The sequence below is a fragment of the Lichenifustis flavocetrariae genome (assembly GCF_026130545.1).
In the GTDB taxonomy this organism is placed as follows: domain Bacteria; phylum Pseudomonadota; class Alphaproteobacteria; order Rhizobiales; family Beijerinckiaceae; genus Lichenihabitans; species Lichenihabitans flavocetrariae.
This window is the reverse complement of the sequence record NZ_JAMOIM010000039.1, coordinates 1-46,650: the sequence shown is the minus strand read 5'-3', so window position 1 is coordinate 46,650 and position 46,650 is coordinate 1. Positions and strand designations below refer to the sequence as shown.

48 protein-coding genes and 5 pseudogenes are annotated in these 46,650 nt (G+C 65.6%); 25 read left to right on the top strand and 28 right to left on the bottom strand.

Going from position 1 to position 46,650, the window contains the following annotated elements; genetic code table 11:
- Window positions 1-209, top strand: a pseudogene (locus M8523_RS29680) (LysR family transcriptional regulator); the annotation flags it as partial.
- A 96-nt stretch (window positions 210-305) separates the two neighbouring features.
- On the opposite strand, the gene M8523_RS29675 reads toward M8523_RS29680, so the two are convergent.
- On the bottom strand, window positions 306-1,061 hold the full coding sequence (locus M8523_RS29675) for an SDR family NAD(P)-dependent oxidoreductase (protein ID WP_282588467.1): 756 nt from the start codon (window positions 1,059-1,061) through the stop codon (window positions 306-308).
- Window positions 1,062-1,288: 227 nt separating this feature from the next.
- On the opposite strand from M8523_RS29675, the gene M8523_RS29670 reads away from it, so the two are divergent.
- Complete coding sequence (locus tag M8523_RS29670; RefSeq protein ID WP_282588466.1) at window positions 1,289-2,179, top strand: AraC family transcriptional regulator; 891 nt, start codon at window positions 1,289-1,291, stop codon at window positions 2,177-2,179.
- Window positions 2,180-2,249: 70 nt separating this feature from the next.
- Here the strand turns inward: M8523_RS29670 and M8523_RS29665 are convergent, their stop codons facing one another.
- A complete protein-coding gene (locus tag M8523_RS29665; RefSeq protein ID WP_282588470.1) occupies window positions 2,250-2,618 on the bottom strand; it encodes a winged helix-turn-helix transcriptional regulator in 369 nt (122 codons plus the stop codon).
- Between the two features lie 166 nt (window positions 2,619-2,784).
- On the opposite strand from M8523_RS29665, the gene M8523_RS29660 reads away from it, so the two are divergent.
- On the top strand, window positions 2,785-3,543 hold the full coding sequence (locus tag M8523_RS29660; RefSeq protein ID WP_282588465.1) for an SDR family oxidoreductase: 759 nt from the start codon (window positions 2,785-2,787) through the stop codon (window positions 3,541-3,543).
- Window positions 3,544-3,697: 154 nt separating this feature from the next.
- Here the strand turns inward: M8523_RS29660 and M8523_RS29655 are convergent, their stop codons facing one another.
- A complete protein-coding gene (locus M8523_RS29655) occupies window positions 3,698-4,018 on the bottom strand; it encodes a DUF736 domain-containing protein (protein WP_282588464.1) in 321 nt (106 codons plus the stop codon).
- 495 nt (window positions 4,019-4,513) lie between these two features.
- Here M8523_RS29655 and M8523_RS29650 point away from each other — a divergent pair, with 495 nt between their 5' ends.
- The 3 genes from M8523_RS29650 (at window position 4,514) to M8523_RS29640 (ending at window position 8,291) form a co-directional block, all read left to right on the top strand.
- Window positions 4,514-6,040, top strand: coding sequence for an ATPase domain-containing protein (locus M8523_RS29650; protein ID WP_282588463.1), 1,527 nt, complete (start codon window positions 4,514-4,516; stop codon window positions 6,038-6,040).
- Window positions 6,027-7,733, top strand: a complete 1,707-nt coding sequence (locus M8523_RS29645; protein WP_282588462.1) for an ATP-binding protein — start codon at window positions 6,027-6,029, stop codon at window positions 7,731-7,733. The genes M8523_RS29650 and M8523_RS29645 overlap by 14 nt, the downstream gene beginning before the upstream one ends.
- 165 nt (window positions 7,734-7,898) lie before the next feature.
- On the top strand, window positions 7,899-8,291 hold the full coding sequence (locus M8523_RS29640) for a DMT family transporter (protein ID WP_428351587.1): 393 nt from the start codon (window positions 7,899-7,901) through the stop codon (window positions 8,289-8,291).
- Between the two features lie 137 nt (window positions 8,292-8,428).
- Here the strand turns inward: M8523_RS29640 and M8523_RS29635 are convergent, their stop codons facing one another.
- A complete protein-coding gene (locus M8523_RS29635) occupies window positions 8,429-9,205 on the bottom strand; it encodes a metallophosphoesterase family protein (protein ID WP_282588461.1) in 777 nt (258 codons plus the stop codon).
- Here M8523_RS29635 and M8523_RS29630 point away from each other — a divergent pair.
- Entirely contained in the window at window positions 9,189-9,503 is a 315-nt protein-coding gene (locus tag M8523_RS29630; RefSeq protein WP_282588460.1) for a phosphoheptose isomerase family protein, read from the top strand. The two genes, M8523_RS29635 and M8523_RS29630, sit on opposite strands and share 17 nt — an antisense overlap.
- Complete coding sequence (locus M8523_RS29625) at window positions 9,487-9,822, top strand: SIS domain-containing protein (RefSeq protein ID WP_282588459.1); 336 nt, start codon at window positions 9,487-9,489, stop codon at window positions 9,820-9,822. The genes M8523_RS29630 and M8523_RS29625 overlap by 17 nt, the downstream gene beginning before the upstream one ends.
- A 125-nt stretch (window positions 9,823-9,947) precedes the next feature.
- Here the strand turns inward: M8523_RS29625 and M8523_RS29620 are convergent, their stop codons facing one another.
- From M8523_RS29620 to M8523_RS29580, 9 genes and pseudogenes are all read right to left on the bottom strand, one after another.
- Window positions 9,948-10,583, bottom strand: a complete 636-nt coding sequence (locus M8523_RS29620) for a GNAT family N-acetyltransferase (protein WP_510182674.1) — start codon at window positions 10,581-10,583, stop codon at window positions 9,948-9,950.
- Window positions 10,546-11,181 (bottom strand): hypothetical protein, encoded by a 636-nt coding sequence (locus M8523_RS29615; protein ID WP_282588458.1) that lies wholly within the window; start codon window positions 11,179-11,181, stop codon window positions 10,546-10,548. The genes M8523_RS29620 and M8523_RS29615 overlap by 38 nt, the downstream gene beginning before the upstream one ends.
- Window positions 11,182-11,263: 82 nt before the next feature.
- Window positions 11,264-12,496: a serine hydrolase domain-containing protein gene (locus M8523_RS29610; protein WP_282588457.1), complete on the bottom strand. Its 1,233-nt coding sequence runs from the start codon at window positions 12,494-12,496 to the stop codon at window positions 11,264-11,266.
- A 22-nt stretch (window positions 12,497-12,518) separates the two neighbouring features.
- Window positions 12,519-13,046 (bottom strand): P-loop NTPase family protein, encoded by a 528-nt coding sequence (locus M8523_RS29605; protein WP_282588456.1) that lies wholly within the window; start codon window positions 13,044-13,046, stop codon window positions 12,519-12,521.
- On the bottom strand, window positions 13,043-13,474 hold the full coding sequence (locus M8523_RS29600; RefSeq protein ID WP_282588468.1) for a nuclear transport factor 2 family protein: 432 nt from the start codon (window positions 13,472-13,474) through the stop codon (window positions 13,043-13,045). Before M8523_RS29600 ends, M8523_RS29605 begins: the two co-directional genes overlap by 4 nt.
- Window positions 13,469-13,786, bottom strand: a pseudogene (locus tag M8523_RS29595) (VOC family protein); the annotation flags it as partial. The gene M8523_RS29600 and the pseudogene M8523_RS29595, both read right to left, overlap by 6 nt.
- Before the next feature lie 26 nt (window positions 13,787-13,812).
- Window positions 13,813-14,610: a class I SAM-dependent methyltransferase gene (locus M8523_RS29590; protein WP_282588455.1), complete on the bottom strand. Its 798-nt coding sequence runs from the start codon at window positions 14,608-14,610 to the stop codon at window positions 13,813-13,815.
- Window positions 14,611-15,068: 458 nt separating this feature from the next.
- Complete coding sequence (locus M8523_RS29585) at window positions 15,069-15,581, bottom strand: GrpB family protein (RefSeq protein WP_345894322.1); 513 nt, start codon at window positions 15,579-15,581, stop codon at window positions 15,069-15,071.
- Between the two features lie 57 nt (window positions 15,582-15,638).
- Complete coding sequence (locus M8523_RS29580) at window positions 15,639-16,535, bottom strand: phosphotransferase family protein (protein ID WP_282588454.1); 897 nt, start codon at window positions 16,533-16,535, stop codon at window positions 15,639-15,641.
- Between the two features lie 293 nt (window positions 16,536-16,828).
- Here M8523_RS29580 and M8523_RS29575 point away from each other — a divergent pair, with 293 nt between their 5' ends.
- The 4 genes and pseudogenes from M8523_RS29575 to M8523_RS29560 form a co-directional block, all read left to right on the top strand.
- The gene (locus M8523_RS29575) at window positions 16,829-17,836 is read left to right on the top strand and encodes an alpha/beta hydrolase family protein (RefSeq protein ID WP_282588453.1); all 1,008 of its coding nucleotides are present in this window, start codon (window positions 16,829-16,831) and stop codon (window positions 17,834-17,836) included.
- A gap of 5 nt (window positions 17,837-17,841) precedes the next feature.
- Window positions 17,842-18,531, top strand: a complete 690-nt coding sequence (locus tag M8523_RS29570; protein WP_282588452.1) for a hypothetical protein — start codon at window positions 17,842-17,844, stop codon at window positions 18,529-18,531.
- 59 nt (window positions 18,532-18,590) lie between these two features.
- Complete coding sequence (locus M8523_RS29565; RefSeq protein ID WP_282588451.1) at window positions 18,591-19,103, top strand: GNAT family N-acetyltransferase; 513 nt, start codon at window positions 18,591-18,593, stop codon at window positions 19,101-19,103.
- A gap of 20 nt (window positions 19,104-19,123) precedes the next feature.
- A pseudogene (locus M8523_RS29560) lies at window positions 19,124-19,795 on the top strand (carbon-nitrogen hydrolase family protein); the annotation flags it as partial.
- 195 nt (window positions 19,796-19,990) lie between these two features.
- Here M8523_RS29560 and M8523_RS29555 read toward each other — a convergent pair.
- The 3 genes and pseudogenes from M8523_RS29555 to M8523_RS29545 form a co-directional block, all read right to left on the bottom strand.
- Window positions 19,991-20,710 carry a carbon-nitrogen hydrolase family protein gene (locus tag M8523_RS29555; RefSeq protein WP_282588450.1) on the bottom strand — a complete coding sequence of 240 codons (720 nt, stop codon included), beginning with the start codon at window positions 20,708-20,710 and terminating at the stop codon, window positions 19,991-19,993.
- A gap of 77 nt (window positions 20,711-20,787) precedes the next feature.
- Window positions 20,788-21,110, bottom strand: a pseudogene (locus M8523_RS29550) (DUF736 domain-containing protein).
- A gap of 308 nt (window positions 21,111-21,418) precedes the next feature.
- Window positions 21,419-22,303 (bottom strand): aromatic alcohol reductase, encoded by an 885-nt coding sequence (locus M8523_RS29545; protein ID WP_282588449.1) that lies wholly within the window; start codon window positions 22,301-22,303, stop codon window positions 21,419-21,421.
- A 125-nt stretch (window positions 22,304-22,428) separates the two neighbouring features.
- On the opposite strand from M8523_RS29545, the gene M8523_RS29540 reads away from it, so the two are divergent.
- The 3 genes from M8523_RS29540 to M8523_RS29530 all read left to right on the top strand — a co-directional run bounded on the left by M8523_RS29540 (window position 22,429) and on the right by M8523_RS29530 (window position 24,427).
- Window positions 22,429-23,364 (top strand): LysR family transcriptional regulator, encoded by a 936-nt coding sequence (locus M8523_RS29540; RefSeq protein ID WP_282588448.1) that lies wholly within the window; start codon window positions 22,429-22,431, stop codon window positions 23,362-23,364.
- 306 nt (window positions 23,365-23,670) lie between these two features.
- Complete coding sequence (locus tag M8523_RS29535) at window positions 23,671-24,039, top strand: LexA family protein (RefSeq protein ID WP_282588447.1); 369 nt, start codon at window positions 23,671-23,673, stop codon at window positions 24,037-24,039.
- A 49-nt stretch (window positions 24,040-24,088) separates the two neighbouring features.
- Window positions 24,089-24,427 (top strand): hypothetical protein, encoded by a 339-nt coding sequence (locus M8523_RS29530; protein WP_428351579.1) that lies wholly within the window; start codon window positions 24,089-24,091, stop codon window positions 24,425-24,427.
- A 34-nt stretch (window positions 24,428-24,461) separates the two neighbouring features.
- Here the strand turns inward: M8523_RS29530 and M8523_RS29525 are convergent, their stop codons facing one another.
- A complete protein-coding gene (locus M8523_RS29525; RefSeq protein ID WP_282588445.1) occupies window positions 24,462-25,604 on the bottom strand; it encodes an FAD-binding domain-containing protein in 1,143 nt (380 codons plus the stop codon).
- 182 nt (window positions 25,605-25,786) lie between these two features.
- Between M8523_RS29525 and M8523_RS29520 the strand changes: the two genes are divergently transcribed.
- Window positions 25,787-26,161: a hypothetical protein gene (locus M8523_RS29520; RefSeq protein ID WP_282588444.1), complete on the top strand. Its 375-nt coding sequence runs from the start codon at window positions 25,787-25,789 to the stop codon at window positions 26,159-26,161.
- A gap of 120 nt (window positions 26,162-26,281) precedes the next feature.
- Here the strand turns inward: M8523_RS29520 and M8523_RS29515 are convergent, their stop codons facing one another.
- Entirely contained in the window at window positions 26,282-26,602 is a 321-nt protein-coding gene (locus M8523_RS29515; RefSeq protein ID WP_282588443.1) for a DUF736 domain-containing protein, read from the bottom strand.
- Between the two features lie 423 nt (window positions 26,603-27,025).
- Window positions 27,026-27,589, bottom strand: a complete 564-nt coding sequence (locus M8523_RS29510; RefSeq protein ID WP_282588442.1) for a TetR/AcrR family transcriptional regulator — start codon at window positions 27,587-27,589, stop codon at window positions 27,026-27,028.
- Window positions 27,590-27,697: 108 nt separating this feature from the next.
- On the opposite strand from M8523_RS29510, the gene M8523_RS29505 reads away from it, so the two are divergent.
- On the top strand, window positions 27,698-29,107 hold the full coding sequence (locus M8523_RS29505) for an amidase (protein ID WP_282588441.1): 1,410 nt from the start codon (window positions 27,698-27,700) through the stop codon (window positions 29,105-29,107).
- 24 nt (window positions 29,108-29,131) lie between these two features.
- Here M8523_RS29505 and M8523_RS29500 read toward each other — a convergent pair whose 3' ends face one another.
- Entirely contained in the window at window positions 29,132-29,407 is a 276-nt protein-coding gene (locus M8523_RS29500; protein WP_282588440.1) for an SDR family NAD(P)-dependent oxidoreductase, read from the bottom strand.
- A gap of 178 nt (window positions 29,408-29,585) precedes the next feature.
- Here M8523_RS29500 and M8523_RS29495 point away from each other — a divergent pair, with 178 nt between their 5' ends.
- On the top strand, window positions 29,586-30,533 hold the full coding sequence (locus M8523_RS29495) for a DNA-binding protein (protein WP_282588439.1): 948 nt from the start codon (window positions 29,586-29,588) through the stop codon (window positions 30,531-30,533).
- 466 nt (window positions 30,534-30,999) lie between these two features.
- On the opposite strand, the gene M8523_RS36910 is transcribed toward M8523_RS29495, so the two are convergent.
- The 8 genes and pseudogenes from M8523_RS36910 to M8523_RS29460 form a co-directional block, all read right to left on the bottom strand.
- Entirely contained in the window at window positions 31,000-31,197 is a 198-nt protein-coding gene (locus M8523_RS36910; RefSeq protein WP_428351591.1) for a glutathione S-transferase C-terminal domain-containing protein, read from the bottom strand.
- Window positions 31,190-34,366, bottom strand: coding sequence for an efflux RND transporter permease subunit (locus tag M8523_RS29490; protein WP_282588438.1), 3,177 nt, complete (start codon window positions 34,364-34,366; stop codon window positions 31,190-31,192). The genes M8523_RS36910 and M8523_RS29490 overlap by 8 nt, the downstream gene beginning before the upstream one ends.
- Before the next feature lie 3 nt (window positions 34,367-34,369).
- Window positions 34,370-35,593, bottom strand: a complete 1,224-nt coding sequence (locus M8523_RS29485; RefSeq protein ID WP_282588437.1) for an efflux RND transporter periplasmic adaptor subunit — start codon at window positions 35,591-35,593, stop codon at window positions 34,370-34,372.
- Window positions 35,594-35,695: 102 nt separating this feature from the next.
- Window positions 35,696-36,232, bottom strand: coding sequence for a carbonic anhydrase (locus M8523_RS29480; protein ID WP_282588436.1), 537 nt, complete (start codon window positions 36,230-36,232; stop codon window positions 35,696-35,698).
- A 26-nt stretch (window positions 36,233-36,258) separates the two neighbouring features.
- Window positions 36,259-37,006 (bottom strand): annotated as a pseudogene (locus tag M8523_RS29475) (SDR family NAD(P)-dependent oxidoreductase).
- Between the two features lie 94 nt (window positions 37,007-37,100).
- On the bottom strand, window positions 37,101-37,847 hold the full coding sequence (locus tag M8523_RS29470; RefSeq protein WP_282588435.1) for an SDR family NAD(P)-dependent oxidoreductase: 747 nt from the start codon (window positions 37,845-37,847) through the stop codon (window positions 37,101-37,103).
- Between the two features lie 45 nt (window positions 37,848-37,892).
- On the bottom strand, window positions 37,893-38,771 hold the full coding sequence (locus tag M8523_RS29465) for an NmrA family NAD(P)-binding protein (RefSeq protein WP_282588434.1): 879 nt from the start codon (window positions 38,769-38,771) through the stop codon (window positions 37,893-37,895).
- The gene (locus tag M8523_RS29460; RefSeq protein ID WP_282588433.1) at window positions 38,768-39,280 is read right to left on the bottom strand and encodes a hypothetical protein; all 513 of its coding nucleotides are present in this window, start codon (window positions 39,278-39,280) and stop codon (window positions 38,768-38,770) included. The genes M8523_RS29465 and M8523_RS29460 overlap by 4 nt, the downstream gene beginning before the upstream one ends.
- A gap of 468 nt (window positions 39,281-39,748) precedes the next feature.
- Here M8523_RS29460 and M8523_RS29455 point away from each other — a divergent pair, with 468 nt between their 5' ends.
- From M8523_RS29455 to M8523_RS29425, 7 genes are all read left to right on the top strand, one after another.
- On the top strand, window positions 39,749-40,669 hold the full coding sequence (locus tag M8523_RS29455) for a helix-turn-helix domain-containing protein (RefSeq protein ID WP_282588432.1): 921 nt from the start codon (window positions 39,749-39,751) through the stop codon (window positions 40,667-40,669).
- A gap of 92 nt (window positions 40,670-40,761) precedes the next feature.
- Window positions 40,762-41,169, top strand: coding sequence for an MAPEG family protein (locus M8523_RS29450; RefSeq protein ID WP_282588431.1), 408 nt, complete (start codon window positions 40,762-40,764; stop codon window positions 41,167-41,169).
- A gap of 46 nt (window positions 41,170-41,215) precedes the next feature.
- The gene (locus M8523_RS29445) at window positions 41,216-42,601 is read left to right on the top strand and encodes a dihydrolipoyl dehydrogenase family protein (protein ID WP_282588430.1); all 1,386 of its coding nucleotides are present in this window, start codon (window positions 41,216-41,218) and stop codon (window positions 42,599-42,601) included.
- Window positions 42,602-42,636: 35 nt separating this feature from the next.
- Window positions 42,637-43,146 (top strand): DUF1993 domain-containing protein, encoded by a 510-nt coding sequence (locus M8523_RS29440; protein ID WP_282588429.1) that lies wholly within the window; start codon window positions 42,637-42,639, stop codon window positions 43,144-43,146.
- Window positions 43,147-43,866: 720 nt separating this feature from the next.
- Window positions 43,867-44,601 (top strand): hypothetical protein, encoded by a 735-nt coding sequence (locus tag M8523_RS29435; protein WP_282588428.1) that lies wholly within the window; start codon window positions 43,867-43,869, stop codon window positions 44,599-44,601.
- Window positions 44,602-44,910: 309 nt separating this feature from the next.
- Window positions 44,911-45,648: a hypothetical protein gene (locus M8523_RS29430; RefSeq protein ID WP_282588427.1), complete on the top strand. Its 738-nt coding sequence runs from the start codon at window positions 44,911-44,913 to the stop codon at window positions 45,646-45,648.
- A gap of 286 nt (window positions 45,649-45,934) precedes the next feature.
- Window positions 45,935-46,276 (top strand): hypothetical protein, encoded by a 342-nt coding sequence (locus M8523_RS29425; RefSeq protein WP_282588426.1) that lies wholly within the window; start codon window positions 45,935-45,937, stop codon window positions 46,274-46,276.
- Window positions 46,277-46,650: the final 374 nt, after the last annotated feature.

The following is a 46,650-nucleotide window of genomic DNA, read 5'->3' as shown; positions in this document are numbered from 1 at the left end:
CGATCGACACGGCAGCCGCCGGCCAGGGCTTGGCGGTGGCAAGCCGCTTCCTGGTGGAGGAGGATCTCAGGTCGAGGTGGCTGGTCCAAGCCTTCGCCGCCACCATGCGCGGCGGACTCGCCTCCTACGTGATCACCATCCGTAAGCCGCGCCAGCCGAAGCCCACGGAAAGCGTCCGCCGTTGGCTGCTCGCCCAAAGGGGTGCGTGACTCTACGGCCGAACGCGCAGCCGTCCGAAGGTCGGACACAGCCGGTCGCTCGACCGGTGAGACAGCTTCGCCTTTCCGAGGCGCTGTTCGAGCCGATCAGATGACCTGGCCGCCCGACACCTCGATGCGCTGACCCGTGACCCAACGATTGTCCGTGCCCAACAGGCTGGCGATCATCGGACCGATGTCGTCGGGCATGCCGACGCGGCCGAGGGCGGTCATCCCGGCGAACTGCTTGTTGAGGTCGGGCATGTCGCGGACGGCGCCGCCCAGGAAGTCGGTCTCGATCGCGCCGGGCGCCACCGTGTTGGCCGTGATGCCCCGGCTACCGAATTCCTTGGCCATGTACAGGGTCAGGATCTCGACGGCGCCCTTGGCGGCCGAGTAGGCGGAGAAGCCGGGGAACGAGACTCGGGTCAGCCCGGAGGAGAGGTTCACGATGCGGCCGCCGTCCGCCAGGACGGGCAGAAGCGCCTGGGTCAGGAAGAACACGCCCTTCACGTGCGTGTCGAAAAGCGCGTCGAATTGCGCCTCGGTCGTATCCGCGAAGCTCGCCATCTCCCCTTGGCCGGCGTTGTTGACGAGGTGGTCGAAGCTCTCGCGGTTCCAGTTCTTCGTCAAGTCCGCGCGGACACTTTCGACGAAGGCCGCGAAGGTCGAGACGTCGGTCACGTCGAGCGGCAAAGCAACGGCACGCCGGTCGAGCGCCTCGATCTCCGAGACGACGGCCTTCGCCTGCTCTGCGCCGCCGCGATAGGTCAGGATGACGTCGCCGCCGTGGCGGGCAATGCTGACGGCGGTGTTGCGGCCGAGGCCGCGGCTGCCGCCGGTGACGAGCGAGATAGTGGTCATCGAAGTTCCCTCTGGTGTGCGTGTTGCGATGACCTCACCATCGGACAACATGGGACTTCCGTGTTGCTTGATGCTCGTTCTTTCTTGCTCGATCCTCCGCGCCGCGCTGCATCCTTGGCGCAACGACGGAGCGGGGACGCCACATAATTTGATGTGGAGCCGTTACCGATCTTGCTTAAAACACGTCATGGGATGGCCTCCCACATGCCTGTGGGTATGATGCCCGGATGATAGACGCGCTGCTCGAAACCGCTCGCCGTCACGCCGACCTGCACTGTCGCGGCGGCGTGGCACCCACGCCCATCGCCGGATTGACGGTCCTTCGGGAGAACATGCCGACCGCGCTGACCTACGCGATCTCGAAGCCGTTGGTCGCGCTGGTGCTCCAGGGCAGCAAGCGGGTGACCATGGGCGGTAAGACCTTCGACTTCGGCGCGGGAGAATCCCTGCTGATCGCCGCCGACGTGCCGACCGTCAGCCAGGTCACGCGGGCGTCGGTCCCCGCACCCTACGTCTCGCTCGTCGTCAATCTCGACCTCTCCGTCATCGAGGGGCTGGTCATGGAAATGGGCTCCGCCCCCTATGGCATGGGAACCCCGGTCCAGGTCGATCCCACCGAGACGGAGGTCTCGGACGCGGCGCTGCGCCTCCTGCGTCTACTTGACCGTCCGGATGCCCTGGCCGTGCTGCAAGACCAACTGGTGCGCGAGCTTCACTTCTGGCTGTTGTCGGGCCGGCATGGCGGGGCCATCCGGGCCCTCGGCGTTGCCGACAGCCATGCGCATCGGATAGGGAGAGCCGTCTCCGTCATACGGTCCGAGTACGCGAGGCCATTGCGGGTGGAGCATCTCGCCGAGGCTGCCGGGATGAGCCCGTCCTCGTTCCATGTGCACTTCCGGGCAGCCACGTCGCTGACGCCCTTGCAGTTCCAGAAGCAACTCCGGCTGATCGAAGCCCGCCGACTTCTCCTTGCCGAAGGCGCGGGCATTAGCGATGCCGCCTACGACGTCGGGTATGAGAGCGTTCCACAGTTCACGCGCGAGTACGGACGCCTGTTCGGCATGCCGCCGGCGCGCGACATCAAGGCGGCGATGGCCAAAGTTCGGGCCGCAGCCTAGAAGATTGGGCCTCCCGGTGTTTTAGCGGTCGGCCGGCGCTGTTGCAGCAGGCGACCACAAACGACCGGTTTTAATCCCCCAGGTCGAAAGCCGATCGTGCTTGCTCGACCCGCGCGAGGTTTTCGGCCGCCCATACCCATACGCCGCAGAAGGCCGCGCCGAGCGTGAAGCCGAGTTCCGTGAGCTTGTACTCCACCTTCGGTGGGACGACAGGGTACACGGTTCGCTCGATCAGCCCGTCACGCTGCATCGTCCGCAGGGTTTGCGTCAGCATCTTCTGGCTGATGTTGCCGATCGCCTCGGCAAGGCGGCTGAAGCGAAGCGTGCCCTTCTCCGCCAGCACCTCCAAAATCAGCATCGTCCACTTGTCGGCTACCCGGCCGATCAGGTCGGTGACGAGCGCCTCGATGCGGGGATCGATCGCGCTCGGCGGGGTCATGCCCGCGTACCGCTTTGCGGCCGCGATCTGCTCGTCGGTGAACTTCGCGGCGATCGACATTATGATGGTCTCCTCGGGGTGCGTATGGAAGGATTAAGTGCCTTCTTTCCATCGGAGAGCATAGCGCCCACCCTTTGCTTCGTACACAGGCTAGGGAAACGGGACGATGAAGCTTACGGCAAGGACCATTCTGATCACGGGAGGAAGCAGCGGCATCGGCCTCGAACTCGCCGGCCAGTTGATCGCGCGAAGCAACGTCGTGATCGTCACCGGGCGGCACGATGGGGCGCTTGAGGCCGCGAAGCGGCGCTTCCCCGGGCTTCAGGCCTTCCGGAGCGACGCGAGCGCAGCAGAAGATATCCACGCGCTGCACGACACGTTGATCGCTCGGTTCCCCGAACTCGATACGCTCATCAACAACGCCGGCATCATGCGGATCGTGAAGCTCGCGGAGGAGCGTCCGCTCGACGACGTCACGCGCGAGATCGACATCGACCTCAACGGCCCGATCCGGATGGTGCAGCGGTTCCTGCCCCATCTCCTGTCCCGGCCGGACGCGCTGATCGTCAACGTCTCGTCGGGGCTGGCGTTCGTGCCGTTCCCGATCTCGCCGATCTACTCGGCGGCCAAGGCGGGGCTGCGTGCCTACACGCGGTGTCTGCGGGTCCAGCTCGAAGGCACGAACGTCACCGTGGTCGAGCTTGCGCCGCCCCTGACCGAGACGCCTCTCTTCTCGACGGAGTTCAAGGACCGGATGAAGGGCGAGAAGGGTATGCCGGTCGATGTCCTCGTCCGGCGATCCATCGCCGCCATCGAGGATGGCAAGACCGAGATCCGCCCTGGCCCGAGCAACATCCTGAAGATTGCCAGTCGCGTCGCACCGGAGACGATGCTCGGGCAACTGAGCAAGGTCGGGCGATCCTGAGGGTCCGTCCCGGTGACTTGCGTGCCCAGTGCGGCACGACTTCGATGCGGCCGAAGGCGTCGATGGGCAAATTAAGTAGGTCTCGGTGCCGGGCCTCCACTTGGCCGGCGATCGCTCGACGGCGCCCCGCCTTGGACGAGGCGCCGTACTACCGTCAATCCCGGTCGCGTCGGGTGCCCCGCGACCAGAGAAGGCTGTGGTCCTTATCCTCATCGTTCGACACCAAGCTGGCGTAGAACGGCGCCATCATGCTCGGGTCATCGAGGAGAACCGACAGGTAGTTCCGACCCTCCTTGGACCTCTTGCTCCAGGCCGCGCCGATCTCGGCTTGACCGGCGTAGACTTGGTGGCTCGGCCCGTTTTCCGCGGTCCGCTTGGCGGGGACGATCCGGACGTCCCTTGCCCGTATGGTGAGGGTGGCGATCTCGCCGGTGAAATCGTTGCCGTTGGACTTGAAGGTGCCGATGACGCTCATGTCGATCTCCTGCTTCCGCTTGGGCCCGCGTCCATCGCGGTCTCGATGGCGATGCAAGTGCCGGAGGCGATCGACGCCGCATCTGTCAGGACCGCAGTGCCAGCGGAGGACGTCGCTGGACAAGCTTCTTGCCTTGCGAGGAATGTGGCCCTGCCGCAGGGGATGAAGGCAGGCCGGCACCGTTGCGGCAGGAGATCGAGGCGAAGCCGTCCTCCGGTCAGGTCAGCCAGTCGAAGAGGCCGCTCGGGCGCCTGCTCAGGAGGGAGGTGAAGAGAGGCGACCGTCCGTCCAGCGAACCGCCACGTCGCGTCGCGCGCCGTCTTGGCGAGGTACTTCCGTTGCCGAATCGGCCACATACCCACCGGATCCTGGCCCGTAGACACGAACCCACTGCCGCCATAACGTCTTGTCCTGACGCGGTCAGAACGGCTGGCGTGATCAACGATCACATTCCCCTGCACCTGGGAGTGGCAAGCCCGCGACAGGAATGAGGCCATGATCGACAAGCCGGAGACAAACCAGGACTCCGACGAGGAAGTACCGCGCATTTCGACGGGCAGCGAGGGCCTGAACGACATTCTAGGCGGCGGCCTAGACCCGAACCGCATGTACCTCTACGAAGGCAGCCCCGGCTCGGGCAAGACGACCATCGCCTTGCAATTCCTCCTCGAAGGCGTTCGGCAAGGCGAACGCGTCCTCTACATCGCCCTGTCCGAGACGCTCGCGGAACTGACCCTCGTCGCCAAGCGGCACGGATGGTCCCTGGACGGGATCGAGGTTTTCGAGCTGGTCCCGAGGGAAGTCACCCTGGACCCCGAGCAGGAACTCACGGTGTTCCATCCGGCAGAAATAGAACTCAGCGAAACGACGAAGCTGGTCTTCGACAGGATAGACGCGTCGAACCCGTCCCGGGTCGTCTTCGACAGCCTTTCGGAATTGCGTCTCCTGGCGCAGAGCCACCTGCGTTACCGGCGTCAGGTCCTCGCGTTGAAACATTTCATTTCGAGCCGGTCATGCACCCTGATCGTCCTCGATGACCTTTCCTCGCATGAAACCGACATCCAGCTTCACTCGATAGCCCATGGCGTCGTGCTGCTCGAACAGATCGCGATCGAGTACGGGGCGGAGCGTCGGCGGCTCCGCGTCGTCAAGATGCGGGGCATTCAGTTCCGGGGCGGCTACCACGATTTCACCATCAAGCGGGGCGGCCTGGAGATCTATCCCCGCCTCGTCGCTGCCGAGCACCACGCTTCGTTCGACACCGGATTCGTTCCGAGCGGCAACGCGGACCTGGACAGGATGCTGGGCGGCGGCCTGGAGCGGGGGACGAACGCACTCCTGATCGGAGCTGCCGGCGTCGGCAAGTCCTCGGTCGCGCTGACCTACGCGATCGCGGCAGCCGAGCGCGGGGAGACCTGTGCCTTCTTCGCCTTCGATGAAGGGCGGGGAACCCTGGAAGCCCGAGCCCGAACCCTCGGGCTTCCCTTGCGGGCGGCCATGGAGAACGGCCGCATCCGCTACCAGCAGATTGATCCCGCCGAGCTGTCGCCGGGCGAGTTCGCCGCCACGGTACGACGCAGCGTCGAGGTCAACGGCGCCCGGCTCGTCGTGATCGACAGCCTCAACGGCTACCTGAACGCCATGCCGGATGGTCGATTCCTGATCCTCCAGATGCATGAGCTTCTGACCTATCTCGGCCAGAGGGGGGTGCTGACGATCCTGGTGCTCGCGCAGCACGGGCTCGTCGGGCCCATGGAGACCCCGCTCGACATCAGCTACCTGAGCGACGCCGTTTTGATGGTGCGGTACTTCGAATATGCCGGCAACGTGAGGCGAATGCTCTCGGTCGTCAAGAAGCGGAGCGGCAGCCACGAACACAGCATCCGCGAGTTCCAGCTGACCTCGCAAGGCGTGACCCTCGGGCCGCCCCTCACCGATTTCAGCGGCATCTTCTCGGGCACGCCTCGATACACGGGGGACAGCAAGCCGCTGATGAAGGAGGGGTCGGTTGACGGCGCTTGAGGAAGCAACCAGTCGCGTCCTCATCCTCGCCCCGATCGGCCGTGACGGTCCGGCCTCGGCCGAGGTCCTTCGCCGTGCCGGCATGTCCGTCGAGATCTGCCGCGATCTGGTCGACTTGGTCGCGAGGATCCAGGTCGGCGCGGCGGCAGTGTTCGTCGCCGAGGAGGCCCTGGTCGGCAAGGATCTCTCGCCCCTGATCGCGTGGGTCGAGGGACAACCGCCCTGGTCGGATCTGCCCTTCGTGATGCTGACGAGCCGTCAGGCGCGGCCGCCTCTCCTGGCGTGGCGCCAGGCGACGGTTCGGACATTGCGCAATGTCTCGTTGCTTGAGCGGCCGGTGCAGGCGCTGAACCTGACGAGCATGGTTTCGGCAGCCGTACGGTCGCGGATCCGCCAATACGAGGTTCGCGTCTTTCTGAGGGCCCAATCCCACGCCGCGGAGGCGCTGGAAGCGCGGGTGGTGGAACGGACGAAGGCCCTGGCGGCCGCGAACAGCGCGCTGCGCGATGAGATGGCCGAGCGGGAACGGGTCGAGGAGAGCCTTCGGCAATCCCAGAAGATGGAGGCGATCGGCCAACTCACGGGTGGCGTCGCGCATGACTTCAACAACCTGCTGACCGTGATCCGGTCGTCGGTGGACCTGCTGAAACGGCCGGATCTGGCCGAGGAGCGGCGCCGACGTTACGTCGAGGCGATCTCGGACACTACAACCCGCGCGTCCAAGCTGACCAGTCAGCTTCTCGCCTTCGCGCGCCGGCAATCGCTCAAGCCCGAGGTGTTCGGCGTTCTTAATTCCGTGCACACGGTAGCCGACATGGTCGCCCCCCTCACGGGATCCCGCATCGCGATCGACAAGCGTCTGCCGGATGCGGCCTGCTTCATCAACGCCGATCCAAGTCAATTCGACACGTCGCTCATCAACCTCGCCGTCAACGCTCGCGACGCCATGGACGGCGAAGGACGACTGACGATCATCGTCGAACCGGCGTCGCGCATACCGGCCGCGCGCGCGCACCCGGAGGTTTGGGGTGCCTTCGTCGCCGTCTCCGTCTCCGATACCGGATCGGGAATCGCCTCGGGCGACCTGGAGAGGATCTTCGAACCGTTCTTCACGACGAAGTCGGTCGGCCAGGGGACCGGCCTCGGCCTCTCGCAGGTGTTCGGGTTCGCGAAGCAATCGGGTGGGTCGGTCGCGGTGGAGAGCGAGGTCGGCCGGGGCACGACGTTCACGCTCTATCTTCCGAGCGTGAAAGAGCCCGCCGTCGAAACGGATGCGGCACCGGTGCCCGCGCCTCTGGTCGCCGGCCATGGCACGTCCGTGTTGCTGGTGGAGGACAACGCGGATGTCGGCGCGTTCTCGGTCCAGGCCCTCCAGGAACTCGGGTACCGAACGACGCTTGCGTGCGACGCCGCGCAAGCCCTCTCCGTGCTGGAACTGACCGCAGACGCATTCGACATCATGTTCTCCGACGTGATGATGCCGGGCATGAACGGGATCGAGCTTGGCCAGAAAGTAAGGCGCTTGCACCCGGACTTGCCGGTCGTGCTAACGTCGGGGTACAGTCAGGTCCTGGCCCAGGACGGCAGCCACGGCTTTGAACTGCTGCACAAGCCCTATTCGATCGAGGACCTGTCCCGCGTGCTCCAAAAGGCGGCGGAAGGCAGTCGTGCGAAGCCTACTCGGACTGCCTAGGCTCCGAGGTCACTTAGGATCGCCCCTATGCGACGGCTCACCACTCGGTGATCATCCCCTTGATCCGTCGCGCCGGCGTTTCCATCGCGAGCGGCTTGGTGACCACCTGCATGCCGGGTTCGAGGTGGCCGTTGCGGAGTATTCGGTGACGCCCTCGCGCTCGGGATGACGGTCGCCGTGGCCGGCATGATGGTGCTGGCGCGCCGCTTCGGCGGCGTTTCGGCCCTCGCGGCGGCGGCCCTGTCGGCCTTGTTGAGCGGACTGGCGTGCTGGCCGCTCGGACACCCTCTGGCGATCGGCGGCACCGACCTGTTGCTCCTGGTGTCGTTCGGCCTCGTCAACTCGGCAGCCGGCCTGGCACTGTTCACTTTGGGAGCCCGCCTTCTGCCCCCGGTCGAGACCGCGCTCATCGGCGCCCTCGATGCGCCGCTCGCGCCCCTGTGGGTGTGGCTGGTCTTCGCCGAGACGCTCGGCAGCGGTACCATCGCCGGCGGTCTGGTCGTGTTCGCCGCCGTCGGAGTTCACATGGCCTTCGCAGCCCGCAAGGCATCGGCTTGAATGTTCAGGCACCGTACCTGGAATGTTCCTCGCCCATGATGCTGAAGGTGGCGGCGGCTGGCAGGTGACCTACCGTGTCCGGGAGATGGCAGCAGCCTTCAATCCGGCACCTTGACCGGGCTCACGACGGTGGAGTTTCAACCGAAGTCCTGCGCCTGCTGCTGGCGCTGCAAGATCTCGCGGTAGTCTGTCAGCGCCTCCGCATCGCTCGGAGTCGCCTTCACGTAGCTTTCGACGAAATCCTCCACGCCAGGCATGCCGCTCACGAGCATGCGCTCAATGGCGCGCTCCACGTCGTAGGGCGTCCGTTTCAGGACGACCTCGGCACCGAGCAGGAGCCAGGACGCACCCATGTGTCCGTAAGGCATCCCGACCGATCCTGCGTTGATGAAGCGGCGTCGGTTAAAGAGGCGGTCGAAGGGCATGTGGCAATGACCGAGGACGACCGTGTCGCCCTCCAATGCGGCGAAGGCCGCCAACGCATGGTCGAGGCTGCTGTCCACGAGGAACATTTCGTCGTCGTTGCGGCCCGTCGCGTGGCATATCCCGACCGTTCCCAATCCGGCAACGGCAAACGTGCAGGAGAGCGGCAATGCACCGAGGCGTTCCGCTTGTGCCTCCGAGATCGCTCGTGCCGCCCACTGAATCATCGCATCGGTGGCCACGTCGGCATGGTGGTAGCGGCCCGCTCGCGCCTCGGCCAGCCACCGGTCGCCGTTGCCGCGCAGCCAGATCGCGCGATCCCCGAGCGCCTCAAGCCGTTCGAGCGTCCCGGTCGGGAACGGGCCATCCGCGAGGTCGCCGTTCAGGACCACGACGTCGACCCGGGCGGCATCAACTTCAGCCAAGACGGCCTCCAGGGCCGGCAGATTGCCGTGAATGTCCGCCAGGACTGCGATGCGACCGAAGCTCATTGTTTCTCCTGGCAAGCCGGTGACACAGGATGCCGAGTCTGCAAGTCTTTCGCGCGATAGAAAAGGTCAGCGGGCGATGCGCGAAGAAACCATGGCTGCACCCTGGGCGGTGGTTGAGAGGGAACTGAGCGCCTTGTTGGCGCAGGTCGATCCTTCGCAGTTCGAGCACTTGGCCAAAGCCTTTGAGGCCAAAGACGGCCGTCTGTTCTTCTCAGGCCAGGGCAGGTCCGGTCTGATCGCGCAGATGGCGGCGGTGCGACTCATGCACGCCGGCTACGCCGGTGCATGTCGTAGGTGAGGTCACGGCACCAGCCATCCGGCAAGGCGATACGCTGGTGCTTGTTTGCGGGTCCGGCAAGACGCCGGTGAGCACCTCCTTCGCCACCACCGCCGAGGCCGAAGGCGCGACCTTGGTCGTCGTCACGCACAAGCCGGAAAGCCTGTTGGCTCGGACTTCGGATTTGCTCCTGACCGTGCCGATGGACGCGTCCGTCCAGTTCGGCGGCTCGGTGTTCGAGCAGGCCTGCCTCGTGATGTTCGACGCCTTGGCACTTCGTCTTGGATCGGGGCCGGACGCGCAGGCCGCCATGTGGCGCCGCCACACCAATCTGCAATGAGGCAGGACACCTAGCCGTTGCCAGCATCAATGGACGGGAGCCTGTTCCACTTCAGCGACCGAGCTGACGTCGTCCCCTTTGAGCCTCGTCCGCCGGCCGTGCCGGCGAAACGGCGGCCGGGCAGGTCACCGGGACGTCGGTCGTCGAACCGGCAGCTCGGAGGTGAGATAAATTCTCTCTGCCGTCCGCTCGCGGACGCGTAAGCCGTGCCGGAGGTAGAAGGCGATGGCTGGATTGGTGGTCAGCACGCTCAGTCTGAGCGGGAGGGAAACGCGCTTAGCCTCGCTGACGACCTGCTTTAGGATATGCGAACCGACACCCAGCCGCTGAAACGTCGGCGCGATGAACAGCTCGTCGAGCCATAAATGATCGACGAGCGCCTCCGTGGTGACGCAGCCTGCGGTTTTGCCGTCGACCATGATGATGCGGCATCCCGCGACTGTGGTGCGCACGCCGAGTTCCGGCGGCCACTCGCCCCACAGGGCGACCGCGTACTCCCGCATGCAGGCCTCTTCCAGCCAGACGAGATAAGGCTTGTCGTTTTCGAGAGCCGGACGCATGCCGATCAATCGAGGAGCCAGATGCCGGCTGAAGAAATCGACGGTGAGTTGCCATTCCCGATTGCGCGCGTCTGGACGAAAGGCGTGAATCTCGCCGCCGAAGAAATGCGCTTCCACTTGCGTTCCAGCCGCAGCCATGCGGTCGGCCAGCTGGCGGGCGTAATCAGCATTCCAGACCTCGTCCTCGGTTCCCTGCGTGATCAGTACGGGATAGGGACGTGGTGCCTCGCCAAAGCGTTCCGGGCATCGTACGGTCGGCGTTGCCGCGCCATGTCCACGCGGGGAGATGCCGGTCGCCATCCCAGTCCCTGCCGGTCTCGAAGTCCGACAGGATGAAGGCCGGCCAGATGGCATCCTGCGGCGAGTGAACTGCCACGGCGCTTGGGGTGGCGTCGCTGCCATCTTCTGCCATGAGCTGCGCAGCGAGTAGTGCATGCTCCGCGCCCCTGGAGTAGCCGAACAACCCGACACCGCACCGATGGCCGGCAAGCTCCTGCTTCAGGAAGGCGAGCGCGGCTTCGGTGCCGTCGAGAAGCGCGCTATCGATGCCGGGCGCCCGGCCGGACTGGCGTGGCCGGTTGTAGCTGTGCGCCAGCGCCACGAAACCGTTGGCGGCCAGCAAGTTGGCGGCCAGCAACAAGCAGCTCACGTCGTTCCACCCCGAAAACCCGCCGTCACTGCCGTGCAAGCAAACCCTGCCTCCGCGCGGCGGAAGGCGTTCGGGCCAGTAGACGGTATCGCCGGACGGGGATGCAGATTGGTGGATGGAGAGGCCCATGGGCGCGACCCAGTCGCTCACGCGATCCGCTCGGCGATCTGATCATGGCTGTTCTGGTGCAGGATCAGACTGGCGGCGCGGCCGTCTTCGCCAGGCTCGAACGTCAGCTGCGCGCCCACGCATTTGTAGAAGAAGCTCCAGTTGGAGGTCGGGAACACACGATCGGGAACACACGACAGGTATTCTGCTCGCCCAGCTTGACCAGAAGCCCTTGATCGTCGGCGGTCACGTCGAAGATCTGGGTCGGCGTCAGGCGGTATCGTCCGGTCAGTCGGAGGAATTGCGCGGGATCGACCGGAACCGCCGTGCGGTGCCACATCAGCCGAAAGCGGGGATCGAGGATGTGGAGCCCGAGATCGGCCGTGATCTCCGTCAAGGCGTTGCTGAGCACGATGACGCCACGGTCCCACGCCGGCAGGCAACCCAGGTACGACCGGAACCCGCCGGTGCCGCCGGTATGCGAGAGCAGCAGGCTCCCGTCCGGATGGTCCGTCCGGTAGCCCAGGCCGCCCTCCTTCAGCGGTGTTTTCAGGGTCGCGATGGCGGTCGCCAGCGGGGACGTGGAGGGGGTCCGCAGGGCGTCGACGAACAGCAGCATGTCGGCGGCGCTCGACCGGAATGCGCCGGCCCCTTCCATCGCGCCGAAGCGCCAGGCAGGCACGGCGTCGAGCGCATCATCGTGACCCGTGGCGACCGCGGACGCGAGATGTTGCGGCACCTCGATCACGGTCCGGTGCATCGCCAGCGGGTCGAGGAACCGGGAACGGACCAGCGCTTCGTACGGGATGTCGGCTCGGCGGGAAAGCGCGTGACCCAGGAGGCCATAACCTAGGTTCGAATAAACATTCACGTCGCCCGGCGTTCGCGCGAGTTCGTGATCCGCGAGGAAAGCGTAGAGCAGGTCGGGCGTGTAGGGTCGTTCGGGATCGGTCCATTCAGCCAACCCGAAGTTCGCCGGCATGCGCGGCAGGCCTGAACGATGGCTGGCAAGATCGAGCAGCGTGATGGGCCGGCCGTTGCGCGCCGGGACGCGAACGCCGTTCGGCAGCAGGTCTTGCACCGGCTCGTCCAGGCGCACTTCGCCCTTGTCGGCCATGTCGGCGAGGACGAGCGCGGTGAACACCTTGGTGATCGAGCCGATCTCGAACAGCGTGCTGGCGTCGACGGGGTTGGTCATCGACGCGTCGGAGTGCCCTTGCGCGATGAAGCGGTGGCCGGCGACGTCGGTCACGCCGACCACCATGCCACGACTGAGATGATGGACGTCGATCCGCCTGGCAAGCAGGGTCGCAATGCCCGTGTCGGGGAGGATCGAAGGGGGCGGGTCTTGGATCATCGCAGCAGAGTCGCCGTGCGGGTCATGCGCGTGCGCCTATCGTCTTTGCGAACCGATCCAGATCCTCGACGCTTCCGATGCGCTGCACGGCCGTGCCTTTCCTCTCGATGTCGGTGCAAAGCGTCCTGATGCCGGGCATCCAATCCCGATCCACCTCCCAGATGGTTCGGAAAAGCGCTTCGGTCGGGGGCGCCTGCGTGATGCCGCCGGGCGCATGTTCGAGCGTTCCATTGGCCCAAGCGATCTGTCGCTCGGCGGCGAGCCAAAAGTGCATCCAGAGCGGCATGTCGACCAGGATGACCTCCGTCGCACGGGCCAGACGGCGTGGGATCGACGCCTGGCGGCCGAGGCCGTCCACAACCCAAGCGTCTTGCTGGATGACGTCGTCGTGCAGCCGGTCGTAGACACCGGTCGGCGTGGGGACCCAGCCGTCATGCCAGAGGAACCGATCGACCTCCACGTGTAGTATCCCACGCTCGGCCCCGAGCCTGCGAGCGAGGGTCGACTTGCCGCCACCCGCGTTGCCGATGATCACGATCCTGGCCATCATGATTCCTCAATGGACCGCTCGGCGCTGGTTGTTCCTTGATGGAACAGCAGGCGCCACCCGGCTTCCGCCCGGATCCAGAGCGAACTGCGAAGACTTTTCTTGTCGGCCGCGTCCGGCCTATGTCTAGAAACCCGATAGGTCACCAGCACCGCATCGGGGCCGAGGCGTCGGAACGTGAAATCCCCGGCCTCTCGCACGATCGTCCCGACGCTGCTCTCTTCGGCCGCAAGGCTCGATACCGTCGCCGGCTTATCGAAGACCCGGCCGGAGCTGCCGAACTCGACGAAGTCGTCGTGCAGCAGGGTTGCCACCTCCTGGGCCGAAGCCCGTGTGCCTGCATCCAGGAGGCGCAACTCACCCGCCTTGATCGTCACCACGTCGTCGGTCGAATCTGCCGCCGCGCCCGAGGCGCGCGCCGCGACCTGCATCAGCTCGATCCGGTTCCCGAACGGGTCGTCCACGTAGCGCCGGTCGTAGCCGTCGAGCGGCTCGTCTGCCCGGCAAAGGTACCCGGCCGCTTCGAGCCGGCTCACCAGTTCCGCAAGGTTCGGGATCAGCAGGGCGGGATGAGCCTTCCGCGCCGGGACGAAGTCGCAGTCGACGCCGAGGTGAAGCTTCGCGGCGCCGCCGACGAACCAGCAGCCTCCCCGGGCCGCGAGGTTGAGAGGCTTGGCAACTTCGGCCAAGCCGAGCAGGCCGGCGTAGAAGGTGCGGGCCTCGGCCTCCCGTCCCGGCGGCATGGCGAGTAGGACGTGGTCGAGGCTCGTCAGAGCGATGCTGGTGGCTTGCGCGCCCGCACGTGCAGGAACAGGGGCACGACCGCCGTGTCGGCCACGATCGGCACGGTCCGGGCCAGCTCGGGGTCGGCCCGGGGTTCGCCCATCGCTTCGATCACCAAGCCGGTCCCGACGATCATGGCGATCCACTCGGACAATGTGCGGTGGAAGCGCGGCGTCCGGAAGGGTTCAACCTCATCCCGTTCAGCCTTGGGCAAGGTGGAGAACCACCAAGTATCCTCCCGGCCGTCGATGCGGTCGAAATATCCTCCGAGTTCGACGCCGCGCACCCTTCCCTCGTCGTCCCGCAACACCTTGCGGTGGGGCGGCATGAAGCAGGGGTGCAGAATGGAGAACTGGAGGAAGCCGCCGGGGCGCAGAACACGTGCCGCTTCCCGCAGAGCTTGACCAGGGTCCGGCATGTCCATCAGCGACATGAAGGCCGTGGCGAAGTCGAAGCCGCCGTCCTTGAACGGCAGCGATAGACCATCGCCGAGCGTGAACGTGATGCCGAGCGGATCGGCGGCTTCAGTCTCTTGCGCGTGGCGGATGAAGGTCGGTGCGATGTCGACGGCACGCATGCAGGCGCCGCGCCGGGCGAGCTGCCGGGTGTTGGAACCCTCGCCGCAGCCGATGTCGAGGCCGACGAGACCGTCGACGGGCGGCAGCAAGGCCAAGAAGGTGGGCGTGTTCAGCGCGTCGCGATAGACGTCGAGCCCACGCCGGGCATGACGCGTCCATGTCTCGGCGTTCGCCTCCCATGCCCTTGCGACATCGTCGAGCTTCATCGCGCCTCCATCCATCGTCAAGGAACAGCGTGGATCCCTCGACGTCAAGATCGACCAAGCTGCCCGACTTACAGTTGCCCGATGATGACGGCCGGTCGCCGAGCGTAGTCGGGTGGGCAGGGTCGACTTCCTGCGATTGGCGAGTGAGCCCGTTCACTCAATGAGGCAGTTGCAGGAAGAAGAAGCCGAACAGACCGATCAGGGCGACAATGACACCGATTTGACACGGGCCATTTTCGCGAGACGGAGTACCCGGAGCGTCGGCATGGCGTGCGGCCCTCTTGGATGGGCTCCTGCTACCTTCGGTGCGCAGGCTGGACGCGTAAGAGGCTGGCGGTCTGCTGCCGGCGCGCTGGACGAGGCGTGCTGGAGAACATGCAATTCCACGTTTACAGTCGGTCTTTAAACGGGTTCGGATGGGGAGCGAGCCGGAAGGCCGACCGCAAGGGAGCCCTCGATCATCGCTCGCCGCACGATTTCGGCGACGAACGGTCCCTTGCTTCCCGTGTAGTGATTCCAGTCATCGATGGCCTCAAGTGCAGCCTGTGTTTCAAGGCAGCGTAGGTCGCAGCGGCCTCTGGATAGCGGCGCAAGTAGTCGCGAAAGAGGATCCGGCGCAGATGGGTCGGATGCTCGGGCGCGCATAGGTAAAGCCGCTGGCCGTACGAACCTCGGCCGGTGGTGAACACCCACATGTCATCCTGATGCCTGTCGCCATGGAACGTGTAGTCCCGCGTTGCCTGCATCCTCTCGATGGCCTCCGGGATATCGGCAGGCCGCCGAAGGAGGATGTCGACATCGATCTTCGGCTTGGCGCTAAGACCAGGTACGGCAGTGCTGCCGATGTGATGGATCTCGGCGACCAAGCCCGACAGCAGTTGCTCCAGCCGCGCATGGACCTCCTCGAACAGGATTGGCCAAGCTGGATCGTATTCTACGACCTCGATAGATCGGCGTCGGTCAGGGCTCATGCCAGCGGTCCGTCACTTTGGTTCGACAGTCGCACATTCGCCTTCGAATGAAGCCGCCTAGGCTGAGCAGGCGGTCTCGATCGTACCCCTGCACCAATCGAGGAGGGCCGCCTTTTTCGTGTCCAGGAACAAGAAGGCGTAAAACAAGCGATAGAGCGCCACGTCCTGCTCACGAAGCCCGATGGCCGTCAGACAAGAGTGGACCACCTTCTTGTCCTCTTCCGTGATCCCGTCCATGCCGGTCAGGTAAAGCAGGGCGCTGGCAGCATCGAGGCGCCAATCGCCGACGAGCGTCAGGGGACCGAAGTCGATTACCCCCGTGACCGTGCCTTCAGCCTCAACGATGACGTTCGCGGAGTAGAAGTCACCGTGAACCAAGTGGCGCTCCACGGGTCCATGGTAAGCAAGCATACGCTCCAGGATCCTCAACGCGCGCTCTGGCTCGACGATGCCGTCACGAAGTCGGATTCGACTTTCCCTGAGGCAGGTTTCGGCCTTCGTCAGGACGCAGGTCTTCCAGGTGTCGCTCCGGATTGGTGGGTCGGCCATGACCTCGCCGTACCCGACATGCCCATTGTATCCGATCCGGCGGATAGCCGTCACGGCTCCGGCGTAGGCTGTGAGCGCATCCTCGCGCGCTTCGCCCTTCAGTCGAGCCAGCAGGTCGACCAAACTCGATCCCGGGATTCTCCGCTCGATCGAGTAGCAGACATCGCCATCAATGCCGTGTTCGATGATCGAAGGAATCGCGAATGCTACGGTAGAGGCGTCGAGACCGGCGTAGAAGGCGCCACGTTTGGCGATGTAGGTCGGATCGACGTGACGCTTGAAGAACCGGATGATGCGGTCCTGATCGAGCGCGTAGACTTCGGCCTCGTCGCCCTCGCCAAGTCTTAGGACAGGATGCTGGGCTGTTCGGCGGAGGATTGCATCCTTGCGGTCGTGCCACTCCATCTTGCTCTCCGGGTTCGCGGCCGTCATGCTGGCCAGAAGACGTCTTCGAAGTCGAACAAGGGTCCTGTCCGATTTCCTGATAGGCGATGGCCGAAAGCCCGCAGTCCGGTTCGCTGACGACGGAAGCCGATCAAGTGCTTTCTATGACAGCGCTCCGCACCTGGGCACCTCCATCTTCGGGCGCCCGCATGACGATCCAGACATGCCGTGTGCCGGGGAGCAGCATTACCTCCGCCGTGACTTCCGGCATCGCACCGAGCAAGATATGCGCGTGATCACTGGGCGAATCTGCCATGAGGGTCGGCTTTCGGAGCGGCATGATAGGGGATGCCGCGCGGCTCGATTGGGACGGAGCGGGGCCACGTCCCATTTCCTGGGCGGCCTGGTACCCCGTGGAGAACGAGGCGACGGCGGTGTTGCCTGCGAGCCGAGAGGCGGACGCCGCGTGGTTCCGCCGTGGCGCCGTTGTCGAGCGGGCACCGCCTCGTGCATCCGGTGAACCCTGGCCCGCGGTGCTGATTTCGCATGGGACCGGCGGATCGGCGCTCCAGATGGATTGGCTGGGACATCGGCTGGCGCGACGTGGCGTCGTGGCGCTCGCGCCCAACCACCACGGCAATACCTTGGTCGAACCCTTCAGACCGGCAGGCTTCCTGTGCTGGTGGGAACGGGCGCGGGACCTTTCGGTCCTCCTGGACCACGTCGTGGAGGACGAGGCTTTCGCGCCGCACGTCGATGCGGGACGCATTTTTGTCGCTGGCTTCTCTCTCGGAGGTCACACTGCCTTGTCGATCCTCGGCGGCCTCACCGACATGGCGTGTTTCCAGGCCTGGATCGGAAAGGCCGGCTCCCCACAGGGTCCCCGGGCGTTCCCTGCGGTTGGCGATCGCATTCCCGAACTTATGGCAGGCAGCGCGGTGTTCCGGTCGTCCTGGGAGCGTCAATCCGACCCCTACCTCGACCGTCGCATCCGAGCCGGTCTGTTGCTGGCGCCAGCGCCTCCCGTGCGGGCGTTCACGGACGCGAGCCTCGGGCAGATCACGGCGCCGATCCACATGATGACGGGCGGGGCCGATGATGACGCGCCGGTCGAGGTCGGCGCAGTCTGGTTGGGCGAGGGGCTGCGTTCCTCGTCGCTCGACATCGTCGACGCTCGGGCGGGCCACCTGATCTTCCTGCCTGAGGCGACAGACACCGGTCGCTTGGACGCGCCGGAGCTTTGTCGCGACGCGCCCGGCGTCGACCGTGGCGCGGTCCACGACGCCGTCGCAAAGGCTGCCGCGAAGCTGTTCGGCCTGTGAGCGGGATGGGGCTGTCTTCGTCCGATGCCGCTCGCGTCCAAGCCACCCTGGATATGATGCAAGGCAACGGGCTGCGCGATTTCGCGATCACGGGCGGAGTCGCGGTGGCGGCGCATCTCGCCTCGATCTCGCACATGCCGCGTCCGCTCAACGACCTCGACCTCATCGTGGCTGGAGCCGGCGCCCTTCCCAGCTGCCTCGCCGCCGGACTGTTGGTCAGCCACGTGCACCTGGACGCGAAGCCCGGCCGCATGCTGTTGCAACTGGTCGAGCCTGAGACCAGGCTGCGCGTCGACATCTTCGGGGCCATCGGTGGGCAGTTGCGACGGAGCCGGCCTCTCGAATCGTTGCGGGACGGCCTTTACGTCGTTTCTCCCGCCGATCTTGTCGCGCGCCTCAAGGGGCTGCTGCTCGACCTCGGGCTGGACGAGGTCGTTCCGGCCAAGCACGCACGCGACCATGCAGCCTTGCTGGCTCACGGCGCCGTCGACGGCATTGAGGTCGCCTGGGCCGAACATCGACGGGCCCGGCATCCCGCAGCCTTTGGGGAAGCATGCCGGCAGGCCCAAGCACTCACGCGGGAAAAGGCTCACTTCCTTGCCGCTTCGGGGTTTAAGCCGTGCGTACCCTGCGAACGTTGCCGCGAAGCTCAAGGCTTTCGCGTGGCGGCAGGCGAGCGCATCGTGGCGCCATAGGCTACCGGTGATGACCGCCAAGACGCCGGACCGTTCCGCTCGAACCCAGGAGATGTGTCGTGAACATCCATGTCCGTCAGGCGACCGCGACGGACCTCGATTCCATCCTGATCTTGAACCGTGAGGTCCAGGCGCTTCACGCGAGCCTCGAACCCGAGCATTTCAGGTCGGATGTCGACGAAGGAGAAGTCAGGGCCTTCTTCGCTGGCCGGCTGGAGAAGGCGAATCATGGGATCTGGCTGGCGGAGTCGCTGGGCCGGCCCGGCGGATACGTCTGGTTCGAGAAACAGGAGAAGGCCGGCACGCCGTTCAGCCCGGTTCGCCGGCGCGTCTACGTCCATCACATCGTGGTCGCCGCCGACCTCCGCCGCCATGGCGTCGCCTCGACGCTGCTCCGGTGCGCCGAGGCGTCCGCGCACGGGGCGGGGATGCAACGGATCGTGCTGGACAGTTGGGCCGCGAACGTCGGCGCCTTGGCTTTCTTCGACTCGGAAGGGTTCGCGTCGCTGTCGATGCTGCTCCTGAAGGATCTTCGCAACGATGGCGAGAGTCGTTTCAGGACGTCAGCCTGACGCCAATCGGAGGAACGCTTATGGCGAAATGGACGGGTGGCTACACGTGGGACGTTCCCCCGTCCGGCACCGCTGCCCCGTCCCGCCTGACGGTGGCGACCTGCCAGTTGCCGGTCCTGCACGCCATCGACCGGAACCTGGGCCACGTGCTGGATCTCATCCGCCGAGCCGCTGCCGCAGGGGCCGACGTCGCGCACTTCCCGGAATGCGCGCTGTCGGGCTACGGGCCGGCGAACTGGCCCGATTGGTCCCGCTTCGACTGGGTCGCGCTTGAGCGGGCCTGGGACGCCGTGCGCGAGCAAGCCCGTCAGGATCGGATCTGGGTGGTGTTGGGATCCGTCCATCGTGGCGGCCCCGACATTCGGCCGACGAACGCGCTGACGGTCGTCGACAGGGACGGCCGGATCGCCGGCCGCTATGACAAGCGCCGCTGTTCCGCGAACGATCTTCGCGCCTTCCGCCCTGGGGACCGGCAACTCGTTGTCGAGATCGACGGGGTTCGCTGCGGCTTCCTGATCTGCCTCGATTGGGCGTTCCCCGAGCTGTGGTCCGCCTATGCCGGTCAGGTCGAATTGGTCCTTCATTCCTGCGTGGCCGACGATGCGCACCGGCAAAGGAACCACGCCCACACTATCCCGTCCCTGATGCAGGGCTACGCGTGGCTGAACCAGTTCGCCGTGAGTGTCTCAAATTCCTGCCGTCCGACCCAGGATTTTCCGAGCTTCTGGGTCGAGCGGAGCGGCCATGCCGGCCGGAAGGCCATGCTTAACGAAACGGACTTCGTGCTCAACGCGCTTGCCGACGATCCGGAACAGGACCGCTTCTTCGAAATGGTCCGTCATTCCAGGGCGGCCGGGTCCGGGGCGGTGCTACCGGGCCTGATGGTCTCAGGGCAGGTCGAAGATGACCATGTCCTCGACCAGCTCGGCGGAACGGCCCACGACAGTCCCGTCCGGCGAGATGATGGCCGTGCAGCCATAGCTGAACCAACCGTCCAACCCGGGACCGGCCACGTCGGCCGCGATGAGCCAGCACCGTGATCGCCGCGCGGTGTCTTTGAGGTTGTCCAGGGTGGGGACACGCCACCGGTCCGCCTTCTTCGCGCGGAGGGTCATGTTGATCGGGGCGCGGATCAGTCGTGCACCCTGGGTCGTGAGCCGTTCGGCGGCGCAAGGGTGGTTCAGGTCGTTGCAGATGTTGATGCCGAATGTCCAATTGGAACGCGTCCAGACCGGGAAGTCCGTTCCAGGCACGCACCCGTCCTCAATGGGAAAGGCCTTGGCATAGACGCCGACGATGCGACCGCCCTCGATCACGACGGCGCTATTGAGGATATGCGATCCGCGCCGCTCGAACAGGCCGACGATCACGACGGCTTTGACGCCCGACAAACGTCGGAGCATACCTCCCACCACGGGGCCATCGAGGGTCACGGCACGTCGCTCGATCAGGCCCTCATCGTAGGCGTGCCCTTGTAGGTAGGCTTCGGGGAAGAGCGCAAGATCGACCCCCCTCTCGTCAGCGAGCGAGCAATCGCGCGCGATCCCCTCGATCGCCCGGCCGGGATCGTCGAAGATCGAAAATCGCTGGAAGGCACCGACTCGCATGGAACGAGCTTACCATCCCGGCAGCGCACTGGCCGACATTCGGCGCCCCGGCCTTGTGGGCAGCGGCGCCTGCGATGTCAGTCTGCCTTTCGCCGGCTGCCGCGCGACCAGACGAGGACGTGCTCGGCTCCGTTCTCCCCGGGAAGCAGGTTGGCGTAGAACGGCGCGATGAGCGTCGGTGCGTCGAGGAGCAACGATAGGTACGGCTTGCCTTCGCTCGACTTCTTGGACCACGCGGCCCCGACTCGGATGGGCCGAGGTAAACCCGGTGGCTGGACGCGCTGTCCGAGCCTGGGCGGCTCGCCGGGACGATGCGGACCTGCTTCGCCTGGAACCCGAGGGTGGCGATCTCGCCGGTGAACTCGTTGCCGTTGGCCTTGAAGGTCCCGATGGTCGTCATGTCGATCTCCCGTTTCGATCGAGCCCGCGTCCATCGCGGCCTCGATGGCGATCCAGGTACCGGGGGCGATCGACGCCGCATCCGTTCGGACCGCAGCGTCAGCGGAGGACGGCAAAGGCGGGCTTCTTGCCTCGCGAGGAATGCGGGATGCAGGGGAAGAAGCTCGGCCGACGCCGTTGCGGCAGGCGATCGAGGCGAAGCCGCCCTCCGGTCAGGTCAGCCAGTCGAAGGGGCCGCGAGGCGTGGGGATAGCCTAAAGGGGAGGAGGCGCCGGTGACACGGACCAATCGTTCAAGCGGCGTTCCCGCTCAGCGAGTGGCAAGCACCTCAGCGACCGACGTCCAGCGCAGCCCCGGATAGCGACCGTTGTCGAGGGGTGCGAGCTTCCCTTGTCCGGTGAACATGTTGTGCATGTACTGCATGCCCTGCCACGGCGGGAAAACCGACCGCCGGCCCGGCGCGACTGCCCGCAGAATCCGTATCACCGCAGCGAGCGCTCCAAGGTTCCCGGCGCGCAACGTCTTAAACGGCTTGCCCGTGACCTTGCCGGCGATAGCGGCCAAGTCACGCGCGCTGACCTGGTCACCGGCGATGCGGAGGACCCTCGGCGTCGTGGGATCGAGTGCCGCCTCGGCCGTGAAGGCGGCGACGTCGTCCATGGTCGTGAAGTCGAGCCGCTGGTCGACGTCCCCGAAGTAGAGCACGCGTTTGGGCTTGAAGAGGAGGAACGGCGCCTGGCCCGCCAGCAGCTCCATGAAGCCACCGTTCAGAATGGAGGTGCCCTTGATCGGCGCCGCGTCGAGCAGCTTGTGGAAGTCGCGGCGAAGGTCGAGGTTGCGGTTGCTGCCAGGTGGCGTCTTCGTGAAGTCGAGGGAGAAGTCCGAGGGGATGAAGCGTGGCACGCCGGCGGCGACCGCCGACTGGAGCAACACCTCCTGAGTGTCGATGATCACGGGACGCAGGCCGTTCAGGGCCGAGACCACGCAGGACGCGCCGCGACAGGCCGCCGTCACCTGCGAACCGTCGTCGGGATCGAGTTCCACGACGGTCACGCCCAGGGCCTCCAATCGCGCGATCTTGTTGGGCGTCGTGCCTCGCCGGACGATCGCCTTCACGTCGACATGGCGAAGGCGCAACTCTCGCGCTATCCGACCTCCGAGGGCGCCCGTCGCCCCCGCCAGCAGAATGGTCATCAGTTTTCCTTTCGAGCCGACACGGCGGCACGGTAATTCGGCATGCCGAGGAGATAGGTCGTTCCCATGCGGAGAATAGCCACCTCCGATTGGACAGCGCGTTCCACGTCTGGAACGATGGACGAATGATGGATCTCGTCGACCTCCGCGCCTTCGTCCGCATCGTCGAGCTGCGAAGCGTGTCGGCGGCGGCGCGCGCCCTCGATGCGCCGAAGTCGTCGATCAGTCGGTCGCTGGCGAGGCTGGAAGCGGCGGTGGGCGCGGTCCTGGTCGAGCGATCGACCCGGCACCTTCGACTGACCGACGCCGGCGCCCTCCTGCATCCCCACGCCCTCCGCATCCTGAACGACGTCGACGAGGCAGGGAACGCCCTCGGCAGCTTCGCGGGCAAGCCGCGTGGCACGCTGCGGGTCAACGCGCCATTCACCTTCGCCGTGGGGCTGCTGGCGCCGATGCTGCCCGGCTTCCGCGCGCGGTATCCCGACGTCCGCGTCGTGCTCAGCATCGACAACCGCACGATCGACGTGCTGGCCGAGGATGTCGATCTCGTCGTGCGGATCGGCACACTCGCCGAATCCGGACTGATCTCCCGCCGCCTAGCCACGATGCAGCTGTGGACCTGCGCGAGCCCGGCCTACCTGGCGGCCCGGGGCGTCCCCGCTTCGGTGGACGACCTGAGCGGCCACGACCTCCTGGACCGGGCCGACAAGGCAACGAGGTGGTGTTTCCACACCGGCGAGGGCAAGGAGGCGGCCGTCGAGTTCCAGCCTGTCATGGTCGTGCCTGAACCCGCCGCCATGCTCGTCGTGCTGGTCGGTGGTGGCGGCATCGCGCGCCTTCCGGATTTCCTCGCCGCCCCCGCCGTCGCCAGGAGTGAATTGGTCCGGGTGCTTCCCACGCTTGAACCGGAGTCGGTCGATGTCCACGCGCTCTACCCGAGCCATCGCAGCCTCTCGGCCAAGGTCCGGGTCTTCATCGATGCGCTGGTCGTCCACCTGAAAGCGAATACGGCGGCTGACCGTCCGGGAAGCGACCCGCCCCGGAGCAATCGATCGATCTGACGGCGGGGAGGCGGCCCGCTCTCCCCACATAGGGCCGTAGGGACGCCTCCCCGCCGTCAGGGTCGCTGCGAACGTTATCGCTTGCCGGACCCAACTTGAGCTGCCAGAGTTTCCGTAACAGGAAGTCAGGAAAGCATGGCAGCGATGGCGAGAATGGGAAGGCCTCCCGGCGAGGCAACCAAAGTCGTGAGATTGCCGCTGCCAGTTGCGTCGCTGGCCAAGCGCCTTGCAGAGCGGACGCTGCGCGCCGGCGACATCAACATTTTCCTGGACGTCGAGTCCCGCACGGCGGCGACAGTGCCCCTCATGGCGTCGCAGGCCGAGTGTGGCTTCCCATCGCCGGCCGACGACCACCTGGACCGGCCGCTCGATTTCAACGAGCTGCTGGTCACGAACGCGGCCGCAACGTTCGCGGTGCGGATCGCGGGCGAAAGCATGACGGGCGTCGGGCTCTTCCCCGGTGACATCGCCGTGGTGGACCGGTCCCGGGCGCCGGCGGAAGGCTCCATCGTGCTTGCGCTGCTCGACGGCGAGTTCACGATCAAGCGGTACAGGACGAAGGGCGGACGGGTTTGGCTCCAGGCCGAAAACCGCTTGTTCAAGAACATCGAAATCAAAGAAGGATCGGACTTCGAGGTCTGGGGCGTGGTGAGCGCATCCATCCGGAAGTTCTGATTCGTGACGCTTACCCTCGCGCCGCGACTGCGGCACGCGATCTCACCGAATGAGCCGCTGCGTGCCTGAGCAATACCCGGTCACTCCGGACGGCAGGTATTTCGTAGTCCGGGGCAGGCTGTGGCGTTGCACGAATCCGGCGCTACCAGACGTTGAACGCGCCAAGCTCACCGCCGAACTGATGCGGGCCAGGCGAGCGGTCGGTGTTGCTCGACGAAGCGGTGATCGAGACGCCTTGGCGGCCGCCGCCGTCGACGATGCCAAGATCGCCCTGGGCGAACGTGGCCCGGTCTGGTGGGACGACGGCGCCCCCGACCTGAACCGCCACATGGCCCGCACGACGCCCTATGCCGAGTGGTACCGAACCATCGAGGATGGCGGGACCTGAGCGTCTTTCTCCGCACGGAGGGAAGCCGCTCAGGTCAGCGAACCAAGCGATCCCGCAAGATCGACGGGATGGCCGTCTTGACCTGGAAGTACCCCCTGGTGGCTCGCGGCCAGGTGAGATCGTCCCAACGGCGCCTTATCCGCGAACTATCGGACGGGAGGGCCGACGCGGACGGGCCCACGGGCGCCCACGGCGTGACGATCGGCAGGTCGCCGGCCCACCCCTCCGTGGCCGGCCCGGCATCGCAGCCGAAATACGCCTTCGCGCGCTCCAGGGCGTCAGCCATCGCTTGCTCGTCGGCGCGACGGACGTGCACCACGGCATCGGGCGGGTGGGCAAGGAGGCAACCGATCCGCACGACCTTGGCCTCGCCGAGGGGCAGGCTCTCCGGATACAGGTCATCGAGGTGCAGCAAGAGCGCGATCTCACCGTTCGGAATCGGATCTGGCCTGGGCAGCGGCTTCAACTCCGGGGGATCGCCTTCCTCGATCGCCTCCGGCGACTCGTTCAATCCCTGGGGCGAAAAGCGGCCGTCGGTGTACCGCCGGATGTTGTCCGCGCGGGCGGCGTAGACCTTGCCACGCGTGTGCAATCCGGCGACCCATCGCCAGGACAGGGTGTTGCTGGCCGGATCGCCGTCGACGAGGTGGCGAAGGAAGAAATCAGCGCCGAGCGCCCACGGCAGTCGCAGGGTGAAGATCCAGATGGAGGCGAACCACATCCGGGCGTGATTGTGCAACCACCCGGTCTCCGACAGTTCGCGTGCCCAGTCGTCGAATCCGTCGATCCCGGTGCTCCCGGCCACGCCGCTCTCGTAGACCCGGCGCAGACCGGATTGCGAGGCGATCCGGTCCTTCCCCTCGGCGACCAGGGCAGCGTAACGCGTCCAGATCGCGGGTCGCGTTTCGAGGTGGCCTTTGAAGTATGAGCGCCAGAAGACCTCCTCGATGAACTTGCCGGCGGCCTCCGGGCCGTGCTCGTCCAGGGCAGCCGACACGACTTCCTCCTCCAGCAGCAGCCGGCGCCGAAGGAAGGGCGACAGGGCGGTCGTGGTCGGTTCCCGGTCCGGTCCGACATCGGTGTTGCGGCCGGACGCGTAGGCCCGGCCGACGTGCGGGATGACGGCCGCAAGCCGTTCGAGCGCGGCTTCGCGCGTCATCGTGGTGAAGCTTGTCATCTCCGCGATCTGGGGCCGAAACTCACGCTTGCCCAGTGCGGCACGACGTCGACGCGGCGGGTAACGTCGGCGCCAACCCGCGTCGCGTTTCGAGCTTCGATCCCAACGGTGAAAAGGGCAAAAATTTTTCGTGGACCCCTTGAAGCCGTTTTTCTGCCCTCCCAAATCGCCGCCCGTACGACGTGCTTCATAGCAGGGTCCTGAGCGACGCCGACAAGCGAGCCGTCCTCGCGGCCTGGGCCTCCGACGCCCATGCCGTGCCGAACCTGCCAGCGATGCGCCAGCTCGACAGCGGCGCGATCGTCGGCATCGGCACGGTGCTGGCCGCGCTGCGGGCGTTGGACTCGTCGCGCGGCCCATCGGCACTGCCATTCGCAAGCGGACAAGGCCTCGGTTCCAAGCCCCGGTTCACGTCGAAGATGCGGTGGCGCCGTGCACCACACCGGGACGACGGAGACGACGATCCGCCGCCCTCACCCGCCGCTGCCCCGCCGCCCGGCGTCGAACTGGAATTGCGTCGCCGCCGCGACCAGAATTGGCAACTCGCCGCCGCGTGATGGTTGATGCCGTGACCCGTGCACCCGTTACCTCCGCATGATCCGCGATTCATGCCGAACGGTCGTGCCTCAATGCCGCTTGCCGGCGCCTTGGCTGAATGCCGGGGCGCCGGCGTTCGTTCAGTCGGCCTTTGATCGGTTGCCACGGGACCACAGCAGGTTGTGGCTCCGACCGTCCTCGTCGGCCAGAAGGCTGGCGTAGACCGGGGCGATCAGGCTCGGATCGTCGAGCAGGACCGAAAGGTTCGGGCGACCTTCCTTCGACCGCCGGGACCACGCTGCCCCGACTTCGGCTTGGCCGGCATATACCCGGTGGCTGGGTCCCGTATGGGTCGCGCGCTGCACGGGAGCGATACGGACGTTGGTGGCCCGGATCGTGAGGGTGGCGATCTCGCCGGTGAACTCGCTGCCTTGAGCCTTGAAGGTACCAATGGTCGTCATTTGGTGATCTCCCGTTTTCGCTTGAGCCCGCGTCCATTGCGGCCTCGATGGCGATCCAGGAACCGGGGGCGATCGTCGCCGCATCCGTTAGGACCGCAGCGGCAGCGGAGGACGGTGCCGGACGGGCTTCTTGCCTCGCGAGGAATGCGGAACGCAGGGGAAGAAGGTCGGCGGGCGCCGTTGCGGCAGGTGATCAAGGCGCAGCCGATCTCCAGTCAAGTCAGCCAGTCAAAGAGGCCGCAATGGCCGGTGCTCGTGTTCAGGGAGACCCCATCTGCCGTCGAGGGAGATTTCGAACCGCCGTACAATAAACGGCGTCAGGGAATTCTGAGACGCTGGATGGGCGCTGATCCATGAGGTGACGGTGGCACGCTCGACAACATGCCGAGGCGAATTCGTTATTGGGGCAAATAGCGCCTCCGCTTAGGCCGGCAGGAGGCCCGAAGTCCGGTAGCTCTCGATGAGGGCATCGAATTGCGAAACGTCCGAACGGCTCCTGGCGTAGAGCTGGGCGCCGGACACCGCGGCAAAGATGGCCCGTGCCCGCGCCTCGCTGCCCTCGGGCTCTGCCATTCCCGCCAGGACCAGCACTTTCCCGAGCCACGCGATGTTGACCTCGGCGAAGTGCTGGGCCTCCCGCTGCACGACCTCCGGCAGGTCGGCGTACTCGGCCGACATGAAGCTGCACAAACATAGCCTGTTCCCGTCCTCAAGCGACCGGCGGAAGATGTCCGGGTAACGATGCAGGCAGCGGACCGGGTCGGAGATCTCGGCCAGCATCGCATCAAGCTCGGCCGCCGTGTCTTCCCAGTAGCGCCGCGCGACCGCCGCGCCGAGGTCCGCCTTGCTGGCGAAGTGGTGGTAGATGCTCGCCGCCTTGATGCCGACCTCGGCGGCGAGATCGCGGTAGCTCAGTCCGCCGTATCCGTGTGCCTGCGCGGTCTTCCTGGCGGCGGCCAGGATCGCCTCCTTCGCATTGGTACTCACCCCAGCCTCCAACGAGCGCCTTAAACCTACCAATCGTTAGTTAGGGGTTGACGAGACCGAAATCCAGCCCTAACTTTCACCCTGCCTAACGATAGGTAGGGAAATGACATGATCCAGAACATCATCTTCTTCGACGCGACCGGACTGGCCGCGCTGATCCGGACCAAGCAGATCTCGCCCGTCGAGGTCGTGCGGGCGCACCTTGACCGCATCGAGGCCGTCGATCCGAGGATCAACGCCATCGTCACGGTCGCGGAGGACGCGATGGCCGCCGCGAGGAAAGCCGAGGCGACGGTCATGGCGGGTTTGGATCTCGGGCCCCTGCACGGCGTGCCTTTCACCGTGAAGGACTCCATCGACACCGCCGGAGTGATGACCCAGCGCGGCTCGCCCATCTTCAAGGGCCGGACACCCGACGTCGACGCGACCAGCGTCGCTCGACTGAAGAAGGCGGGCGGCATCCTGCTCGCCAAGACCAACCTTCCCGAGTTCTCCTATTGGATCGAGAGCGACAACCTGCTCTCCGGCCGCTCGAACAACCCCTGGGATCTCGACCGGACGCCGGGTGGCTCCAGCGGCGGCGAGTCGGCGGCCATCGCGGCGGGGATGTCGCCGCTGGGCCTCGGCACCGACCTCGCCATCTCGGTGCGCGGTCCGGCCGCCCAGACTGGCATCGTATCGCTGAAGGCCACCCACGGGCGTGTGCCGATGACCGGCATCTGGCCGCGCGCGCCCCGCCGCTTCTGGCACGTCGGCCCGATGGCGCGCAGCATCCGCGACCTCGCGCTCGCCTTCTCGCAGCTGGCCGGCCCCGACGGCCTGGACGCCTTCGCGACCAGCACCGTCCCATTCGACGCCGGCATCGGCGCCGCGCCGGACCGCAAGCTTCGCGTCGGCTGGATGGTCGGGCCGGGCTTCGGCCCCATCGATACCGAGGTCGCGGCGACGGTGCAGGCGGCGGCCGAGGCCCTCAAGGGCGAGGGCCACCATGTCGAAGAAGTGCGCATCCCGGCTCTGGAGCGCGACTTCGCCCTCGACGTGTTCAACAAACTCCACGTCATGGAGATGAAGCCCGCTTTTCGGGAAGCGATCGCAGGCCGTCCCGACGACGAAATCTACAAGATGGCCAGGACGATGTTGTCGCTGCCGGATACGTCCATGGAGGACTACGTCGCGGCCGAGCAGGCGGCGGAGCGGCTCCGGGACGGCTACGCGGCGTACTTCCGGGACTTCGACGTGCTCCTGACCCCGGTACTGCCGGTGCCGGCGCACAAGCACGGCATCACCGAACTGGTCGTCAACGGCCAAACGATCGACCTGACCTACCTCCAGGGCGCGACCGTGCCCCTGAACGTCACCGGCCTCCCCGGGCTGTCGATGCGCTTCGGGACGAGCCGCGAGGGGCTGCCGATCAACGTGCAACTGGTGGGCAGATGGCAGGCAGAGACCACGATCCTGCATGCGGCATCGGTGCTGGAGAATGTGAGCCCCGTTCGCGGATTGCACCCAAGTCTCTGACAGGAGGGAGCCTGCTGGGGAGCGCTACGCGTTCCCCAGCCTTGAGCGGATTTCGAATGGGGTGAGCGCGTATCCACCCACCATCTTGACGCAGGCCGCCTTGTTCATCTCGGCAGGCGCGACCTCGACGCCGATCCTGTGGGCCGCCCGCAGCTCGACGGCCAGTGCCTCAAGCTTGTCCACCGACCGGGCGACCAGGATCAGGTTCAGGCCGCCTCCGGCGAGTTGTCGGGAGAACTGTTCGCCCAGGCCGCCGGAGGCGCCCGTGACCACGGCCATCTGTCCCCGTTCCAGCTTCATCTGAACTCCTTTCTGCGGCACCGCGCCGTCGCGAGTGTGGTCGCGCAACCATTGTGGTGAGCCGAACATCGTCGGCACAATGGTAACAGGTAACGTGATGTTACAATTCGCCCCCGCCGTGCTTGTGCATTCACGGGTTGCTTACGGTGCGCTGCCAGGATCTTCCATGGAGGGCGCCATGGTCGACCAAGCCGAACTGTTCAGGATCGCCGATGAGATTCTCGCGGACGGCAGGAACCCCACCGTTCGCGCCTTGCAAACCGAATTGAGCAAAGGCGGATCGTTCAGCGACGTCGGCCCGATGTTCAAGGGGTGGTCCCTTTCGAGGGGCTTTCGGCCGCGTCCGACCAAGGACGACGTTCCACCAGCTATGCTGGACAGCCTTTCGAAAGTAGCCGCCCAAATCTGGTCCCACGGACGCGACCAGGGACGCAACTTCAAGCTCAACGAGCATGACGAACTGGTCGAGAAGTTCGACGCCGTGAAGATGGCCTACGTCGCGGCGATGGCGAGGGTCAAAGCCCTGGAGGAGCGTCTCGGTATCGCGGGCAACGAAACGGAAAGCGATGGCGAAGAAACGAATGCTGTTCCCGGGCGCCGGGGGGCGGCGATAGCGTTCTGGGAGGGCCTCCTGCGTAAGGTTGCCGATCGAATGGGGTCCCAGCACCTGAAACCCGACATCGCTTACCTCTTGCTCAAACCTGAGGACCATCGGGAAGCCGAGGAGTGGAGCAAGAACAGGACCTGGTCAGCCGCCGTCCTCGGCGACAAGATGGAGGGTCGCGCAAAAAAGGGAAAGCTCTTCGAACAAGTGGGGGAGGGCCTGTACAAGGTGCTCGCGAAGGATGTGGAGGCCACGCTAGACGAGCCGGCCCCTGTCGAGGGCCCGAATCGAAGCCCGGAGCAGCCGGAGAAGAGCCCTGCAATTTCCCAAGCGGTCACGACGGTTGAATCAGCCGTATCGCCGCTATCAGGCAGCGAAAAGGAGTCAACGCGCCGTCCGAAGCCGCGCCGGCCATCGCACCCGAGAAGCCCCGCCGTCCGTCGCTCCGGGCATTGGCCAGACGCGCGCCCGACGATCCCGACGACGACGAGGACGCCTTTGAGAGGGCCAAGTTCTCCATGATCGGCCAGCCAATCTCCTCGAAGGGCAAGTCCGCCTGAGGGCGGACACTTCATCCGCCGAATCGACCTTCAAGGATCTTATAGGCAATCCTTGTTATTGCCTCTGAGATGGCTTGCGCGGTGTCACACGGCGGTGTTACACATGACCAATCGTTGATTGCCCTTTGTGTCTGTTATCGTTGATGTTTTTTAGGTCGGCGGACGGTCCCTCCCTCTACCCCCCGATGGCTCGATCGCAGCAACTCAACTTCCTGATATGACGGGCCTTCCAGAGAGCCAGCACAGCTGCTGTTGAATGGCAGCTTCGTGATTTCCGCACCGGAGAGCGGCCATTCTCCTTACGGCCAGATCACGTCGTAGAGCAGTCGGTCGGAATGCCGCTCGCGCAACTGCTGCGAGGAGTCGTCGCCCCAGATGCGGCTGACCATGTGGCCGCGCCGCTGATCGCGCGGCCAGGGCCTGCCCCCTTACAACGTGTAAGAATTCGTCCTCGACAGGAAGGTTGGAAGCGGACCCTTCGGTGGGAGGACGAGCGCGCCGTACCATGGGAAGATCGCCATGTCGGCGACGCTGTACCCGCGGCCAGCGATGAACCTGTTTTGCGCGAGGCGCTGATCGAGGACGTCGAGCTGGCGCTTCGTCTCCGTCGCGAAGCGGTTAAGGATTTCCGACGGGGCTCAGCGCGGCGTGCGGCGCGGCGTCGGCCGCCTTCTTGCGTTCAGCGTGCCGGCTGACGATCGTGTAGAAGGTCGGGGTGAAGATGAGGCCGAACAGGGTGACGCCGAGCATCCCTGAAAACACCGCTGTCCCGATGGATTGCCGCATCTCCGCGCCTGCTCCGGTCGCCACGACGAGCGGGAAGACACCGAGGATGAAGGCGAAGGACGTCATCAGGATCGGGCGAAGGCGGATGCGGGCGGCTTCGGACGCGGCGTGCTGCGGGGTCTCGCCGTCGTCCTGGCGCTGCTTGGCGAATTCCACGATCAAGATCGAGTTCTTTGCCGCCAGCCCGACCAGGACCACGAAGCCGATCTGCGCGAGGATATCGATCGGCATTCCCCTGAAACTGAGTCCAAAGGCGGAGGCCAGCAGGCACATCGGCACGATAAGGACGATCGCCAGCGGCAGCTTCCAGCTCTCGTACTGCGCAGCCAACACCAGGAAGACGAACAGGGCGGAGGCGGCGAAGATGACCACCGTCGGAATGCCCTGTTGCTTTTGCTGGTGAGACAGCTCGGTCCAGTCGATGTCGAAGCCGGGCGGCAGAACCTGCTTGGCCAGTTCCTCCATCCGCGCCATAGCCGTGCCGGAGGCGACGCCCGGTCCCGCGCTCCCGAGGACGTCGGCGGCTGGGTAGAGGTTGTAGCGGGGCTGGCGGAACGGCGTGGTGTTGTCGCGGAAGCTCACGACCGAGCCGAGCGGCACCATCTCGCCGTCCTTGTTGCGCACCTTCAGCCGAGCGATATCGTCCTTGGTCTTGCGGAACTGCTCGTCAGCCTGGACCAGCACCTGGTAGGTGCGGCCGAGATAGTTGAAGTCGTTCACATATTGTGAGCCGAGATAGAGCTGCATCGTCGAGAAGACGTCGCTCGGCGTCAGGCCCACCTTCTCTGCCTTCTCACGATCGATGTCGGCGTAGAGCGAGGGCGCGCCGGCGTTGAACAGCGTGAAGACGGCCTGAAAGGTGGGGTCCTTGTTGGCCGCCGTCACGAGTTTGTTGGTGGCGTCGGCGAGCTCCTGCGGCGAGTGATCGCCCCGGTCCTCGACCATCAGCTTGAAGCCGCCGGCCGATCCCAGACCCTGCACGGGCGGCGGATTGATCACGATCACATAGGCGCCCTTCACGTTCGCCAGGGCCGCGCGGACCCGCGGCAGCATCGTGGCCGCAGTGACGCCCGGGATGTGCTTGTCATAGAGCGAGGGCAGCGAATAGAAGACCGTCCCCACATTGGGGGCAATCGTCGAGGTCGTGACGTCGAAGCCGGCCACGGGCGAGTTGTGCTCGACGCCCGGCACTTTCAGGACGATGTCGTTCACCTCGCGCACCACGGCATCGGTGCGCGCCAGGCTCGAGCCTGGCGGCAGGATGGCGATGACGCCCTGATAGCCGATGTCCTGCTCGGGGATGAAGCCGTTCGGCATGCGGGACATTTGGAAGCCCGTCAGCCCGATCAGGCCGACATAGGCGACGATCATCACCGCGCTCGCCCGGATCAGGTGCGAGGTCATCCAGCCGTATTTGTGCGACAGCCACTCGAAGCCGGCATTGAAGCCGCCGAACAGGGCCTGGGGGATGCGGGCGAGACCCCGCGCCTTGGCACGGTCGTGATGCGGCTTGAGCAGCACCGCGCACAACGCCGGGCTGAGGGTCAGCGAGACGATCACCGAGATGATCGTCGAGGCCGAGATGGTGGCCGCGAATTGGGTGAAGAACAGGCCCGAGATGCCGCTGATGAAGGCGCAGGGCACGAAGACCGCGCAGAGCGTCAGCGCGATGGCGATGAGCGCGGACGAGACCTCGTCCATCGTCCTGTGCGCCGCCTCCCGTGGCGACATGCCCCTGGCCATGTTGCGCTCGACGTTCTCCACCACGACGATGGCGTCGTCGACCACGATGCCGACTGCCAGGATCAGCCCGAACATCGACAGGTTGTTGATCGAGATGCCGAGCAGGGCGAGGATGACGAACGTGCCCAGCAGCGAGATCGGGATCGCGATCACCGGGATGAGCGTCGCGCGCCAAGTCTGCAGGAAGATGAACACGACACCGACCACCAGTGCGATGGCGATGAAGATCGTCTCGATGACCTCGTGGATGGACTGACTGACGAAGGTCGTGGGGTCGTAGATCTTGATGTAGTCCATGTCTGAGGGGAACGAGGTCCGCTTCAGCTCGGCCATCTTGTCCCAGATCGCGTTCTCGACCTGCACGACATTGGCGCCGGGCGTGGCGATGGCGAACCAGGGCGCCGAAGGATAGGCATCGGCATAGCCGATCGAGCCGTAGTCCTGCGACCCGAGCTCGACATGGCCGATGTCGTGGATCCTGGTGACGCGCCCCTGGCTGTCCGACTTGACGATGATGTTGCCGAACTCTTCGGGCGTGCTCAGGCGGCCGAGCGCCTCGACGTTAATCTGGTAGGCCGCGTCGGTCTTGATCGGCGGCTGGTTGAGCACGCCGGCCGATACCTGCGCGTTCTGGGCGCGCAGCGCGGCGAGGATCTCCTGGGCGCTGATGTTGTCGGCCGCCGACTTGTCAGGGTCGATCCAAATACGCATGGCATATTGCCGCTCCCCGAAGACCTGGAAGTCGGACACGCCGGGCAGGCGGGCGATCTGGTCGCGCACCTTCAGCATGTAGTTAGACATGTACTCGACGCTGCGGGTGCCCTTTGGCGAGTAGAAGTGCAGGCCGAGCAGCAGGGCCTCGATCGTTTTCTTGACCTGCACGCCCTGGGCCTGGACCTCCTGCGGCAGGCGCGACAGCGTGTTCTGCACGCGCGTCTGGGTCAGCAGCAGGTCGGCGTTGGGATTGGAGCCGATCTTGAAGATCACCGTGATGGTGAGCGCCCCGTTTCCCGTTGATTGGCTGGAGATGTAGTCCATGCCCTCGACGCCGTTGATGGCCTGTTCGAGCGGGGTCGCCACGGTCCGGGCGACCACCTGGGCGGAGGCGCCGGGATAGGCCGTCGAGATCTGGATCGTCGGCGGCACGATGTCAGGATATTGTGCCACCGGCAGCAGGCTCATCGCGGCCAGGCCGAAGAGCATGATGAAGATGTTGATGACCGTCGCGAAGCGTGGATGGTCGATGAAGAAATGCGAGAGTTTCATCGCTCAGCCCTTTGTCTGGTCGGCGACGTTGATTGGCACTTCGTGCGGCGCGACCTTCATCCCGGGGCGGACCGTGGCCACACCGTCGGTGATGACCTTGTCGTCGGGCGCGAGCCCTGAGCGGATCACGCGAAGCCCGTTGCGCAACCCGCCGATCTCGACGGTCTTGGGCGTCACCACGCCGTCCGCGTCGACCGTCATGACGAGATGCGTCGACTGGTCGGGCAGGACGGCCGCATCCGGCAAGAGCATCGCCTGCGCTGCCGGCGCATAGATCAGCCTGACGCGGCCGAAGGTGCCCGGCGTGAGGAAATGGTCGGCGTTCGGCACGGTGGCGCGAGCGTGGATCGTGCCGCTCGAGCGGTCGAGCTGATTGTCGATGAAGTCGAGCTTGCCGCGACGGTCGAATTCCGCGTCGCCGGTGAGGGCGATCTTCACCTTGTCGGCCAGGGGACCGGTCTGGCTGGCGCGCTCGCGCTTGAACGCGAGGTAGTCGGCTTCGCTCATGTCGAAGTTGAGATAAATCGTGTCCAACGACACGATCGTTGCGAGAAGCGTGGTGGCGCTGGTGCCGGTGCGGCTGCCGGAGATCAGGCTGCCGACTGAGACCTGATGGGACCCGATGCGGCCGGTGAAGGGCGCCGTGATGCGCGTGTGGTCGAGGTCGAATTGCGCGTCGCGAACGCGCGCATCAGCCTGCTGCACAGCGGCCTGACCGGTCAGTTGCTGGGCGGCGCGCTGGTCGGCAACCTCGATGGTGCCGTAACCGCTCTGCTTCAGCGAATCGGCGCGCACGAACTGGCGGTTGGCGAGGTCGAGATTGGCCCGGGCGTTGGCGAGTTGGGCCTTCGCTTCGTCGAGGGCGATCTGGTAAGGTGTCGGATCGATCACGAAGAGCAGGTCGCCCTTCTTGACGAGGTCGCCGTCCTTGAAATTGATCTCGGTCAGCGTGCCGCCGACCTGCGGGCGGAGGTCGACACGGTCGACCGCGGAGAACTGGCCGAGAAACTGCAGGCGCGAATCGACGGTGCCCTGAACCGGGTTGCTGACGACGACGGTGGGAAGGGGAGCGGGAGCCGTGGCTGCCCTTTCGCCGGCCAAGGCCAGATCAGGTCCCGCGAGGACGGCCATCGCCATGAGAGAGCCGACCAGCAGCTTCTTGCCCATCTTCAATGCGACGGGGCGTACGATCCCATCGAGTCCGGGCTTGGAGAAGGCGTTGCTCATGGGAGACCTCGTCCTGTCGCAGCGCTCGCAGATGCGCTTTGGCGGGGGGGAAATGGACGTTTGAAGGCGTCCGCAGGCGGCGGATACAGGGAGCGCGGTAGCTCAATCCCGAAGCTGCGTCGGTGGAACGACGACCTGGATCCGCCCCGTGGCCACATCGTAGACGACGCCCGAGATCATGAACCCGCCCGGGACTTCAGGATTCGCCTTCCACGCGGCGACATCTTGGGCGACGGCCTTGTAGGGGTCGGTGACCTCCATGCAGTCGAGCTGCGGTCGCGTGACCCCCAGGTGCTTCGCCAGCTGATCGGGAGCGTGCTTGTAGCACCCGATGATCCCGCAATCGGTGTGGTGCAGGATGACGAGGTTCCAGCCGGGACCCATGTTCTGGCCGACCGCCTTGGCGACGGCCGGCAGAAGGATCAGGGCCTCGATCACGGCTGGATTGATGCGCCCGCCGATGTTGCGGATGATCGCCGCCTCGTCGGGTTCAAGCCCGAGGACGTCCATGGGATCGACCCGAGGGTCCAGGCAACCAACGATGATCGTCTTGGTCGTCGGGATGATCTTCAGGTTTGCGGAGAAGCCGTGCTGGACGAAGGTTTCGTTACGCTTGGCGATCGTCTCAAGGAAATCCATGTGCGCTCCGTGGCTGCATAGTGGGTTCAGATCTGCGCGAAGCCGCCATCGACGAAGACCTCGGAGCCGGTCATGAACCTGCTTTCGTCCGAGGCCAGGAACGTCACGACGCTCGCGACGTCTTCGGCGGCGCCGTTCCGTTCAAGGGGCGTCATCGTATTCGTGAAACCGAAGTAGCCCTCGAGGTCGGCGGCCGACATGCCGACCGTGCCGTAGCCGGGCGTCTCGATCACGCCGGGACTGATCGCGTTCACGCGGATGCCGCGGCCCTTGAGGTCGGCGGCCCAGGTCCTGGCGAACGACCTCACGGCCGCCTGCGTCGCGCTGTAGACGCTCCAGTTCGCGAAGCCCTTCGATCCGACGATCGAGGCGTTCAAGATGATCGAGGCCCGGACGGAGGTGGGGCAAAGCCTTCTGGACGGTGTGGATCACGCCCTTGACGTTGATGTCGAACAGCTCGTCGATGTGCTGGTCCGTCAGGGCGCCGAGCGGGGCCAGCCGCCCGATCCCGGCATTAGCGAAGACGATATCGACATATCTCTTCTTTGCGCTCACGGCGCCGTAGAGCCGGTCGAGATCACCTTGTCGGGCGACGTCGCCCTGTACCCCTTTGGTGTTCGGACCGATCAGGGCGATGGCCTCGTCGAGTTCGGCCTGCCGACGCCCGATGACGAAGACGAAGGCGCCGTCGCGCACGAAGGCCTGGGCGGTGGCGAGGCCGATGCCCCCGGTCCCGCCTGTGACGACGGCGACTTTCCCATCGAGCTTGCCCATGTGGTCTCCTGCTGAGGTCAGGCGAAGTGTGGATCGAAGCCGACCCGGCTGCGGCGTGACAGCAGCCAGCCGGATCCATTGCGCAAGCAGCCTGTCAGGTGGCCTGCGGAAGCCGGGTCGACATCTTCGCCTGGAAGCCCTTCGGGTCGGCCGTGAAGGCCTGATAGGCCGCCTTGGTCTGGGCGCCGGCGACGATCTCCTCGCTGAGGCCTGTCTGAACCGCATCGAGGACATCGGCGACCACCTCGGCGGGCATCATGCGCGGCGGCGGAAGCCGGGCGCCGATCGCGCTCTCCGTCTGGACGGCCAGCACGCCGACTACGGCGGTGCCTTGCGCCGCAAGTTCGGCCCGTATGCTGCGCGTCACCGACAGGAACGCCGCCTTCGAGGCCGAATAGGTCCCGGTCACGGGCAGGCTGACCAGCGCGGCCATCGACAGCATGTTGACCACGGCTCCGCCCCCTCCCGCCGCCAGGACCGGGCGGAAGGCGCGGGTGAGGGCCAGAGGGCCGAAGTAGTTGACGTCCATCTCGCGGCGGGCGGCGGCCATGTCGTGCGCCGCGATCGCGCCCTGGAAGGACGCGTAGCCGGCGTTGTTGATGAGCAGCGTCACGTCCGGTGCCTCGGTCGCGGCGCGCGCCACCATGGCGGCGTCCGTCACGTCGAGCGCCATCGGGACGAGGCGCTTGTCGTCGTCCTTCATCAGGTCGGCCAAGGAGGCGGTGTCGCGGGCGCCGACGTAGATCTTGGCGGCGCCGCGCTTCAGGAGTTCGGCGACGAAGGCGCGCCCGATCCCGCCGGGGGCACCCGTGACGAGAGCCACGCAACCGTTGATGTCCATGTCATCTCCTCCCAGTCGTTCTCGTCGGATCGAGCTTCGCTCGCCTCAAAACCCGTTCAGTGTGGCTGCGTGCGCGCGGGCGAACTCACCCACCGTCATCGATCCGCGGCCGGTCAGGCGCTCGACGTTGTCGTCGGCGCCGGACATCACCCCGTTCTGGTAATCTTCCATCGCGCCACTGAGGTGCTGCACGATGTAGGCCGGGACCCCCATCGTCTCCAGCGAGGCGCAGTATTCGTCGATCGGCAGATCCTGGAAGACGATCTTGCGTCCGAGGGCCTCAGACAGTTCCGCCGCCATCTGTTCGTGGTCCATCTCGACGGGACCGGACAGCGGGATGGTCTTGCCGACATGCGCCTCGGGCGCCTTCAGGATCGCGGCGATCGCGCGGCCCTGGTCGTGCGCAGCGATGGGCGAATGTCGTCCCTTGCCGACCGGCATGCGCAGGACTCCCTTTTGCAGGTGGGGCAGTTGCCAAGGATAAAGCAGCCACTCCAGGAAGTAGGTCGGCCGCAGGTGGATGACCGCGAGGCCCGACCAGTTGAAGACCTGCTCGGCGATGAAGCTGTCGCGGCAGGAATGGCTCTTTGACTCGCGCCTCGCCGAACGTTGGGAGAGGTTCACGATCGTCGGTACGCCAGCTTCCTTCGCGGCCTGGGCGAAGTTGACGGTGGCGTTGAGAAGCCCGGGCTGGACTGGCCAGACGAAGTAGGCCGCCTCGACGCCGTCCATCGCCGCCCGTATCAAGTCGATCTCCAGGAGATCACCGGTCACTACCTCGGCGCCGGCCGCTTCTAGGGCTTCAGCCCTGGCATCCCTGTTGTGCACCATGGCCCGCACGTCGAGCCCCAGGGCGAGGCCTTCCCTTACGGCGGCCCGGCCCGTGTCGCCGGTGGCGCCGCTGATCAGGACTTTCTTGCTCATGCCCGGGTCCTCCGTGCGGAAGGGAAGGACGCGCCCTCCGGTCGGAAAGCCCGGAGGGCAAGGACCCCGATCAGCACGAAGGCGACGAGAACGATGCCCTGGGCGACGGTGAAGGGCGGTTCCGACTGCGTCGGGGCCAGGGCCGTAAGCGGCGGGATTTTGACGAACGCCTGGACAACCCCGACGAAGATCAGCAGGTACTCGCTCGCGACCAATCCCCCGACGTAGACCCATCGCGCCCACCGCGATTCGTCGAGCCGACCCCGTGAAAGAAGCACGGCGGCCAGGATGATCAGGGCCACGATGGAAATCACGACGCCGGGACTGACGCCGTGGAGCGGCAGGATGAAGCCGGTGGCGCTGGTCGCGATCGCCAGGACGATGAAGGCCGTCAGCGACGTGGACGAGGCCTGCGCCCGGAAGACGTCCCTCAAAGCGAACACGCCGACGATGATGGCCGCGATGCTGATGAGCGTGTGACCCGCAATGAAGACTTGGGACAGGGTCAATCGTTCACCTCCGGGATGCGCGGTATCCGCATCGGTAGGAGCGGCCGGACGCCTGAGACGTCGGTGCCGGCTCTTTAGATAATTGCGCGCCGTGTTTGTTATTTCGAGAAACGGCGTACGCAGCAGGATTTATATCTGTCGATTACAGAAGATGTTCTTGCTCGAAAACAAGTTACATTCGGAACGTATGCAAGGATGGCGGATTTCTGCAAGGGAGGTCTTTGCCGATCACGTATGTCGTTTGTCTGATCTTGCGCTTCCCAGGCAAACCCGCATGTGCGAATTTCCAGCCAGAGGCTCCGGCCGCCGATGCCGTCGGGGCAAGCGGGGCCGACACACTCCGGCCTGCGGAAGGGACAGCATGGCGGATTGGCGTTTGGCGTTCCGGAAGCTTGTCCCGCTCCTGCCGGAAGCGTGGTCTGACTCTCGACGCGAGAACCGGCTGCTGGCCTTGGGGCATCTTCCCCCATGACCCACCAGGCACCGGAGCCGGGCTTCTACGGCCGGCGCATCTCCGAGGCGTTCCACCTCGATGCATCGCCGACGCTGGTGACGCGTGCCTTGAAGAAGGCGCCGATCGCGGTGACCGAATTGCGCTGTGCCCACGACGGGCTCGGCATCACGTCCCCAATCATCCCCGAGGAGGCCTTCGCGGTCGCCGTCCAGTTGCAGCCCTATGCCGGTCGCCTCTGGGTCGCCGGTCGCCGGGTGTCGATGGAGCCGATGATCGCCGGCAGCGTGAGCGTCTACGACCTCGAAAAGAGCACGATCGCAGATCTCCAGACCTCGTTTCGCTGCCTGCAATTCTACCTGCCACAAGCCGCCATAGACACGGTCGCGCGTGACGTCGGCGCCCGCCCGGCCGGCGGCCTTCGTGCGCCAACGGGAGGGAGCCTCTTCGATCCGGTCGTGCTCGCGCTCGGCCAAAGCCTGCTGCCCTCCTTGGCCGAGCCGAAGGACGCGGATGTGCTTTTCGTGGACCACGTGTCGTGGGCGCTTTCCGTGCACATGTGTCGCGCCTACGGCGCGTTGGCCCCTCGGTCGAACGGCAAGCGTCCGATCCTGACGCTGCGCCAGGAACGAATGGTCAAGGCCGCCATGGACGCGCGCCTCGGGGCGGAAGTCACGTTGAGCGAGCTTGCAGACCTCTGCGGCCTGTCCGTGCAGTATTTCGCTCGCGCCTTCGCGGGCGCCGTGGGCATGCCCCCTTATCAGTGGTTGCAGCTGCGACGGCTGAACCGGGCCAAGGACCTGCTGGTCGACTCGCGACTGGGCTTGGCCGAGGTCGCGTTGGCCTGCGGCTTCGGGGACCAAAGCCACTTCACCAAGTCGTTCACGCGGGAGGTCGGCATCAGTCCGGGCGCCTGGCGCAGACATCACCAGGGGTGATGCCGTCCCTCCTTTTAGGTCCGGACGGCAACGAACGTCGTCGGCGTCCGAGCCTCTCCGCTCTTCCCACTTCCTGACGAAAGATCTTGCCCGTGCCCTACACAAGCGAGCTTCACGCCCAGGTGCTCATCACCACGGCAACCGCGCTGATGTGGGTCCCCTACGTCTGCGGGCGAATGGCCACCTTCGGCATCCTCGCCCCGATCGGCAATCCCGGTCCTGGCTATTCGGTCGATGCGCCATTGATGGACCGGGCGAGGCGGGCTCACGCCAACGCCGTCGAAAACCTGACCGTCTTCGCGCCGCTCGTCCTGATCGCGGCTATGGTTGGGCTCAGCACCCCGGTGATGGCGGCCGCCGCCTGGACCTATGTCGTTGCCCGATTGATCCATTACGTCATCTATGCCGCCGGCATCCCCTTCGTGAGGACCTTGGCCTTCCTGGCGGGCGCCTGTTCCACCGTGGTGATCGGCATTGCGCTTCTCGTACACGGGCTTTGAGCGGTGATCGCGATCCCGCGACGTTCACAAGCGAAGGAGGGATCACATGACCGAGATCGACGCCTACGACATCCTCGTCCTCGGGGGCGGCAAGGCCGGTAAGACGCTGGCGATGGACCAGGCGAAGGCTGGCAAGCGGGTCGCCGTCATCGAGGCCGGCATGATCGGCGGCTCTTGCATCAACATCGCCTGCATTCCCACCAAGGCTCTGGTGCGCAGCGCCGAGGTGGCCGAGACGGTCCGCCATGCCGGCTCCTTCGGCGCCAAAGGCGGCGACGTCCCTGTAAACATGCACCGTGTCGCCGCCCGCACGGCCGAGGTCGTCGCGGACATGGTCGACTTCAATCGGCGCGCCTTCGCGGCGAGCGGGTTCGAACTGGTGATCGGCTGGGGCCGCTTCGTGGCCGCCCGGGTGATCGAGGTCCAGTCGGCAGGAGGACCGCGGCGTCTCACGGGTGAGCGCATCTACCTGAACCTCGGCACCCGCGCCGCGATCCCGCCCGTCGCCGGACTGCGCGACGCCGGGCCTCTCACCCACGTGGAGGCGCTGAAGCTCGATGTCCTCCCCGCCCATCTGATCGTTGTCGGCGGCGGCTACGTGGGCCTCGAAATGGCGCAGGCGTTCCGGCGCCTGGGCAGCGCGGTCACGCTGATCGAGCGAGGGCCACGGCTTGCGGCGCGCGAGGATGACGACGTGGCAGCGGCCATCCAGGACCTCTTCGTCGCCGATGGCATCGAGGTCGCCATGGGTGAAGAGATCGCCTCGGTCGAGGGACGCTCCGGCGACCACATCGCGGCGGTGCTGGCCGATGGCCGGCGCCTGTCGGGTTCGCACCTTCTGGTCGCCGCGGGCCGCGAGCCCATGACGCGCGACATCGGCCTGGAGATCGCGGGCGTGGACCTCGACGAGCGCGGCTTCATCAAAGCCGACGAGCGACTGCGCACGTCGGCGCCCGGCGTCTGGGCGCTGGGCGAGGTCGCGGGCAGCCCCATGTTCACCCACGTTTCGCTCGACGACTACCGCGTCGCCAAGAGCGGCATCACGGGCGGCGACCGGACCACGAAGGGACGCCTGATCCCATCCTGCCTCTTCATCGACCCAGAGTTCGCCCGCATCGGCCTGAGCGAGCGCGAGGCCGAACGGTCCGGACAAGCTTATCGCGTGGCACGGCTGCCGGTCGACGTGATCCCCCGCGCCCGCACCCTGTCGAAGCGGGTGGGGCTGATGAAGGCCGTCATCGCGGCGGACAGCGACAAGATCCTCGGCTTCACGATGCTCGGCGCCCAGGCCGGAGAGGTGCTGGCCGTGGTGCAGATGGCGATGCTGGGTGGCCTGCCCTACACCGCCCTGCGCGACGGCATCCTGGCGCATCCAACCATGGCGGAGGGTCTGAACATGCTCTTCGGAAGCGCCCTCAGCGCACACCGGTGATTACGAGCCACGCTCCCATTTTGAAGGACAAACCGATGCCGTTGACGCTCCATGAGGCAAGCATGGCCGTGATGATCCACGGCTTCCACAACCTTGCAGGCGTTCTCGAACGTGCCCGGCTCCATGCCGAAGAGCAGTCGATCGATGAGGCGCAGTTCCTGGACGCCCTACTGTTCGACGACATGATGACTATGAGGCAGCAGGTTCAGCGCGCCAGCGACACCGCCAAGCGCGCCGCGATCCGGGTGGCCGGCGTGGCGGACGTCAGCATGCTGGACGATGAGGCGAGCTTCGCGGACCTGTCGCGGAGAATCGAGGCGACGGTGGCCTTCCTGCGAGCCGTCCCGCCCGAAGCCATCGACGGCGGTGCCGACGCCAGCGTGGCGCTGCCCACGGGCGACGGCAATGTTCGGACCCTCACCGGGCAAGCCTACATGCTCGAATTTGCCGTGCCGAACTTCTTCTTCCATCTCACCACGGCTTACGACCTGCTGCGTCACAAGGGCGTGCCGGTCGGCAAACGCCATTTCCTTGGGTGGGAGTGACGGCAGACGGTATGGACTCGTTCGCGCACATCTAAGGTCTCTTCGACTGGTCGCCGCCGTAATTATTGGAGGCAGGTGCTAGCAAATTTGAGCATCTGCTTCGCATTATCGATCTGGGCGAACCGGTTCCCACGCGATCTGCTCACCAATTTCGAGCGGTGCGTCGGTGGCAACGGAAGGGGTTGGCGGCCGACATCCGCCGCGGGCCTCCTCCAAAGAGCGCCTTTTACCGCGCACTCTTGTGCATTGATGTCGACTTCGGTCTCGCCGCCATCAGACTCGGCGTGCATCGTCAGACGAAACCTAGGCCTCGCCAATGTCCCAAGCTGTGGTGCTTATCGCGTCGGAAAGCAGCTATTCCCCTTTCGGCCAAGCTCGCCCGTTCGCGGCCAATCAGCTTCAGCTGAAGCAGACCTCCCCGGCATCGTCGTGTCGGCAGGTGTCACCCGAACTCGGCTGACGATCTCTGGCCGCGGTCAGTGACGATCACGAGCCAACACTCGAATCTGGCCGGTAGCGGCCGTCAGTCGCCTCAATCGGTGAGACATGCCGGTCCGGAAGCCGTGCAGCCTCGCACGTGTGTCGCGACGTCGGGCTGCCCGGAATGAGCTGCAGAGACGTCAGCCGGATCTGTCGCGAGATCTCCCCAACAGCTTGGGATCGATTTGGGATTTCAATTTTGATTTCCCCCCTTCTCAAGTTCAACAAGGATATCACGTCATGGCCGACAATAATCGTACGCTCTCGCCAACGCCTGCACTGAACAACGACCTCCTGGCGGGGATCCGTCAACTCTTCACACCTGACGAGATCGAAGTCATCGCGACCGCCTTGGCGGGATCTTCTTCGACAGAGGCGATGATCTTCGGAGAGTTGTTCCGTCGCAGACTTCGATCGAGCAGCCTGCTTCAGTCGATGGTGCACCGCTGGCACCTTGATGTCGGCACGCTGGTCGGCAAGTTGGAATGTGCGACGCCCGAGATGCGCATCGCATTGGGGAGGGCGGTCGAGGCCTGGTACGACATCTGCCTTCGGGAAGGTCTCTACCCTTGGGGCAGATCCTCGAAAGTGGTCTTGTCGCGTGTTGGCTTGCACGCGGTCACAGGACCGGCGGCCTGGGGCTTCGCGGTTGCGATCCATCAGTCCGTGTCGAGCGAGTTCGTCCTGCGGGATAGCCCGGATGAGATGGACTTCGACACCATGCCGGATGTCGCGTCGCTAGCCCATGCCGTGCTGGAGCAGCACCGGGACTGGATGACGGACCCTGATGTCGCGTATCGGCTCGTCACCCAACTCGCGAAGCTGACCGGGCACCGGTACTTCCGCCTTGATGCCCGCCCGGGTCGCCCGATCCTAACGGCGATCACCACCTCGGCTCTGGCGCACGACTTGGCCGATGGCAGCCTTCGGCACCTGTGGCTGCAAGGCGTCAACGCACCTCCAAGCGGGACATAAGGCGTCCTACGCACCTGTAACCGAGCCCCTGCCGGTCCTGGAGTGGGAGAGATCTTGCTCCAGGAGATCGTGGGCGGCTGCTCGCAACCCGGACCATGTCTCGGCACAACCTGCCATCTCGCGGCCCACCGGTGCGTCTCACCGGCGGACGCCCGGTCGCGCCTTCGCGCCAAAGCGAAGGCGGATGGCACGGTCCGCGTCACTGCTGCAGCGGCGGTGATTGGCATTTCTCCCAAGTCACTCAGTTCTTTTGGGATTTCGATTTGATTTCCCCCCTTTCAACCTTCAACCATCAAGGATGACACTCAGATGACCGACACCAATCGTAGGCTCTCGCCAGGCGCTCAGCGGGTCCGTGAGCAGCGCCTCGCGCTTCTCGACGCCCATCGCTGGCCGCAGTTCGGAGGCACCGCGCTCGACCGCAAGCCGCCGCCCGTCTTCGCTGCCGGACGCGATGAGCAGCCACACGGCAGCGCCTTTCTCGGGATCATGCGCTGCACCGGCACAGATCGGATCGGCGCCCGACTGCACCATCCGGTGCGCGTGATCTCCGAGATGATCGCTGCCCATCCGGTCGCTCACCTGCGCGCCATCAACGCAGTGCGCTACGGCGAGACCTATCTCGAAGACACAGGTGGGTTCGGCCGCGCCACATCGGGATGGGACGACTGGACCCTGGAGCCGATCCCAAGCGACACGCCGCTCGCACCGTACAGCCCCGTGACGATCGCGGCTGACGTCCTCACGGTGGCGCTGCCACCCGGCCTGACGGTGCGCCAGTTCCATGCCGGCGTGACGCGCGCCATCAAAGGCACGGCGTTGCACCACTATGTGCGCACCCGCTCCGGCGAAGACTGCTGCACGCTGAGCGTGACGTCCCCGGAAAGACTCTGCCGCGCCACCAACGATCCTCTGGCCGGCGGGGGACCCGTGGAAGATCTTCACCTGGTCGATCCGCAGCACGACCTGCGTCGACTGATCCGGGTGGTGGAGAATGTCGTCGCCACGGCGGCAAAGGCATCGCCGAGCGGATCGAACGCAGGCTGAGCGCGATCTGACCGTCGGCAGCCAGGCCGCGCATGAGTCAGGTGGCCGACGTTGCGGACGACTGACGGAACAGCCGGATCTCACCCGGCAGCTTGGCAGGCTGAGCCTGCACCTCTGACAGCGCGACCAAGGACCTTTGTCCCTCGCGCTGTCAGGTCCGAACACACAGGAAAGAGAAGGCGTCCCGCCTTTATGAAGCTTCAGAGTTTTTTGCCCCCGTTCTGAAGCTGGCGCAGCCGAGATCAACCAAGTTGGCGCGATTGTCCCCGCGGGGCAGAGACCCACCATGACCATAATCAATGATGCAAACCTGCGTTTGCCCGATGAGGCACGCGCCCTGACCGAAACGCTCTGGCCGCGCTGGCTCGCTGACCTCGACCGCTACGACGGCCGGGGGACCGCGGTGACCGACCCGACCGAGAAACTCCAGGTTCAGCTCAGCCTGATCGCGACCTCGCTTCTGCTAGCTGCCCTGCCAGCAGGCCAGATCGATGACCTGCGGGCCAAGACGCTCGTTGCGGCGTGGCTGCGCACGAACGATCTCGGCGACAACACGCTCGCGATGGTCGAAGCGGCCATCACGACCGACATGGCCCGCCTGCAGCCCGTGGACGACCTGCTGGTCTGACGGTTGCAGCAGAAGGGCAGGGTGGAGCGGGCTCAATCCGCGTGCTGGCCCAACGCTGATCCAGAGTGATCCCAACGTCGATCCTCATGAAGCAAGTGTCCGTTTCACGGTCAGACGCCTTTTTCTCCCCCCTTCTTGACCTTTCCACCAACAACCCAGCCGACGCGCGCTGCGCCGACCGGATCCCAAACTTCCTCAACACAACGCAACTCAACAAAGGAACATAACATGAACATGCAGACCTCCAACGCTCTCGCATCTTGGCTCGCCCTTAGGAAGCGTCGATAAATTTTTGAATCGCGACGAGGATTTTTGAGGGATTCCCTGCTGCGTCTTTACTTTGTAGATGGGGGCTGTGATCGATGTTGCCGCCA

Excerpts from the sequence above, each read along its gene's own strand:
- M8523_RS29505 (WP_282588441.1), top strand. The coding sequence starts at position 27,698 with ATGATCCAGAACATCATCTTCTTCGACGCGACCGGACTGGCCGCGCTG.
- M8523_RS29485 (WP_282588437.1), bottom strand. The coding sequence starts at position 35,593 with ATGAGCAACGCCTTCTCCAAGCCCGGACTCGATGGGATCGTACGCCCC.
- M8523_RS29525 (WP_282588445.1), bottom strand. The coding sequence starts at position 25,604 with ATGACAAGCTTCACCACGATGACGCGCGAAGCCGCGCTCGAACGGCTT.
- M8523_RS29580 (WP_282588454.1), bottom strand. The coding sequence starts at position 16,535 with ATGGAGTGGCACGACCGCAAGGATGCAATCCTCCGCCGAACAGCCCAG.
- M8523_RS29570 (WP_282588452.1), top strand. The coding sequence starts at position 17,842 with ATGGGGCTGTCTTCGTCCGATGCCGCTCGCGTCCAAGCCACCCTGGAT.
- M8523_RS29635 (WP_282588461.1), bottom strand. The coding sequence starts at position 9,205 with ATGAGCTTCGGTCGCATCGCAGTCCTGGCGGACATTCACGGCAATCTG.
- M8523_RS29610 (WP_282588457.1), bottom strand. The coding sequence starts at position 12,496 with ATGATCCAAGACCCGCCCCCTTCGATCCTCCCCGACACGGGCATTGCG.
- M8523_RS29515 (WP_282588443.1), bottom strand. The coding sequence starts at position 26,602 with ATGACGACCATTGGTACCTTCAAGGCTCAAGGCAGCGAGTTCACCGGC.
- M8523_RS29540 (WP_282588448.1), top strand. The coding sequence starts at position 22,429 with ATGATGGATCTCGTCGACCTCCGCGCCTTCGTCCGCATCGTCGAGCTG.
- M8523_RS29605 (WP_282588456.1), bottom strand. The coding sequence starts at position 13,046 with ATGATGGCCAGGATCGTGATCATCGGCAACGCGGGTGGCGGCAAGTCG.
- M8523_RS29660 (WP_282588465.1), top strand. The coding sequence starts at position 2,785 with ATGAAGCTTACGGCAAGGACCATTCTGATCACGGGAGGAAGCAGCGGC.
- M8523_RS29445 (WP_282588430.1), top strand. The coding sequence starts at position 41,216 with ATGACCGAGATCGACGCCTACGACATCCTCGTCCTCGGGGGCGGCAAG.
- M8523_RS29665 (WP_282588470.1), bottom strand. The coding sequence starts at position 2,618 with ATGACCCCGCCGAGCGCGATCGATCCCCGCATCGAGGCGCTCGTCACC.
- M8523_RS29490 (WP_282588438.1), bottom strand. The coding sequence starts at position 34,366 with ATGAAACTCTCGCATTTCTTCATCGACCATCCACGCTTCGCGACGGTC.
- M8523_RS29455 (WP_282588432.1), top strand. The coding sequence starts at position 39,749 with ATGACCCACCAGGCACCGGAGCCGGGCTTCTACGGCCGGCGCATCTCC.
- M8523_RS29585 (WP_345894322.1), bottom strand. The coding sequence starts at position 15,581 with ATGAGCCCTGACCGACGCCGATCTATCGAGGTCGTAGAATACGATCCA.
- M8523_RS29500 (WP_282588440.1), bottom strand. The coding sequence starts at position 29,407 with ATGAAGCTGGAACGGGGACAGATGGCCGTGGTCACGGGCGCCTCCGGC.
- M8523_RS29470 (WP_282588435.1), bottom strand. The coding sequence starts at position 37,847 with ATGGACATCAACGGTTGCGTGGCTCTCGTCACGGGTGCCCCCGGCGGG.
- M8523_RS29495 (WP_282588439.1), top strand. The coding sequence starts at position 29,586 with ATGGTCGACCAAGCCGAACTGTTCAGGATCGCCGATGAGATTCTCGCG.
- M8523_RS29600 (WP_282588468.1), bottom strand. The coding sequence starts at position 13,474 with ATGCAGGTCGCGGCGCGCGCCTCGGGCGCGGCGGCAGATTCGACCGAC.
- M8523_RS29650 (WP_282588463.1), top strand. The coding sequence starts at position 4,514 with ATGATCGACAAGCCGGAGACAAACCAGGACTCCGACGAGGAAGTACCG.
- M8523_RS29425 (WP_282588426.1), top strand. The coding sequence starts at position 45,935 with ATGACCATAATCAATGATGCAAACCTGCGTTTGCCCGATGAGGCACGC.
- M8523_RS29590 (WP_282588455.1), bottom strand. The coding sequence starts at position 14,610 with ATGAAGCTCGACGATGTCGCAAGGGCATGGGAGGCGAACGCCGAGACA.
- M8523_RS29430 (WP_282588427.1), top strand. The coding sequence starts at position 44,911 with ATGACCGACACCAATCGTAGGCTCTCGCCAGGCGCTCAGCGGGTCCGT.
- M8523_RS29675 (WP_282588467.1), bottom strand. The coding sequence starts at position 1,061 with ATGACCACTATCTCGCTCGTCACCGGCGGCAGCCGCGGCCTCGGCCGC.
- M8523_RS29440 (WP_282588429.1), top strand. The coding sequence starts at position 42,637 with ATGCCGTTGACGCTCCATGAGGCAAGCATGGCCGTGATGATCCACGGC.
- M8523_RS29640 (WP_428351587.1), top strand. The coding sequence starts at position 7,899 with ATGACGGTCGCCGTGGCCGGCATGATGGTGCTGGCGCGCCGCTTCGGC.
- M8523_RS29480 (WP_282588436.1), bottom strand. The coding sequence starts at position 36,232 with ATGGATTTCCTTGAGACGATCGCCAAGCGTAACGAAACCTTCGTCCAG.
- M8523_RS29465 (WP_282588434.1), bottom strand. The coding sequence starts at position 38,771 with ATGAGCAAGAAAGTCCTGATCAGCGGCGCCACCGGCGACACGGGCCGG.
- M8523_RS29555 (WP_282588450.1), bottom strand. The coding sequence starts at position 20,710 with ATGCGAGTCGGTGCCTTCCAGCGATTTTCGATCTTCGACGATCCCGGC.
- M8523_RS29575 (WP_282588453.1), top strand. The coding sequence starts at position 16,829 with ATGAGGGTCGGCTTTCGGAGCGGCATGATAGGGGATGCCGCGCGGCTC.
- M8523_RS29670 (WP_282588466.1), top strand. The coding sequence starts at position 1,289 with ATGATAGACGCGCTGCTCGAAACCGCTCGCCGTCACGCCGACCTGCAC.
- M8523_RS29630 (WP_282588460.1), top strand. The coding sequence starts at position 9,189 with ATGCGACCGAAGCTCATTGTTTCTCCTGGCAAGCCGGTGACACAGGAT.
- M8523_RS29545 (WP_282588449.1), bottom strand. The coding sequence starts at position 22,303 with ATGACCATTCTGCTGGCGGGGGCGACGGGCGCCCTCGGAGGTCGGATA.
- M8523_RS29535 (WP_282588447.1), top strand. The coding sequence starts at position 23,671 with ATGGCGTCGCAGGCCGAGTGTGGCTTCCCATCGCCGGCCGACGACCAC.
- M8523_RS29435 (WP_282588428.1), top strand. The coding sequence starts at position 43,867 with ATGGCCGACAATAATCGTACGCTCTCGCCAACGCCTGCACTGAACAAC.
- M8523_RS29530 (WP_428351579.1), top strand. The coding sequence starts at position 24,089 with ATGAGCCGCTGCGTGCCTGAGCAATACCCGGTCACTCCGGACGGCAGG.
- M8523_RS29655 (WP_282588464.1), bottom strand. The coding sequence starts at position 4,018 with ATGAGCGTCATCGGCACCTTCAAGTCCAACGGCAACGATTTCACCGGC.